We start from the raw sequence: 57671 nt of genomic DNA, 5'->3' as shown, positions 1-57671 counted from the left end.
CAAATGGATGAGCCAGCGCAAACTCACCGCGGAGAACCAAGTCGCAGTGGGCAAGGAGATTTTCCGGGTGCAGTGCCAGAGCTGCCACACCGTCGCTGCCTATCGCGGGGTGAAAGCCGTGCTGCAACAGCGCAATTGGGAAAGTGCGACTCTCCTGCAAATGCTGGGCAGCCTGGAGGCCATGCACAACGGCACCATGCCGCCCTTTGGCGGCACCGAGGCCGAGCGCGCAGCGCTGGCCGCGTTTCTCTCCGGCCTCTATTCGCCGAGTCCCGCTGCCGGCCTCCCGGACGGCCAGGCGATTTTCGCAAGCAATTGCGCACCCTGCCATCGCGCCGTGCCGGCCGATCGCATCTATTCCCAATTGCGCGAGCTGGATGAGGAAACCATCTCGGTGATGGTGGAAGATCTGCAGAGCTTGAATGCCCGCATGCCGCAGATTCAACTCAGCGCCGAACAACGCCTGGCGCTGGCGCAATGGCTGCGCCAATAGGTGCACTGATTGAGGGGAGCGACTGGCCCTGGCCTGCGGCGGGCGCGCGCTCAGCGCTTCCGACGCCCGCGCCGCGCTGCCGGCATGACCGAGCTTGAACAGATTTGCATTTCAACGGTAAGGAGATAGATCATGGATGTCCAAGCCCTCATTCCCACGGCAGACCCGATTGCTTTGCCTGCACCGTTTTGGGTTTTCAAGTTGCTGTTGGTTGTCACCTTTCTACTGCATATCCTGGCGATGAATTTCATGCTGGGCGGCGGCGTGCTGGCGGCTTTTGCCCGCTGGCGTGGCCGTCAGGACGAAAATGCCCGGCGCCTGTTCGAAGAAGTCAGCAAGAACATTCCGTCCCTGCTCGCAGCCACCATCACCTTGGGCATTGCGCCGCTGCTCTTTCTGCAGGTTCTGTACGGGCAATTCTTCTACACCTCCTCGGTGATCGTCGGCTGGCCCTGGTTTTTGGTGATTGTCTTCGTGACGCTGGCTTATTACGGCTTCTATCTGGTGGCCTTCAAGCATCAAGCGGCGCATCGCCGTGCCGGCGGGATCATCGTGTTCAGCCTGCTGCTCATCGTGACCGTCGGCTTCACTTACACCAACAATCTCACGCTCGCGCTCACCCCGGAGAAATGGGCGGCGCAATATCACGCCGATCCCAGCGGCTGGAATCTGAATTGGAGCGAGCCCACGCTGATTCCGCGCTTTCTCCACTTTATGGTTGCGGCCGTGGCGATCGGCGGCTTGTACATTGCCGGCCTCGGCCTGCTGCGCTGGAAAAAAGACGCGGCCTATGGGCGCTACTTGATCCGCTATGGCGGCCGCTGGTTCATGTACACCACCATGGTGCAGTTCATCGTCGGACTCTGGTTCCTGATCAGCCAGCCGCGCAGCCAGATGATGCTGTTCATGGGCGACAATGTGCTGGCCACCGCCGCGTTCTTCATCGGCCTGTTGGCTGCACTCGCGGCGGTGTTCGTGACTTCCGAGGCGTTGCGCAAAGAGGATCCACGCCCCGGCCTGTACCTGGTGACCGGCCTGATGTTTGGCGTGATCGTTTTCATGTTGATCATGCGGGAGATTTTGCAGGATTCGTATCTCGCCGCTCATTTCAATGCCGCCAACTTCTCCGTGGCGACGCAATGGGAAGTGCTGCCCCTGTTTTTGGTTTTGTTCCTGGCGGGTGTCGGTTTGTGGGGCGTGATGATGAAACGGTACTTCGCGACCGCAAGAGCGCAAGCACCGAAATAGACAATCGCCGCGACGCTGCCCGGGTGAACGCCTGCGGCGGATTGTGCTGATTCGTGTCTGTCCAGAAATGAAGAGATTGTCCGTGCGGTGGTATATTCGAACGGACACCAACAACTCGGGATGACTTATTGGGCGCCTTGCTCCCGGCGGCTGGGAAAACCCCAGCGCGCGGGACGGGCGCCCTTCTTGTTTTCATCTGACTGAATTGAAGGTTGCGGGCTCAGCAACGCACGCTGTGCCGGTTACGCCCGCCGCAGTCCGAATGCGAAGCGCTGCAACTCACGGCTGCGGGTCACCGCCAGCCGTTCGCCGTCAAAGGCAATCTCGCCGCTGAACGCGAAGCTGTGCCGGCTGGGAGCAAGCGTGACAATCGTTTTCTCGCGCAATTTTGTCAGGCTCACCCAGGAGTTTTCCGGCGCTTGCACCGGCCGGAGATTCTTATGCTGCTCCAGCCAAGCCAAGATTTCGTTTGAATCCTTTGCCCGATAGACAATCGGCAGGTTTGCCGCCTGAGTGTTGGTCAACTTCCGCGGTTCACTGAACGCATAAAGCGTTTGCTCTGCGCCGCTCTGCTGAATGTTAGCTGTCGCTTCAGAGATAATTTCTGCGTGTGGGAAAATGATGGCATCATACGCATTCTTATCCAAAATCAACTGTTGGTCTTTCCAAATTCCCTTTGTGAAAACTGAATGCGATACCACATCGACGTGGTAGTGATGATCGGTCAATGCCAAAAGTAATTTGAAGATTTCAGCGGCAATCGCATCGGCGCGGTGGTTGGCCAGGGCGTAGAGCGTTTCAACCGGATAGACCACCAACAGATTTGCCCACGGCAGTTGCCCCTCCACAGCGGTGAAGTGTTCTCGCAAGCGCTGATTCCATTGCGGAAATTCCGGCCAAGTGCTGTGCTGCGGATAGCCCGGCAGCGGCGGCGAGCCGAGAAAGGTGTTCTCATCGCCAATCGTGCCGACTGGTCCATAAGCATGCGCCAGCCAGCGCTGACCGAACAGCGCCATGACGTTGACGCAATGATCCATCACACTTTTTTGCCAACCTGCGCCCTCATCATCGCCCACTGTCCACAGATTATTGAAAGCGAATTTTTCCCGGCTGAATTTGCCGAGTGACCTGCAAATGATGCTCATGGCAGCGAGATGGGCGTAGTAGCCGGAATCCGGATCACGCAGTTGATTCACCCCGCCGAGATCGACAAACCCACCGCTGTGAATCGGCAGCGAGCGCCATAAATCCATGCTGCCGTGATTCATGTCGCACATATCCGCAGACTCGAAGTGCCAAGTGTCATGAATGCCGGCGCGCAGATTGGGTCCCCAAATTTTCTTCATCGCCGTCCCAATGCGGCGTTGCGCGCCAATCATGGAATCTTGCACGGTTTGAAAGTAGTTTGTGCGAATTGGAATGTGGCTTTCATCGCTGCAATCCAACGCCAGTTTCCACACCTGCTCGCGCAACACCAGCTTCGTTCTGGTTTTGAACTCCTTTTGAATCTGCGCGGAAAAAGGGAGAGCGCCGTACACGCAGGTGTAGCCCGGTTCATCCCACATCAGCAAATCCAGGTTATGCACGTCTTGCGCAAACTCGGTGAGCTTTTTTTGATAATGCTGCATCTGGCTGGCGCTGGAAAAATCCACATGCGAGGAATGGACCAGAAAAAATGCGAGTACTTGCCAGGCGCGGCTATCCGGCGGCTGGAAGAAACCGAAGGCTTCGACATAACGATCGCGGGCGTTGTAGAAAAAATGCGTTTTTGCCGTGATGTCGATGATGTCTCGCAGAGCGATGACTGTCTCGCCAACCGGCAAAGCGTACGCGGCTAAAATGCCCGCCGGCGCATATTCGAGGGCGACTTCATGAAACATGTGTGAGTGCCGCGCCGGAATATCGCAGCGCAAACGAAAACGATTGTCGATCACCGGCGCAAAATGCGGCACGTGGGTGGCTCTGACCTGATCGCCATAGAGCACGACAGGCAAGCCATGAGATTTTCCGAGCAGCGAGCGCGAGATGAAACGCGCATCAGGGCCAGCCCAATATTGCAGGCCATGTTCCTGGCAAAGTTCTCCAATGCGTTTGAGGCTGGCGCGCGCTGACGCCTGCGCCCAAGTGTAGCGGCTGCAGCGCACGAACACGGCGACGCCATCAAATCCGGCACGGCGCAAGTCATGAAATTGTTCCTCGAGCAACGCCGGATTTTCAATCACCGCGTCGTGGATGCTCCACACCATCATTGAAGCTGGCAGGGAAGTGGGTTCTGATTTCTTCACAATCAGTTCTCGCTTTTCGTAGTTCCAGCCCCTTGTGGGCTGACGCCGATATCAACAAATTCGATTCTTAAGGAGCACCACACAAGGAGTATGTGTGTAATGCCAATAGAGTTTCGATGACTTTGTCCCGTAGGGACATTTGATAATAGCCCAGAAATTTCATTTCTGGGAAACGAGATGTACCTCACAAACCGAAGTCCCGTAGGGACGATTGGAAAATAACGCTTGAGACATTATCGACGTGCCATTTTCATTCGTCCCTTCGGGACTTGGGGTACAAATTGATCGTTCCGTTCCCAGAGTTTAAACTCTGGGCTATTATCGAGCGTCCCGATGGGACGGAATTACAGCTAGTCGTGCAAGCAAATTATAAGATTAGCACCTTTGCCACAAGGGATGCGATTGCCGAGATCAACCTGACACCTCCGACTCAAACAACACATTATCAAACCAACTCGTGCCGCTGCCGGATTGCCGCAGCAGCAGATGCACACGATCAGGCGCCGGTGAGAGCGGCGGTGTGGTCACTTGCAGGCGTTGCCACTCGCACGTGCCGCACAGCGTTTGGTGACTGGGAAAAACTTCATACTCAGAAACTTTAAACAAATCGCCGTGCCCGGCCCGATGCAAGCGAATCGCAATATCGCTTCGATCTTGCACGTTTTCGGTGCGAACGTAAGCCGTCAACCGCAGACGCGCGCCGTCGCTAAAAGGCGGCTGACCGAAAGCAGGCCCCAGCGTGGTGGCAACCCATTGCGAATTGCCCGGCTCGGTGTTTCGAATGCGCAGAGAGCAGGAGTCGTCAATGCCTCGTTCGCGATCCAGAGCGAATTCTGCATGATGTTCTGCGCCTTCGCTTTCATGAGACCACGGCCACAGCTTCGCTTGTTGCTCGCGGAAATCAAGAAGTGTGTGCGCAAAAGTATTCACGCCGGGCACATAGATGGGAATCTGGTTGATTTCCGGTGTGATGATTTCTCGCGCGCTGCTGGCGAGATCGCTTGCGGCTTGCCGGTCAATGGCATAGAGCAGAAACGCGGCGTTGAAAGTTCTATGCCCAATGAGCAGTTTGTTCTGCAAATCATCACAAATGCGACAGCCGAAATGCGCATCCCACATGTAAGCGCACAATCCCGCACAAACCTCGTTGTCCGAAATAATCTCCACCACGGGATTGGTCTCTTCCAGCAGCCAACAAAATCGTGTTCCCTTTTTCATCACAATGTTGTGCTTGTCGGAAGTTTCCAAATGATGGTGCGGAATGCGAAGAGTTCCGTTCTCATTTTGGACATAGCATGCCTGGTAGCGTTTGGGCTTTCCGGCGAGGTTAGAAAAAACTCCCTCCGGCCAAAAATTGCAGAACTCCAACTCGCCATGACTGGGATTGGGTGTCACCAAATAGTGCGTGCCGCTGGGAATCGTCAACTGCGCCGCGATGCGAAAAACATAACTGCGATGCTTGGCGGAATACGTCACTTCGATTTCACAACGGCTCAGCGCACTGCTGGAAGCATTTGTGCCCTCGCAGACAAATGTCACGCGCTCCGGTTCTGCTTGTAGAAGTCGAAGCTTGCCGTTAGAACCGCAATGGCGTTCCGGATTTTGATGATCGGCATACTGCCACCAGAACAGCGGCGTCGCTACATCTTCACCAATGATAAGCGGGCCATCATTTTGAAAGCGGACATTCCACAAGCGCAGATCGCGGATTTCTGCGATTTGCACGCTGCGATCAAAGATGAAGCCACTGGCAATGCCGGTTTGGCGAAATTGAAATTGGGTTTTGTCGTTCATGTTCTCGTTGACTGCACTATCTCGAAAGTCAAACACGGAGAAAACAGAGTCAACAGTGAAAGGCCTTCTGAGAAAATCGCTTTCTCTGTTCACTCCGTTTTCTCATGTTAGCTTTGACATCACTTCGAGGCCGGCTGCAAAAACCGCTTTTGAAACGTCGGCTGATTGCCGGCCATAGTGAGAAAAATATCGAGCGGCACCAGCTCAAACTCGGGTCCGAGTTGATCTAAAATGCTCTTCACTCGTTTGATGTCGCTGGTTTCGCGCACGTGCATGAGCAAAAAATAGGACCGCTTCGCGTTGATTGCCGCCAACTCGCGCAAATCCGCCACTGCCTCTTCCACCAGCCGCGTGGGAGAGAGGTAATAATCATAAGAAATCAACGGCCGCTTATCCTTGATCGCAAAAGTGGAAGACGGTGTGTAGCCATTGATGAATCCAATCGCATGCGGCATGCCTTGGAAGTAAGCGTCGACTATCTCTTTCGGCAAATCGGTATTGCCGCCGGCCTCCGCGCCTTCGGAATAATCCATGATCTCGAACACATTGAGATCGAGCTTCTCCATCAACTCGCGCGCCCGGTCGATTAACGGCGGCAGCAGTTTCGGCGGCACCGCTTTGGGATACATGTAACCGGGTCCCGACAAACAACCGATGAAGAAATCATTCGGGGTCGCCTGCGAATAGAAAAACTCCAACATCGCCGGCGCCAGCCAGGAGTAATTCATCAGTGTTTCCCACGCGTAGGGAATCTCACCGCGTCCGGGTTTGGTCCACGCGCCCAAGCCGAGTCCATCGGTTTGCACGCAGGTGATGTACACTTTCTTCTTGGGCGTATAGCTTTTGCCCGCCGCCACATTGTGACGATTCTTGAACTGAAAACCCTTGGTCACCGGCACTTGACTGTTGAAACTGAAATTCGGCAGCGTGTGCAAACCATCGACGCACAAGCCATAACTCGAAGTCAGTTTGACATGCTCTTCCTCCTTGTCTTTGGCATAAGAGTGCCATCCCATAACCATCGCGCGCGGATTCATCTCGCTCAGCAGTTTGTTTGCCAGTTCGTATTCCGCGGCATCTTTGGGTTTGGAAGAGAGATCATTGAAGAATGCCTGTTTGTAAATGCCCCAATCCGCCACGCCCGGTTTCATGACATTGCCGGACTCGCCGCCCATCCAGATGATGAAATCTTTGCTGCAGCGCGGCCAGTATTGCTCATACGCCCAGGTGTAAATCTCCGCGTCGGATTTGCCGGTGAATTGGCCGCGGAAATCCCCGACCGCTTTCAATCCCGCCTGCTCCAGCATTGGAATCATTTCCTCGCTGACCACCACGGCTTTCTCCAAACCGGCCAGCGTGAACGCAACAATCAAGGACGTGCGCACCGATTTGTCCCACACCACGTATCCTTTGACTTGCGCCTTGAATGTTTTCAGCGCTTGTTCCGCTGAGCGCAATTGGGTGAAGGTGTAATTCTTTTGATTCTGAAAAAAATCGAATATCGCCGGCGTATAGTTGAAATTCCAACTCGGGGGATAGATGAAGTAAAGCCGCGGCCCGTCGCTGTTGGCCAAGCCCTGCAGGCTGATGAGAAATGCTTGTTCCGCCAGCTTGCCGTTGATTTCCCAATTGTCTTCGAGCTTCATGTAATACGCTTCTTTGCTGCCCTCGCGTTTCAACACGTACTTGATTGGCGGGCCACTCTTGCGCGTTGGGCGCTCGACTTGATAGATCAGTGTCTCTTCGTCAGTGGACAAGGAATAGCGGTGGATGCTGGTGAAATTTGATGTTCCCTGTGAGCTTTGCGTCGCATAGCGTTCCTCGAGATGCAACGTCGCGCCCTGATTTTCCCACGTGGCGGTGATTTGCCGCGCCGCGCCCACGGGCAGGTAGAGTCCCATGAACACATTGCTCGCAAATTCGCGCTCGCGTACCAGCACTTCATTCACTTCGCCGTTTGTTTTCAATTGTAGCGTATCGGTCAAAAAGAAACGGGGCGTGCCCCAGTTTTGGATAAGAGTGACTGTTGCTTCCTGCTGTTGAAATTCCAATGACAGCGTTCCATAAAGGCCAATCTCGCTGCTCTTCGCCGGAATGAGGCGCCATTTGCCGTTGAATTCCGGATTGCCCTGGCCAGAGGCAGTGGTCGCCAACGCCAGGATGCACAGCGAGTACCAAACGAAAAAACGGCCATGTTTAAACATGATGGCTCTGCTCCTTTCCATAACCAAATTGTACCACAAAGACACCAAGGCACTAAGTTTCTTTTTTGGTGTCTTCGTGCCTTAGTGGTCAGAAAATCTTTGTTTTTTTGCAACGATTCAACTTTAAAGAAGCCAAGTAGAGTTAAGAGCCGTCTCAAAATTGGCCGCCGTTGAAGTAATTCATCCACGCAAACCGCCGACATTGATGCCTTTGATGAAATGCCGTTGCGCGAGGAAAAACACGATGACATTGGGCACCAGCACCAGCACCGAAGCGGCCATCATTAAATGCCATTGCGTCACGCCCGAGCCGATGATTTGGGTTTTGAGCAGATTGAGGCCCAATGTCAGCGTGGCCTTCTCGAAGGAATTAATGTAAATCAACGGATTGAAGAAGTCATTCCACACGCCGACAAAGCTGAACACCACCACCGTCGCAATCGCGGGACGCGCCAGCGGCAGGATGATGTTCCAATAAATCCGAAAACGGCTCGCGCCGTCCAGCAATGCAGCTTCATCGTAGGAGTCAGGAATCGACAAAAAGAACTGCCGCAGGAGAAAGATGTAAAACGGCGAGCCGAAGAACGCCGGCACGATCAACGGCAGAAACGTATCGACCCAGCCGAGCTTTGCGAAAAAAACATACAGCGGAATCATGGTGACCTGGCCGGGCAGCATCATGGTCGCCAGGCACAGCGCAAAGAGCTTGTTGCGTCCCCGAAAGCGCAAACGCGCAAAGCCGTAGGCAACCAGCGAGCTGGAAAAAACCGTTCCCACAATCACCATGATGGTGATGAACGCCGTGTTGAAAAAATAGCGGGCGAAAGGCAGCAGTTGCGTCGCGTCGCGATAGTTTTCCCAGTGCAGCTTCGCGGGAATCCACTGAAACGGCACGGCGAACACACCGTCCAAACTGTGGAACGATGATGAAATCATCCACAGCAAAGGCGTGATGAAGATCAGGCTCAGCACGACGAGTAGCAGATAGGAAAAGCCCAGCTTGATCTGTGCGAGCAGGGCCGATTTTGGCGCGGATTGATTCATGACTGCGTTTTCTCCGGCACTTCGTAATAAACCCAGCGCCGCGACAGCGCGAATTGGAAAATGGTGAAGATGAGAATGATGGCAAACAGAATCCACGCCAGCGCCGAAGCATAGCCCATTTTGAATTGCTGAAAAGCCTTTTTGTAGAGATAGAGCACGAAGAACAGCGTGGCGTTATTGGGGCCGCCTTCCTCGCCCTGGCCGGAAGAGCCGGTCATCACAAACGCTTGCGTGAAAACTTGAAATGAGCCGATCATGTTCATGATGAGATTGAAAAAAATCGCCGGCGAGATGAGCGGCAGCATAATGTGGCGCAGTCGATGCCATTTGCGCGCGCCGTCCAAATCTGCGGCTTCGTAAAGCTCGACAGGAATGTTTTGTAACGCCGCGAGGTTGATGATCATGCCGCCGCCGATGCCCCACAACGACATGAGGATGAGCGCGGGTTTGGACCAAGCCTCACTTTGCAGCCACAACGGGCCGGTGATGCCGAAAAAACTCAAGGCGCGGTTCAGCAACCCAAACTCGGGATTGAAAATCCACATCCACAAAAGAGAAACCGCAACCATGTTGGTGACGGAGGGCAGGAAGAAGATGGTTCTGAAAATGCTGAGGCCGCGCAACTTCTGGTTGAGCAAAATAGCCAGTGCCAGCGAGAACACAACGCCCAATGGCACCGAGAAGAAAACGTAGTATGCCGTGTTCCACAGACTCTTGTAAACCAGCGGGTCATCAAAGATGATTTCCTGATAATTGCTCAGACCAACCCATTGCGGCGCGGAGAGCAGCGACCATTGCGTGAAGCTCATGAAGAGTGACAACAAGATCGGCCCGGCCGCGAAGATCAAAAAGCCGACGAGCCACGGCGAGATGAACAAGTAGCCTTCCACCTCCCGGCGCAAGCTGCGGCGCGATTTGTTGTTTCTGGCATTGTGTGCCGCATCGAGTGGAGTCATACGCTATTGTGGTCTGTTACCTTAATTCGTAGAAGTGTTCTCTCGATATGTCATTCAGACGAATCTTGTGAAGAGCTCGGCACTGTGCACAAATCTCCACAGGATCCTTGCAGGATGACAGTGGTAGTGGATATGCTTGTCAAAGCAACAGCGTACCAGTTTCATTTCACTATCAAGCTGACTTCATGCTCACTGGTCAGCGAGAGTTGGCAGCGTGCGGTGTTCGTTTCAGGTTGCCAAAGATAATCGACCTCACTGCTGTCGAAATGCAGTTCTGGTTTCTCCGGACAACTGAAGCACAAGTCCGTTTGGCCAAATCCTTGAATCAAGAAAACAGCCTTGTCTTTCGCCAAATCGACATTGACCAATTCTGCGCCCCTCAATTCCAACAGCATCGGGTGATGCAGTGGCTTTTTAGCATATTGAATTCGTAGCTGATGTTCATCAGCGGTGTAAAAGCGCGCAGGAACTTTCCAGGTGCCGTCAATTTCTTCTCCGTCCACTTCAAGACACGTGATAAACTTCCCGCTGCCGGATTTCTCCACCTGCCAGCGGCCGCCGCGGAAATGCAATTGCCGCAGACGAAATGCCGGCATCTCCGGTGCGGCTCGACAGGTGAGACCGCCCATATCGAACTCCAAACCGACGATTCCGTGCAGCAAGGCGTTGTACCAGCCGGCGGCGCAATTCAGATTCCACGCCGCGCCGTGATGCTGCCATTGTTCTTCCGGCTTCACGTTGAGCGCGACAAACTCCGGACAGTAACCGAGCCGGCGATAGCACTCGTCAACCAAATGCAGCCAGCGTCGCACGGCTTGAAAATCACCGGCATGCGCCAGCGCTTTGATCGCGGCAAAATCCCAATGCGGATACCAAGCTGACATCGCCGGCTCGCTGTGGTGATTCACGTCCCACGCCGGGGTGAGAGCAAGGCCGCGTGCGCTGAGCAGATGCGCGCTGATGAACTGCGCGCAGGAGTTGAGTTTGTTTCGCAACAGCGCATATCCCCACGGCGATTCGAGAAACAATAGCGAGAACAACGGATAACTCGCATGGCGTTTGCCGTTGCGAGGATCAAATGCATCGCAAATGAATCCCTTTTCTTCATCCCAAAACGTCGTGAGAAAATTCTCGGCGATCTTACCGGCTTGTCGGGCAGCTTTCTCCGCAGTGGGTCGATCACCGACCAGCCATGCGATTTTTTCCAGATTGCGGCACAGGCCATACCACGCGCCCTCGTCGATCGCCACGTAGCAATTCTCATCTCTCCCCATTTTGGCGGGCAAATCCGGATACATGCCGATGGTGGGAAACAGTCCATTCGCATGCGACCGGTGCTGCAAATGCGTGAATGCCTCGTGCAATGCAGTGTAATTGCCGCGCAAAATCATTCTGTCGTTGGTTTCGGCGTAAAGACTGAGCACCAGCTCGGAGAAGAGAAAATCCATCGCGCCTATGCCGCGGCTGTCCATCGGCTCGAGTTGCCGCGACCAGCGGCCGGGAATGCTGCTATCTCGATCACGATGCGTGCGAATGAAATCGACCATTCTTTTGAGATTGTCAATATCGCCCCAATGCGATTGCGCCAGCGCGGTGACCATATTGTCCCAGGCCCAAATCCAATAGTAAGTTCCGGCACACGCGCGCGTCATGCCGAAATCCTGCACACGCGCGGATTCGACAATCTGCGGCACGCGCCGGAAGAATTCGCCGATCGCAGGAAATTCCGGAATCTCCAGTTGCGGCACGGCGGCGTCCAGCGCTTCGTAACGTTTGGTTTGAATTGCAAAGATTGATTCTGTGGTTGGCTGTTCGCGAACTGGCTTTTCGGTGAAGAACGCGACTTCAAATTGTGGCGAGTGCCAGATTTTGTCGTCGGTGGTTGGGGAGATAGAACGAAAATGCTGCCAGCCATCTTCGCTTGCTTGCAAAACAAAATTCTCGCCGCCGAGCAGAATCCAGGTATCGGCATCGTACAGCTTCAGTGTCGTCTGCAAATACTCTTCGCGCACATCCTCCAGCCGCGCGGTGCCGGAGACGCAGTGGCGTTTGTAAATCAGCCGCCGCCAGCCTTCGGGAATGAGAAAATCGCCTTGATAATCGCCCTTGCGCCGCAGCCATTCTTGCAAGTGAATTTGATCATTGGCGTGCAGCAGCAATCTTCTCTCTCGCCAAATTTGTGGCTCTGACCACAGGCGTTGGCCATGAACTTCGGTTGTCAGCGATTTCGAATTCCACGCTACTTCCAAACGAACGTCATCCCAATTCTGTTGACTTGCTGACGATCCACAATGACACTGCACCTGCAGCGTGTTTCTTTTCACTGCAATTTCGAGGGTGATGCGCCAGCCGCTCCATTCATGAGTTTGTTGGATGCCGGCAGGATGCAGGGTCAGATTTTGCCATTGCAGCGGAACGATTTCTGATCGTCCTTCAATATTTGCTCTCAAAGAAAATCTGAGCACGCCCTCGGGATGCTGCAGAAGCTTGGCGTTGCGGCTGACAGGCTGGCTGCCGTGAAAATCGATCTGCTCGATGCCGCCGCTGCGCTGTGAAGCCAGAGCCGAGATGCGATCGTCAGAGATCCAGACGGCTTGATCAATATGGCCGGTCAAATCTTTTAATGTCAGCATGGTGACTTTCTTTACCCTGTCATCCCGCAGGGATCCTTTTGATCACAAGCACCGATGCCATGCTGAAAAGGATTCTTACAGAATGACATTTGCAAGTGACTGCTGAGTTGTTTTCACTATTTCAATTGCGAATCTTCTGCATACAACTGTTTGGGACAAAATTGCTCTGAATCTTCTGCAGCCGTTTCGACTTGAAAGTGATACACCGTATCATCTTTGCCATTCCAAGTACGCTGCAAAATGCGCTCGCTGATCGGGTCGACACTGAACACCATTGCATCGGCGCCAATTTGAAAATTCACTGTCCGCACGCCGCGGCTGGAAATCGTTTCGTTCAGCTTGACGCTGTCGAGGAATTTCAAGAAATCTTTCAAACGAGGAAAGTGATCGCGTGTCTCCAAAAGGCAGGCAAAGCCGTTGCGCGTTGCGCTCATCTCCTCGCGCGTGAAGTTGCGGACAGTGCCCTGGTAATTGTAGAATGAAATCATGCAATGGTCTTGCGACACCCACAGCCGGTTTTTTGGTTTGAAACCTGCGAGTCCGGAGGCCGGCACGGGAAGAATCGCCAAATAGGTATGAAAGTCAGCAATGACGATTCTCTCAATATTTTCAAATTCGCGCGGGAAACCGGCGATTACGGTTTCATCGACTTGAATATGGTCGAACGGCGCGTGGTAAGAGAATATCAAATCGAGGCGCAGCTCGCTCACTGCGGCGTGACCGGCGCGCTTTGGCGTGTTGCAGACAATGGCCTTGTTCTCATGTTGATAGGTAAACGCGCGACCTTCTTCATACAGATAGTCTTTGTTTATGGGAAAGCCGGCCACGTGACAAAAATTATCCTGGCCAACGACTGCGCCGTTGAACACCATGCGCGTGTAGGCGCCGCGGAAATCCCGCAGAGTTTGCACATGATCGGCGCGACGATAGCGCAACGAAAAGCCATCACTCTGGCCGGCGTTCACGTAAGGCCGGACTGCCGTGCCCAAACAATATTCTTTCGTCATGAACGTGGTGAGATCGCCCCAGCCGCCGGGATAGACCTCATCATCAAACGTGGCAATCTGACGATCATCTTCCTGACGGCGGCCATTTTCGTGATATTGCTCGCAGTACGTTGTCATGCGAAAGCAGTAGGGCAGAGGCTTGTCGAACGCTATGGCCTTTGCTTCGGCAGGCACGTGGAAATTGAGAATGGCCACGAAGGCGTTTTCAATTAACGCAGAGGGATGTTCAAATCTGCGCGGCAGCTCGGCTGCGATGAAAATGTCTCTTTGCATGGCGTAAGCGAAGGTGCAATGCAACGCCGAGAAGCCGCCCACCGAGTCTTCGGCATACGCGCGGGAGAATGGCCCTGCGAATTGCTGAGTTGGCTCGTGCCAGTGCATCGCCACGTTGATCCACAGCCGCTCTTCCAGAAACTGCGCCAATTGCCGCGCTTCTTCATCCTGCGCAAACTCGGCGATGATCGCCAGAAACCAGAGCGTCAACGCCGTGTAAGTGGGACTGTTGTACTCGGCCATTTCCGCCTGGCGCCGCTGCTTGTGCCGGCGGCTGGAAATGGTACGGTGAAATTCCTGCAACAGGCGTTTGCCGAGGAGCGCATAAGTCGAATCGCCCAGCAACTCACCGCCGCAAATGAGATGGGCATACGCCGCCAATGGATGATTCACGTTGCCATCGGAATAGCGCACGGTCGCGGAGATCGGCAAATTCCGCCGCAGGTTTTTTAGGATTTGTTCTTTGGCTTGATCTGCAAGTAATGCCGAAAAACGATGATAGATGACAAAAAGCGTCGCGGGTGAATGCGTGCCGTCGTTCACCGTTAGGTTTTCCAGAATGCGATTTGCGAGTTGGTGATCTTTGGCTTGTGCACTCTCCAACAGTGTGATAGCATACCAGGCGGTTTCGCGCGGGATAAGGCAGATCAACGCAGCCGGATCGAAATGCCGTTCCGCCTCTGCGCGGGCGCCGTCAAGCAGCCGTTGTCTGAAGTTTTGCAAGGGTTGTTCTTGCCGGCGTGAAGGTGACAATGCGACTCTCATGTTATGAAGTTGAACGGAGACATATTTTGTCCCGAAGGGACATTTGACAATAGCCCACCAATTCATTGGTGGGAAAGAAAGATGATTTACCAAAACCTCGAGAGTCCCGACAGGGACGGATGAAAGTTTTCATTCGTCCCTTGCGGGACTCGGGTGATGTGCTTGTATTGTTTCCCAACAATAAATTGTAGGGCTATTCTCGGTCGTCCCTTGCGGGACTTGGGTTGTTTGTTTGATCCGTTTCCCCACGATGAATCGCGGGGCTAATTTCGTTTGTCCCTGCGGGACACAACCGGTTTCATGATCAAGCCAATTCTATTTTCACTTGCCGGCCAGACATTTGCAAAGCCAGCACGCGATTTTTGCCCTCAGCCGGCGATGATTCTAACTCCCAGTCCAGCGACGAACCCTCAAGACTTATCACAATCAAAAACTCTCCGGATTTGCCGGATTGATGCAATTGCAAAAAGCGGTCGCGTTCGCCGGCGTGCGGATAGGCCGGAACAAAATCAGAGAAGCCGGTGCGCCATTTCGCCTTTTCAGGAAGAATGCAAAGAACCTGCAGAGATTGCTCGCCGTCTGTGAATTGAAACTGCAAATTCGAGGCATGTGAGATTTCTCTAATCTCGCCATACGTATGCAAATTCCATTGCAACTCGCGCGATTGTTTCAATTCAATGCGGTCGTGAACAACAAAAAGCAATGGACGCAGCACGTAAAGTCTCCGCACGAGACTTTGAACGCCGAGAAAGTCCAGATATGAAGCGGTCAAATCCGCTTCAATCCACTCCAGCGTTTCTGCGCGAAATGAGTTTGTAATGCGCGCGAGGCGATTCGGCGGCACGAACTCGGGCGCCCACGGCGCGCTGTCGCCGATTTGGCCGCAGCCATCAATCGTGATGGTGTTGTTGAGCAGCGTGTCGCGGCGATAAACCGGGCCGGAGCCGCAGAGCAGGAGTTTGTCCGCTTGCGCCAGCAGAAAGCTGCCCTGACACGGATCGCTGTGACCATAGCCGCTCCATTCGCCGTGTTCGTATCTTCGCAAACCCAATGGCGCACCGGCGCGAAAAGTCAGCAAAGCTTCATTATTCTGTTTCCCCAATCGCCAAAAAAATTGGCCACCATTCGAAAAATGAAATTGCGTTTGCCGCGCAGGCGATGAAAGCAATTCAGGTTCATGGAACAAATACTCCCACACCCGGCGCCGCGGCGGCACGCTGCGGAAATCCACGCCGGCAGTGGGTTGATCGGAAAGCGTATCGCCCAGCGCTTGCGCCTCAGGGGATTTCGCGCGACTGGCAATCAAGTAATGCATCCAGGCGTCTCCGCTGACGCGAAATTGCGGATCGCCGAAAGTCACGCCGAGTTGTGCATCAGGACTCAAAGATGCTTGGCGAAATTGGCTCGCGTTTTTCCAATATGAATGCCTCTTCCACAAATTCTCGCCGGCGCAGTGGCGGAACAATTCGAGATAGCGCAATAAAAACGTGTGCTCGTAAATCCACAAATTGATGCCGTGCGGATAAAAGCCGTCTTCGGGCAGCATCTGCACAACACACTCAAACGCGCCGCGCAAGTAGGCTGCCCATTCCTGCGCTCTCGGGTGTTCATTCCAAAAAAGAAAAGAGAAGGCCAGCAAGCCGTGACTGCATCCAACAAAATGCGCCTGAGCGTAATCTTCGCGTTCGTAACCCAAATGCGCCCAAACTTGTTCGGCCACTTTAAAAAGCTTTTCGCGATAGCGAGCACGCGCAGATTCATTGAGCTTCGGCCACAGCCAATCGTACGCCAAGCTTAGCGTGAACAAACACTCTCCCGCTTGGGTGTCGATGCGCATCGGCTCGTAATCAGGCTGCAATGCGCGTTGCAGAAAATCGTCAAACGATTTTTGTGCACGCTGGAGAGAAGTATGATATTCTGTGATCAAGGCATGAAACCCGGCGAGCACAACGCGATCCATGTCGTTGAGTCTTTCCGGGCCTGCAAGTGCTTTGCTTTCCGAGGTGAGTTCGAATGGCAAGTGCCAATTGTCGAGAAGTTTCTCGATCTTTCGCCAAATGGCAAGATGCGTTCGCTGACGGCGTTCGCGCAGTTCCGCGAGTTCCGTGGCCGAGAACAACAACCGCGGATGTGTGTTTTCAAGCTGCGGTCGCAATTTCACCAGCATGGGAACGGCATGTGGTTTCGCTGAGGCGTAAATCTCGACAGCCACGGGCTGCAAACGAACATCAGCATAATGAATCTCAATTTCACGAGGGGTTTGCTCTGCAATTGTAACGAGGGCGATAAGCCGCACCTGCCCGATTTCACGCTCGTCGCCCCAGAAGTTGTAACGCGCTTCGACTTCTTCGCTGCCGCACCGCAGTTTTACTTCCGGCATCGCTGGGATGCCACGCCAGCCCGGCCACGGCCCAACCGCAATTCCCGGCAGCTCTGCAGTGAATTCCATATCAACAAATTTTCTCGGAACGAGGGCGTCAGCAGCGGACGAGTGACGCGGACGCATGTAACAGAAGTGGCGCTCGAAGGGATAGTCGTTGAGCTTGAATAGCAGATGAAAGCCGTAGCGTCCGGGTGCGAGAGTGGGCAAAGAAATTCTGACAACTCCCGCCTCACGTATTACGCTCGGAGAATTGAGATTCAGGTGAAGCACCGCGGCGCCGCTTGCGGCTCGAGTCGTAACCAATTTCTTGTTCACTCCAAATCATCCACCACGACATTTTGCAGCCGCAGTTCTTCGTCGATTTTCTCGCGAAACGCGGGACGCAAGCTTTCATTGCGCAGAATCTTCTTAAGCTCGGCGAGCACCCGGCGATTGATCTCATCCTTCTGCTGCACCAATTGCGCAACTGTCAATTTCCCGGCGCACAACAAATCCATCTTGGGGCTGAGTTGCTCCAAAATCGCGTTGCTGCTCCATGATGAATACCGCACGAAGTCACGCGTATCGCCGCCATCATAGCGTTCGCTCAGCTCCCAAACCTGGCGAAAATGCGTCTCCTGCAGTTTGGGATACCGCGCTTCCCAGCCGCTGACGAAATCCGTTTCGCGCAAGACCGGATTGGGCGTGTTGTAAGGCGATTGCGTGATCAGCCATTTCATCAATTTCCACGCCTCGTGCGGATGCCGGCAGGACGAACTCAGCGACAAGCCGCCGGAGGCTGAGCGAAAATACCGCGGCGGCTTGTCAGCCATGCGCGGCAGCGGCGCCATGTCCCAATCGATTTTCAATGCCGTAATGAAATCGAGGTTGGGAGCGGCCTCAACGACCATGGCGACTTTGCCGGTGTTGAGCATTTGTGAGACCTGCATGCCTTGCGCTTGCGTGAAAGCGATTTCCGGCATGACCTTGTTTTGGTAGATCAAGTCCAAATAGGCTTGCAAGGCTTCTTGCGATTCTTGCGGTAGATCGAACAACAAGGCATTGGGCGTGAATTCCGCTCCATTCATGCGCTCAAAAGCTGAGACAAAATGTTTGGGGATGACGATGCCGTATTGATCCGTCACGCCGTCGCCGTTCAAATCGCGGGTCAACCAGCGTGCGCGGTCAATCATCTTGCTCCAAGTCCAGTTCGAATCCGGATATGGCACGTGGGTTTGATCGAACAGAGTCTTGTTGAAATAAACCGCGTAGGTGTAAGTCCAATCACAGAACTGATACCAACCGCCGTCAATGGAGGTGCCGCGCTGAATAAACTCCGGCCGGATTTGTTGCACGAATGAATCACCGGCGGCAATGGTATTCAAATCGAGCAAGCGGCCTTCGGCGGCAAGCTGATCGCGCACCACCGTGTTGGTGTAGAAAATGTCAGGCGCTTGTCCCGCGGCCATCATGGCGTAGAGTTTTTCCTGGCCGGTAAAAGGAATCAACTGCACGCGCACACCGTGCTCGGTTTCATATTTGGGAAGCTGCTCACGCAGCGCTTGCAGTAGATTAGCGTTGGCCGGAACATTGAGGCTGATCACAACCCTGGCATCATCGCTTTTATCGGTGCAACTTGCGAGGGCAAGCGCGAATCCGGCCAGCAGAATCGCTTGCACCGATTTCATGAGTTTGCACATGTGAATTCTTCCCTCAGCATAAGAGGTTCACAGCCATTTCTTCAAGAAGTCAAGGCCGCTTTCGAACGCGATCTCATGGCCGCCGTGATGCAAATGCCACTGCAATCGTTCGCTCAGATGCAGACGATCATAAGGTGTGCGGCCGGCCTCGAATTCTTCCTTCACTAAAGGTGGCCAGGACACGGAATCCCTCTCGCCGGTTTGAATGAGCAATGGCCGCGGGCAAATGAGGGCGAGCAAATCCTGATCGCTGAACTGCGTCAGTAGGCCGGGCAGAAACGCGTGTTCCTCAGCGGTGGGCAGGAAGCAAGTATAATGCGAATCCTCGATAATCATTTTGCGCACGCGCTGATTGAACCAGGCCGACACAATCCCGGCGGCAAAACGAGGTTCAAGCGGCAGGGTGTACATCGTGTAGGCGCCGCCCATGCTCAAGCCCCACATTGCGACGCGGCGCGCATCAATCGGCAATTCGGCCACGGCAAAATCGAGCAAGCGCTGTAGCAGTTGAATTTCCAAGCCCCAGATGGTCGTGCCCAGCAACAAGGCCATGCGATGAAGGCGGCCGCGACCGGCAAAGTTGTTGACGAGATAGGGCGCCAGCACGGCAAAGCCGTGCTCCGTCAATCTGCGGCCATAAGCATGATAACTCGGCGGCGTGGATTCATCATCACCCAGAATCATCTCAGGAGAGCCGCCAATGCCGTGCAAACAAACCACGAGCGGGAAGTCCGTGCGGCTTGCGTGGGCCGGTGTTTGGAAAAGTGCGTGTGTCTGCAATGCTGAATTCAAGCGCAGCGTGAGGCGGTGGCGCGTGGCCGTGATCGCGTGCATGTCCACCTGCATCTCTCCGGAGAACTCCGGCAGGCCACTGACCAAATTTGCCCATTGCTTGCGATTCGGCTCCACGGATTGCAGAAACGCTGCGGGAGCGTCATGGCGGCAGTGCCAATTGTTCGCGCGCCGTGCGGGATAAGCGCAGATAATTTCGCGCAAGGTTGCTTCCCAGTGGCGTTCGAGTTTTTGGTGAAGATTGTATGGCATTGGATGTTGCGATTTCTTGTAAGCCGGACAAACCGGAAGCAGGAAGAAGGCACAGCACGCAAAGTCGCATCGGTGCATAGAACGCGCGAGTATAATGCGAGCCTGCGCAGTAATGTTGAATCTTGGCGGGATGAAAATCTTTGCGATTATGGCAGCAATTCAACTCTTAATTGACAATGCCAGGTTTTCAACCGAAGCCTTGCGAGGGCACGAACGAAACAGGCAAAAAAATTTCTGGGCATCAAAGATCGCATCCGTTGGCCGCGTTTATCGGTTGGGCATGATTCGCCTCGCACTCAAACTGAGTGGACCTCAGTCAGCACGCGTTCTGCCCGCCGACTATTCGCCGACTGAATGCCAGCTTCGATCATGGCCTGCGCGACGTAACCCTCCCACAGGGTTGCCGCAACCGGCGCTTCGCCGCGCAGGGCCTTGAGCAGCGCGCGATTTTCCTCAAGGATGCCGCTCTCTTCGCCGCGATAGGTTGAGATTTCCGTACTGCCGCGCGGTTTGAATTGCAAATGCGTCAATCGCTCGGTGACCAGAACCGAGCCTGCGGGGCCGTGAAGCTGTGCCATGAATTTGCTCACCTGTGGCGGCTGGCCGCAATCACCGACGATCAAACTGCCGGCAACGCCATTTTCAAAACGAAAAGTGGCGCTGAGATTGTCCACCACGCCCGTGGGTTGATGATAGTTTGCGCCGACCGCAAAAACGCATTCCGGATCAGCGTCGGCAAAGAAACGCAGCAAATCCGCGCCATGAATGCCTTGCGAAATCACGTTGCCGCCGCCTTGCTCGGGATCGTTTGCCCAAAAATCCGGCGGCCAGGGATCATCCATGACTTGCACCGAGACCAGAAAAGGTGAGGGCACAAGCGCGCGCGCCTTTTGCACCATTTCATAAAAACGGAATTTCAAGCCCACCATGGCGATGAGGCCGGCGCGTTTTGCCGCTGTGTAGATCTCATGCGCTTCGCTGGCCGTTAGCGCGATCGGCTTTTCGATCATGAGATGCTTGCCGGCTGCGATTCCGGCGAGACACAGTGCCTTGTGGCTGTTGGTGGGTGTGGCGACATAAACGAGTTGGATGTTTTCATCCTGCCAAATGCGTTGCGGCTCGGTAGTCGCGACGGCGGCGTTGTACTTTTCCCGAAATGCAAGCGCGCGGGATTCGTTCGTGTCACAGCAGGCGTAGATTCGAATGCCGGAAAGTTGGGCAATGCAATCGGCGTGCAGTCGGCCCATCTCACCGCAGCCGAGGAGGGCAGCGTTGATCATGACAATGCCGGAGGTCGTTCGCAGCTTTGATTGACTGGGATTTTGATGCGATGCGGGTGCAAGCGGTGATCCTGAGATGAAAGAGCCTTGCGGTGCGGGATAGGTTGGCGCGGAATCGAGATACTTTGCACGCGCGTCCGGCAGGTGGAGGTGCGGGTCCTGCCTGCGGATGATGACGCGCGCGAAAAATATGGCCAAATCGCCCGGCAATGTCAACCCATTTCATCTTGCCGGGCCGCCGGGCCAGCCGTGTTCATGTTCCCTGTTCGGCGCTTGAATGTTTGGATATAATTGCTATACTTCCTGCCGTCGTGCTAGTCCTGTTCCAGCAGCGCGCCCACGGACAGAAAGTGAGTGGTGATCATATGAAGCTCAGAAAGTTCGGCAAGACGGATTTGCAGGTGAGCGAAATCGGTTTTGGGGCGTGGGGCATCGGTGGGCCGGCGATGGCCGGGCCGACACCCATCGGCTGGGGCAGGGTGGATGATGCCGAATCCATGGCTGCGCTGCATGCTGCGGCCGAGCGCGGCATCAATTTCATCGATACGGCGGATTTCTACGGACTGGGGCATTCCGAAACCTTGATCGGCCGGGCTTTCGGCAATCGCCCCGGCATGCTGGTCGCCACCAAAGTCGGGCACCGGTTGGAGCAGGACAACCGCATTGTACTCGATTATTCGCGGGCGCATATTCTCGCGGCGTGCGAGGCCAGCCTGCGCCGGCTGCGCCGTGACACCATCGACTACTATCAATTGCATTCTGCGAAAGTGGCGCATCTCGCAGACGGGGAATGCCTGGAGGCGATGACGCGGCTGCAGGAGCAGGGCAAAATTCGATACTGGGGACTCTCGCTCAATACCTTCCATCCCCATCCGGAAGCGGAATTTCTGCTGCAACGCGGCTTGGGCAACGGCTTGCAACTGGTGTTCAATATCATCAATCAACGTGCTGCCGGTCTACTGACACGCGCGGCGGCGCAGGGCTATGGCATCATCGCGCGCATGCCGCTGCAGTTCGGCTTGCTGGCCGGCAAATTCGACCGCCACACCCGCTTTCATTCCGATGATCACCGTCAATTTCGGCTGACGCCCGCGATTCTGCAGGAAGCCGAAACGGCGCTCGCACCGGTTTGGCAGCGGCAACAGCGCCTGCAACTCTCGCCGGTGACCTTCAGTTTGAGCTTCGTGTTGAGCTTCCCCGAGATTGCGGCCGTGATCCCCGGCATCAAGACGGTGCAGCAGGCCATCGAGAATACTTCTGATTTCGCAACGCTGCCCGCTGACGAGGTGGCGGCGCTGCAGCAGCTTTATGAAGAACAATTGTTCCGTCTGGTGATGCTGATGGAAGCCGCCGGTTAGAATAGCTTGCCGGCGCGCCGCGAGAGAGAATGCTTGCCGCTGACAAGCTCCGGCCGCCGGTTTACTCAAAGTGGAGCCGTTTTGATGAATGCCTATCGAGTTCCCAAGTTGAACAAACCGCCGCGCTGTAAACGCGGTGAGGTTTATTTGATTGCCAGTGGCGATTTACGTCTCGCCGCCAACCAAACCTGCTGGCCGGCGCAATTGGAAATGGAGCAACGCCTGAGCGCCGCTTTGCAGGGGATGGGTGCCACGGTGGTGCGCGCGCATGCGTACGATCCCGTGCTGGGGCATGGCTTCATTTGGAATCAGCGCATGGGCATGAAGGTGTTTCAAAACATTCCGCCGGAGGCGCCTTTGATTGTGGCGGAGGCGGTGTGGCAGTACAGCTATCACGTACTCGCGGGTTTGCGCGATCATCGCGGTCCAATTCTCACAGTCGCGAATTGGAGCGGGCAATGGCCGGGCTTGGTGGGCTTGCTGAATCTCAACGGCTCGCTTACCAAAATGGGCGTGACTTACTGCACGATTTGGAGCAAAGATTTTACAGATTCATTTTTTCTCAAAAACGTGCAGAAGTGGCTGCAAACCGGCAAGATTCGGCATGATCTCTCGCACGTGCGAGCGCTTGATGTCAGCAAGTTGCCGAAAGCAGAAGCCCGGCTCGGCATTGCGCTGGCGCGGCAATTGAAGCATGAAAAGGCGATTCTCGGCGTGTTTGATGAAGGCTGCATGGGCATGTACAACGCCATCATCGATGATGAATTGCTGAATCCGACGGGCTTGTACAAGGAACGCATGAGCCAGTCGGCGTTGGTGGCGGCGATGCGCGAGGTGACGGAGGCCGAAGCGTTGTCGGCGCGGCAGTGGCTGGAGCAGCGTGGCATGCGCTTCCTCACCGGCACGAATGAAGAGACGGAATTGACCGACGCCCAGATTCTCGAGCAATTGCAGATGTACATAGCGGCGGTGCGCCTCGCGGCTGAATTCCGCTGCGATGCCATCGGCATTCAGTATCAACAGGGCTTGAAAGACATGGCGCCGGCCTCGGATCTGGCTGAAGGTTTGTTGAACAATGTCGAACGGCCGCCGGTTTATCGCAAGGGGACGAGCGAAGAATTGTTTGCCGGGCAGCCGGTGCCGCATTTCAATGAAGTGGATGAAGGCAGTGCCGTGGATGCGCTGGTGACGAATCGTGTGTGGCGCGCGATGGGTTTTGATCCCGCCACGACCTTGCACGATTTGCGCTGGGGTGAGCATTATCGCGGTGAGGGTATCGACGAATTCGTCTGGCTGTTCATGATTTCGGGAGCTGCGCCTGCTTCGCATTTGGCCGGCGGATATGCCGGCGCCACTTCGGAACGGCAGCCGCCGATGTATTTCCGTTTGGGCGGCGGTACCCTCAAAGGCGTGAGCAAGCCCGGGGAGATTGTGTGGAGTCGCGTGTATGTCGAACGCAGCCGGCTGTGTGCGGATGTCGGCCGCGGCACCGCGGTCGCGCTTCCCGCTGCAGAAACCGAGCGGCGCTGGCAGGCAACCACGCCGCAATGGCCAATCATGCACGCGCTGCTGCACGGCGTCTCGCGCGATCAAATGATGGCAAAACACAAATCCAACCACGTGCAGGTGGCTTACTCGCCCTCCGCCAAAGCGGCTGATCGAGCGCTGGCAGCCAAGGCGGCGATGTTCGCGGAAATGGGATTAACCGTGCGGCTGTGCGGCACAGTAAAGGCGGGCTGAAATGGGATCACTCTTGCTTGGTATCGATGTCGGCACCTACAGCAGCAAGGGCGTGTTGGTCGAGCCGGACGGCAAAGTGCTGCGCACGGAAGTTGTCGAACATGAAATGGAAGTACCGCGCACCGGTTGGGCAGAGCAGGATGCCGAGGCCGTGTGGTGGGGCGACGTGGTCAAGATTTGCCGCGCATTGCTGGATGGCCATCCCTACTCGGGCGACGACGTTGCCGGCCTAGCAGTGAGCGCGATTGGGCCCTGCCTGTTGCCGTTGGATCAGTCCGGCAAGCCGTTGCGCAAGGGCATTCTCTATGGCGTCGATGCGCGTGCCAGCGCTGAGATTGAATGGCTCAACCAAAAACTCGGTGAAGACAATATCTACGCCTTCTCGGGCATGGCGTTGAGCAGTCAGGCCGTCGGGCCGAAGATTCTTTGGCTGCAGCGCCATGAGCCTGAGGTGTGGCAGCGCACCGCGCATCTCACCACCGCCAGCAGTTATCTCATCTACCGTTTGACGGGTGAGAAAGTGATGGATCGCCACACCGCCAGTCACTACATGCCGCTGATGGATATTGCCAAGCTGGAATGGTCACCGCGTTTTGCTGAGCACATTGCGCCGCTTGACCGGTTACCGCGCTTGGGCTGGAGTGACGAACTTGCCGGGCGCGTGAGTGCGCTGGGCGCAGCCGAGACCCGCCTCAAAGTTGGTACGCCAGTGGCGGTGGGCGCGGTCGATGCGTTGAGCGAAGGTATCAGTGTTGGCGCTGTACAACCCGGTGATTTGATGATCATGTACGGCAGCACGGCCTTTTTCATTTTGGTGGTCGGCAAGCCCACGCCCGATCCGCGCATGTGGACCGTGGCCGGCGCATTTCAAAGGCAATACAATCTCGCCGCCGGCATGGCCACCACCGGCTCGCTCACGCGCTGGTTTCGCGATGAACTGGCCGCTGATCTTCCAGATGAATCCGCTTACGCGACGCTTTTTCAACAAGCGGAGTCCGTGGCGCCCGGTGCCGGCGGATTGCTGGTACTGCCTTACTTCAGCGGTGAGCGCACGCCCATCAATGATCCCAAAGCGCGCGGCGTCATTGCCGGACTCACGCTGGCGCATTCGCGGGCGCATTTGTTCCGCGCTGTTCTGGAAGGCGTGGGCTACGGCATTCGTCACAACATCGAGGCGTTCAACCAAGTCGGCGCGGAGGTGAAGCGGATTATTGCTGTCGGTGGCGGCACCAAGAGCACGACCTGGCTCCAAATTGTCTCGGATATCTCTGCCGTTCCGCAAGTCGTTCCGGAGATAACGATCGGCGCCAGCTTTGGCGATGCTTTCCTGGCGGGGCTGGCGGCCGGCGTATTGCAACGTGATGATCTCGAACACTGGGTGCGGGCCAAGGGCATCATTCGGCCTGACAGCAGTCGCAGGCAAAGCTATGATCAGCTCTATCAGGACTATTTGTTGCTCTATCAACGGACTCGCGAGATCGCGCACCGTCTCGATCATTTCAAATTGTAGCCGTGAGTTTTGGCATGGCCGGAGAGCCGGCCGCGCAACCCGGGCATGCCTGGAAATCATCCTCCTGCGGCGCGATCTGAGAGAAGCTGGAGGATGAGTTCTACCTGCGCCGAATCCGAGCGCGGCCGGTTTGTCTGGCGAGAGCTTGTGGTTTGAGGTTCTGACTCCCGTCAGCGGAACCCGAGTCACCCAGCTCTGCCCGCGGGCGCGGTGCCTGACGGCTTTTTGCAGCTTCGCTACGGAACTTTCTCACCATCGAGAATCCCGCCTGCTTGCCTTCCTTTTTCTGAATGTATCTCTTTAATTTTCAAAGGCGCTTTCTGGCATGGCGCTTGTATTGATTTTCCTCTACGGCAGTAGCATCGCAATCACTCGGTTCATGACCTTCATCGCGAAGGCGTGCAACCGCTGAAGTGGAGCCTGCAGAAGCTGCACGGAACCTGCCATGAAAATCATCCCTCAGAAGCTGGCGGTGAAGCTGATTCTCTCCTTGACGCTCATCATCGGTCTGATGGAGGGGCTCTCCGGTTTCATCAACCTGCAGAGTCAGCAACAACGGTTGCAGGATGCCATGATTGTCGGAGCGGATCAGCTTTCGAAGAGTATTACCAGTGCCACCTGGCATGCCATGCTGGCCGACCATCGCGAAGCGGCTTACGAAGTGATGCAGACCATTGCCCTGAAGCAGGGGATCAAGCGCATCCGCATTTTCAACAAAGAAGGGCGGGTGATGTTCTCGACCACGGCTGGTGACGAAGTGCAGGTCGACAAGTTTGCCGAGGCCTGTTATCTTTGCCACGCCAGCGCGCAGCCCTTGGTGCGCGTCGACGTGCCTTCGCGCGCCCGCATTTTCAGCGGGCCGGACGGCGAGCGCCAATTGGCGATGGTCACCCCGATTTACAACGAACCGGCTTGCAGCCAGGCTGCTTGCCACGCCCACCCCTCCGATTTGACGGTGCTGGGCGTGCTCGACGTCTCGCTGGATTTGGCGCCGGTGGATCGCGAAATGACCGCGGCGGAAGTCCGCATGGTGGGGGTGACCGCGATTCACGTCCTGCTCATCGCGTTGTTCATCATCCTTTTCACGCGCTACTTCGTGAGCAAGCCGATTCAAAAGCTGGTCGAAGGCACGCGCGCGGTGAGCAAGATGCAGCTCGATCGCCCGATCGAGATCGAGTCCAGCGAGGAATTGGCTGAGCTGGCACACTCGTTCAACCTCATGCGCGAGCGGCTGCAAGCGGCGATTTCGGAGACCAACGAATTCGCGCAGAGCCTGGAGACCAAAGTGGCGGAGCGCACCGAGCAGCTCAAAGTGGCGCATCAAAAATTGCTGCAAAGCGACCGCCTGGCCTCGCTGGGCCAGCTTTCCGCCAGCGTGGCGCACGAGATCAACAACCCGCTCTCCGGCGTGCTCAATCTCTCCATGTTGATGCAGCGCATTCTCACCGATGACGGCATTCCGCCGAACCGCCTGCCGGATTTCCGCAAGTATCTCGGCCAGGTGGTCAATGAAACCTCGCGCGTCGGCCGCATCGTCAGCGATTTGCTGGCCTTCTCGCGGCGCTCCAAACCGCAAAGCACGCGCGCCGACTTGAACGCCATCGTGCGCAGCACGCTCTCGCTGCTTTCCCACAAGCTCAAGCTCAACAACGTGGAGGTGGAATTGCAGCTCGCCGAGGATTTGCCGCCGGTGCGCTGCGACAGCTCGCAGATGCAGCAGGTGGTGATCAATCTGGTGATGAACGGCGCGGAGGCGACCCAGACGCACAGCAAGGGACGTCTTACCATCCGCTCGCACAGCCAGGCCCAGGCGCGCAACGTGATTTTGGAAGTGCAGGATGACGGCGAGGGCATTCCGCCGGATCATTTGACCAAGATTTTTGATCCGTTCTTCACCACCAAAGGCGAGGGCAAGGGCGTCGGGTTGGGCTTGTCGGTGGTGTATGGCATTATCGACGCGCACGGCGGGGACATTGAAGTGAAAAGCCGGGTGGGCGAGGGCACGCGCTTCATCGTGACCCTGCCGGTTTCGGAGGAGGAGCCGGCCGCGGTGGCGTCACCGGTCAACGGGCGGCCGCGGTGAAAACGGTGGCGGTGGTTACGGTCGGCGCGGTCGCAGCCGAAGTGCTTGCCGAGATCGAACTCTGTCTCGGACGGCACTTCGGATTGGAATCGCAACGGCTGGCGCCGCTGGGCGAGCCGGAGTTTGCCTGGGAGCCGGCGCGCCAGCAGTACAGCGTCATCGCCATCATGCGCGAGTTGCTGCGCTTTTGCCCGCCGCAGGCCGTGCGTCTGCTCGCCCTCACCGAAAAGGATTTGTTTATCCCCATGCTCAGTTTTGTGTTTGGCCAGGCGCAGTTGAACGGTACGCTTGCCATCGTCTCGCTGGCGCGCCTGCGCCAGGAGTTCTACCAGTTGCCGGCCAATCCGCCTTTGCTGTTGGCGCGCGCCTGCAAGGAAACGGTTCATGAAATGGGCCATACGTTTGGATTGACCCACTGCCTCGAGCGTAAATGCCCGATGTCGCTGTCGACCACAATTCAGCAGGTCGATGGCAAGGGCGAGAATTTTTGTGCCAATTGCACCATTGTGCTGCGCGAGAGCCTGCAGTTGCTGCGGTCGCCGGACATGTTGCGCACGGAGGAACAGCCATGAAAATGCCTTGGGAAATCCTGGTGGTGGATGATGAAGAAGTCATGCGCGAGTCCCTGGCGGCCTGGCTGCGCGAGGACGGTTTCGTGGTGGACACTGCCGCCGCCGGCGCCGAAGCCGTTGCCAAAGCCCGCGCCAAGGATTACGCCATCTACTTCGTCGATCTCAAGATGCCGGGCGGCATGGACGGCATCGAGACGATGATGGAAATCCGCAAGCTGCATGCCGAGGCCGCCATCATCATCATCACCGCCTATGCCACGGTTGACACCGCCATCACCGCCATGAAAGAGGGCGCGCAGGAATACATCGTGAAACCCTGCAACCCCAGCGAGATTTCCCTGCTGGTCAACCGCATCATCAAGGTCAAAAACCTGCAGCGCGAGAACATCATCCTGCGCAAGAAGCTCACCCGGCACTACAGCTTTCACGACATCATCAGCAAGCATCCCAGGATGCTCGATCTCTTCGCGCTCATTCGCGATATCGCCAGCCTGCGCAGCACCGTGCTGATTCACGGCGAAAGCGGCACCGGCAAGGAGCTGATCGCACGCGCCATTCACTACTCCGGCCACCGCGCCGAACGGCCGTTCATCGGCGTGTCCTGCGCCGCGCTGGCGGAAACCCTGCTGGAATCAGAATTGTTCGGCCATGAAAAGGGCGCCTTCACCGGCGCGGTGGCGCAGAAGAAGGGCAAGTTCGAGCTGGCCGAGGGCGGCACGATTTTCCTGGACGAAATCGGCGATATTTCGCCCAAACTGCAAATGGATCTCCTGCGCGTGTTGCAGGAACGGAGCTTTTATCGCGTCGGCGGCTCCGATGAAATTCACGTCGACGTGCGGGTGATCGCCGCCAGCCATGTCGACCTGCAGGAGGCGGTGCAGCGCGGCACCTTCCGCGATGATTTGTTTTACCGCTTGAATGTCATCAATATTCACATCCCGCCCTTGCGCGAACGGCGCGAAGACATTCCGCTGCTCGCCCGCCATTTCGTCGAGCGCCTGTCTCATGAATTGGGCAAGGAAGTGGACGATCTCACCGAGGGCGCGTTGCGCGTGCTGTTGGATTATGAATGGCCGGGCAATGTGCGCGAGCTGGAGAACGCCGTCGAGCGCGCGATGGTGACCTGCCGCGCGCGGGTGCTCACTGAAGAAGACTTCGCGTTCCTGAATCACAACAAGCCGGAACGCCGCGGCTGGGTGCCGCCCGCCAACATGTCGCTGGAGGAAGTGGAGAAGCAGGTGATCGTCGCGACGTTGCAGCGCACGCAGGGCAACATCAAGGAAGCCGCCGCGACGCTGGGCATCGACCGCTCCACACTGTACGATCGCATCAAGAAATACAACATTCCGCGCTGAGGGCGGCTGTCGTGGTCTGTGGTCTTGAATCGTATCGTCAGTGCCAAGGTCACCTGCGAGGATTTTGTGAAGATTTGAGCACAGGCCAAGTCCCTCACCAGATTCCTTCGGAATGACACTCGGAGTCACTCCTGCAAATCAAGGTCACAACGCAGCGGTGATTGAACCGCCCAGGCGGTGAAGAATGCGGGAGTGACTCGCGAATCGCGCTGAAGCGGTTTTTGAAATGGAACGCCCGGGCGGTGGCATTGGGCCGCCCGGGCGTTTTTTTTTGAACAAAGCGGAGGTCGGAGTCGAGGCTGCGAATTCCCTGCAATCTACGGTTGCAGCAGCAGATCTCCCAATGCCGAATCCCAGTCTGCTTGCGGATCGCTTTTGGCGATGTCTTCCACCGGCACGCCGCCATCCGCAAGGGTGAGGCCCACGCCGGCCGGCGCGAGAGCAAACTGCAATCTCTCCAGTTCCCGCATGATCCACGGCCTGATCTCGGCGCCGCGCAGCAAATGGCGGGTGTCCAAGCGGTCGCCGTGCGGCCGCACGCGCAAATACCAGCCTTGGCCCGGGCCGCCGGTCGCAATCACTTCACCTGCCACCGGAGACAGAATGCGCAGCCGGCTCTTTTGTTTGCGCAGATGCCAGCCGGTGCCGTTTATCTGCACGGCTGTGCCGACCTGCGGCAGTTCGACGCCATCCGGCTCACCGAGGAGGCGCGCGCCCAGATCATCGAGACCGACGGTGACGGTGCCGTCCGGCTCGGGCCGCGCCCAGGTGTGGCCGCGATGGTAGAAGCGATCCAACGGCAGATGCAAACCGAAGACTTCTTCATCTTTGTCTTGGGCGGCGACTGCCGGCAGCGGTGCTTGCGCGAGAATCTTGGGGTGATTGCTGCAGGTGCGGCAGTCGAATTCATGGTCACACTGGCGCTGCGCCACAGCACCGCGCAGCTCGTGCCGGCACACGCGTGCGGTGGCGGGCAAGTCCTCAAAACTGGCTTCCCACACGATCTCTTCCTGCTTTTGGCGCTTGAAATCCTGGCGGGCACGCCACAGCGCGCGGGCAACGGTGACGAAAATCACCAGCACGACGCTGTAGAAGATGCCCAGGAAGATGAGGTGGCCGATATCCCACGTGAAACCATGCGCCCAGGGTAACATTGCAAACCTCCACGAAAGTGAACTGGTTGCCGGGATGGCGGCCGTGTTCCGGCCTTACCACTGACCGGCTGGAACGCGTGCCGCCCGGTTGCGATCGGCAAAAGCGAACCAGCGCGAAGTCCGGCCGTTCTCCGGCGCTCCCGCATGAGCATAGTTCAATTCTCTCTCTTGCGGGAAGAGGGAGAGATAACGGAATGACAGCGAGTAAACCAGCACGCCGTAGGCGACGATTGCCATGAAGGTGGCCACTTCCTGCCAGCTCGGCACATACGACAGAAACGCATCGAACGGCAGCGTCGGCAGGGCCAGGGTTTGAATCGTCATCACGAAGCGATTCAAGGCCACGCCGGCGCAGGCGAGAAAGGCCGCCGAGATCAGCCACGGCATGCTGTGGTGCCGGCGCCGGTAGAGCAGCATCAAGGCCGGCACCAGCCCCAGCACCACGATTTCCGTAAACAGAATCCAGGTGCCGAATTCACGGCGGCTGTAGTATTCAAAGGCCGGAAAGCCCGCGCCCGGTGAAGTGCTGTTGATCCAGATGAGCGTGTCGACCGCCTTGAACAGGACGTAGACGATCAACAGCGCGCCTGAGACTTTGGCCAGCAGACGGAAGACTTCGGGCTTGACCAGCGTCTTTTTCGAGAGTTTCGATACCAACCAGGTGGTCAACATGATGAAGCTCGGTCCAACGGCCGCGGCGGACAGGATGAACAAGAAGAAAGTCGAAGGCCAAATGCCGATGGCCTCGCGAAACGCGAAGGGCCGGCCGCGCAACACGCCGTACAAGCCGCCCAGCGAGCCTTGATGGAAGAAGGACAGAAACGTGCCCACGCCCGCGAACACGTACATGAGCTTGTGCAATTCGAACTCGAACACCAGAAACGAGGGAATCTGCCGGATCTTGCGGTTCTTCAGCACGATCGGGGCATACTCGATGGCCAGCACTACGAGGTAGCAGGTCAGGCAGAAAGTCACTTCGGTGAGCATCGAGTGCACATTGGGATGCCAAAAGGTGAACCAGGCGCGCAGCGGCTGGCCGACGTCCACCATGAGCACGACGATGGCGCCGCTGTAGCAGATGAACCCCAACACCACCGCGCTGTTGATCACTGCTTTCAGCTCGTCACGGCGCAGGAGATAAAGCAGGAAACCGGTGAAAAAGGCGCCGGCGCCCAGCGCGATCACGGTGAGATCGAGATAGATCCACAAGCCGAAGGCGAAGCGGTTGTCCATGTTGGTTTGATTCAACCCCACGGCGAAGCACAGGTACATGGCATACAGGCCGACCGCCAGCACCATAGCCCAGGGCGCCATCCACAACAGGAATTGCCAAAACGGGCTGCGCTGCACGCCGCGGGGTATGAGATGCTTATCCATTCGCGCTCTCCTTTTTGGTTCGCGTCAGGCCGGCTTCCACCATGCGCTGCACCCAGGGTTGGCGGGAGTGATAGTGTACTTTCGGGGCAGTGCCCAGCCGCACGAGAAACTGAAACGTGTCGGGCTGCTGTGCCAATTGCGCTACTTTGCTGTTCGGGTCGGCGAGGTCGCCGAACACGATTGCGCCTCGCGGGCAGGCCTCGACGCACGCGGGAACGTATTCATCTTCCCTTGGCTCGCGCCGGCCCTCGGCCGCGGCTTGGGCGCGGGCAGCTTGCAGCCGGCCGTGGCAGAAATTGCATTTCTCCACCACGCCGCGCATGCGTGGCGCCACGTCGGGATTCAGCGTTTTCTCCATGCCCGCCGGCCATTCCGGATCCCACCAGTTGAAATAGCGCGCATGATACGGACAGGCGGTCATGCAATAGCGGCAACCCAAACAGCGTACCGGCACCTGCGTGACGATGCCCGTGGCTTGATCGACTTCCACGGCATTTTGCGGGCAAACCGAGACGCACGGGGTCTCCAGTTCGCATTGCTGGCAGGGCATGGGCACGAACACGCTGCGGCTGGCAGGATAGTCGGCGCCATTTTCCACTTTGAAGACGCGCAACCAGGTCAGGCCGGTGCGGTCATTGGTGCGGGGCTGCGCCGGCGGCACGTTATTCTCCACCGCACAGGCCACCATGCAGGCCCCACAACCATCGCAGCGATCAAGATCGATCACCATGCCGTAGCGCAATTTGCTTGTTTCGGTTCTGTCCATAGCCTCACACCTTTGCCACCTGCGCTGGCGTCAACCGCCACGTTCCATCTGCCTGCAGCGCGCAGAGGGCCAGCACGTTTTCATTCAATTCGTTGGTGCTGCCGTTGGGCAACGGGGCCACCGCAACCTGCACCACACCGGGCGGTACCGCGCGGTCCAGATGAAGCTGCACGCGCAGGTTGCCGGCTGGCGTCTGCAACAGCGCCGGGCCGTCGCTCTCCAGGCCGTGGCTGCGGCCGGTCGCGGGATTGAGATAGGCATGATTGGCCAGCTCATGCAGCCCCGATTCTTGATAGATCTTGCTCAACACCGGCGAGACTTGGCCATTTCCCACCGCGCCGCGCCAGCCGAACGGCAGCAACAGCAGCGAGCCGGCGGTTTGGTTCTGCAACGCCGGAGGGCTTGCCCCGGCAGTGCGCAACCGCTCGAAGTTCTCGCTTGATTTTCCCAGCAAACGCAGGCGTGGCAGCCGCGCGGCAGGAGTAGTTTCATCCTGCCAGCAGGCGCCGGAGGCAAATATCTCCCACAACTGCTCGGCTGATCCCACTGCGGCCACTTCCTGCCATTGTTCCTCCGGGAAGGTGAAGACGCGGCCGCGGCTGGCTTGCTGCAAAGCCGCAACGCGCTGCCGCAGCAGATCCGCGGCCGTGAAGCTCGTCCAGTTCAGCGCGAGCGCAGCAGCCAGGTGATTGAGCAGCTCTGCCGGTTCCACCACGGTGGCCGGGGCCGCCAGCAGCGGAGGGGAAATGGTGAAGGAGGCCACCGCCGCGCCACCCGGGGTCACTCCTTCCTGCAACGCTTCAAAAGGCGCCGGCGCGGGGATCACATAGTTTGCATGTTGCGCCAAACCGGTCAGATAAGGCGAGAGGCTGATCACACAGCCGGTCTCGGGTATCAGTTTTCTTTCCAGCAACTGCCAGGGCAGGGCATAGCCGGATTGCGCCGCGTCCAGGAAAAGCACGCGCACCGATCGCTCCGGCAGGTCCGCGATGTTGGTGATCGGCAAAGCAGCCGCGGATTGCAATTCTTCGCCCACAGGCAGGGCACGGCGCGGAACGATTCCGCCCGTGACTCCCACGGAGTCCAGCAGCACGTTTAGGCTGGCAATCGCGAGTTCCGCCATCGTGCCCAGCGGCCCAGCGCCGGGATCACTGCCGCCGAGGGCAATTGCGGGCGCATGTTGCGCGGCCTGCCGCGCGGTTGCCACTATTATTTCGGCGTGCAAGCCGGTAATCGCTGCCACGCGGGCGGGCGTGAAATCCGCCACCAGATCGCAAAACGAGCGGCCGCCGTCGCATTGAAAATCATCCGCGCGTTGCTGCAAGCGTCTGCGGTCACACCAGGATTCGCTGATCAACACCTGCGCCAAGCCCAGCGCCAGTGCGGTCTCGCTGCCGGGTTTGATCGGTAGCCAGGTGTCGCTCTGCAGGGCAGTGCGCGATTGCCGCGCTTCGATCTGAATGAGCTGCAACCGCCGGTCATTGCCGTTTTCCGCCTGCAGACGGCGCAGATGGTTGATGTGTCCGGGTGTGCCCCAGCCCTCGAGCAGCGGCGCGCCGAAACTGAGCAACGTAGCGGTGTTTTCCAGATCGAGTCCGAGCGGGCCATAAGGCTGCTCGCACAGCGATTGCAGGGTAGTCAAGGTTGCACCTTCACCGCCGTCATTGCCGAGGTACGCAGCGCGCGGAAACAAGCCGAGAAATTGTTGATAGCGCTGCGAAAGCATGCGGCCCGGCTGCTGATCGAGCACCGCCACGTATTCACCGGAGGATTTTGCCTCAGCCAGCACCGGCGCGATCTCGGCCAGTGCCTGTTCGAGCGTGAGCGGTGTAGTCTGCAACTGGCCGTGCGCGCGCGTCAAACGCAGCGGCTGCACCACGCGTTGCGGGTGATAGGCGAGATGATGCGCGGCCAATCCCAGCGGGCAGAGGCCGCCGTGGCTCAGCGGGTGGCCGGCCACCCCGGTGAGACTGACCGGCTGTCCGCCGAGGCAACGTGCGCGCACGCCGCAGGCGGCGGGGCAGAGCGGGCAAGCGCTGAAACGCGTGGCAGGTTCGCCCTGCGGCAGTTTGGGCACCCACGGCCCGGTTTGCGTCCAGATGGCGAGATCATCGAGCGTTTTCCAGGGAACCGGAGTAAACAGGAATCCCAGAACAGAGCCGCCGGCCAACTTGAGAAGATCCCGCCGCGTGATATTTATCGCCATAATTTGTGCTCTTCACTTGTGACAATCGAGGCAACCCGAAGCCCTGCCGTTTTGGTTGTGGCAGCGCACACAGTCGTCCATTTTCTTGCCTTCCCACGGTTGGTTGCGCCAGCGTGAGAGCGACTGGCCCCACAGATCACGGCTGTAGCCGCTGATGCGATTGACCTGCAGCGGCCGCAGCGTTTCGCTGGCGCCGTGCGGGCCATGGCATTGCTCACAGGCCATCCCGCCGAGCTGGACGTGCTGAATGTGCGAAAAGTAGGCATTATCCGGCTGGCGGGAATAGACCAGCCAGGGAATTTCACGATTGGGCGTCACGTACTCTTCGACCAGTTTCAGTTCCGCCGCGGTTTCGCCCAACGGCGCGCTGTGGCACTCGGCGCACTTGGCGACGGTGGGAATGCCGGTGAAGCGGCCGTCCGGTGCGAAGCTGTGGCAATCGTTGCAGGACATGCCCACGCTTTCACCGGTATGCACCTGATGGCTGAATTGCAGGGGTTGCTCGACGTTGCGATACAAAACGCGGGGAAAGCCAAACCAGCCCAGCGCGAGGGCGCCGGCCACGCCCGCCCAAAACCACAACGTGCCTTTGCTCATCATGACTGATTGCTCCAACCCGCGTAGGGCGAAAAGAACTCGTTGAACAAGTGCAGCATCTCGTCGCGATTCAAATGCCTGACAAAGCCGTCGCTGAATCCGCCGCCGTCCGCCAGCAAGGGTTGTCCCTGCAAATCGTGGTGGGCGAGCTGCTCGTGCACGAACAGCGACATCCGGTCGAATTCGTGTTCCAGCCAGGTCTGGGCTTCCTGGCCGTGGCGCAAACCGTTCGTCACTGTCGTGTCCGGGTGGCCATGCGCGTTGCGCGGCACCGTACCTTCGAACAGCCAGCCCAGCGTGTAGGGATCCGCGGCGAGGCGGTCCGGATGGCTGCGCAACTGGGCGTTGGCGCGCGTGATGAGCAGCGGCGTGGGGAACACCATCTGCAAATCCACGCCCTGCACCGTCAGCACCGCCGCGGGCCGGCTCACGCTTTTTGCGGTCATGAAGCTCACTGCGTCAATGTTGCCGAAGACCGTGGCGAATAACGCATCGACGCCGAGGTGATAGCTGCCATCGCGGTCGAGGTCGATCCACATGTGATTGGGGGAGAAATACAAATGCTCAGGCACGGGCGACCTGCGCGGTTCAGTGTTGCCCGCCGGAGCCTCGGGCGCGGGATCGGCGGCGTCCGCTTGGGCATGCGCGAGCGCCACATACAGCTCGCAATAACGATGGCTGTCGTTGGTGCAGCGCGAGAGCGCTGATTCACTGTAGGGAATGAACTTCGTCACCGCCGCCGCGGAACAGTATTGCACCAGCGATTCGGTCAGAAATGGACAGTGCGCCATACTGGGGTGATCTTCATGGTGCTGCTTGGCCGCCGGGCAGTTGACGTAGTCAGGAGAAGAGCACCTCTCGTGATCGGGCTGCCCGAGCGTGCGCACAATCATCTTGCGGAAAGGCGAAGCCTGGCAGAACTTCACTTGTGCTTCTCTGAGAAATGGGCATCTCATGATTTGCTCCTGAACAACAAACTTCGTTTGCTGCGCCGGGCGCGTCAATTAACCGAGCGAATGATATGTGGCTCATCCTCGGGTGCGGGCGCCGCCTCGGGTGGTGTCTGCGCCGCGCCGGAAGCCGGTGCCGGCCGGTCGAGCCGCTCGCCGCCGTCTGCCATAGTGAGGCCCAATTCCGGGATCACAAAGGCATGATCATCCTGCACGGCCAGCGACGGTACCCGGCCACGCACGCGTTGCACCACTTCCTGCAGCACGACCCACGCGACCGCCGCGATGCAAACCACCGTGACCACGCCGAGCGCGATGTTGGTGATGTTCAGCCAGAAGGCCTCGGGGTTATCGAAAATCGACATGTTACACCTCCTTGCGGTGAAGGGGAAATACCGTAATTGCCGCACCCTGCTTACGCAAAGAGCATTCCAGCAGCAGCAGGCATGGCGTGAGCCATTGTTATCCTGGCAATTAGGTTGTCTTCCCACCCGGCGGTGTCGTGCGGCGCCGTCTTTTCGTGTCGGAATCGGCAACACGCGCGTCGGCATTTCCTACACGAAGCGTGCGGCGGATGGTGAGTGCGCGTCGTCATTTCCCGCTTCTCCTCCAAGAAGCAAGCGCTGTGGGCCACAGCAGAATTTTCTTGGACATCTGCGCAGAGAGATTAGATTGCCGGAGCTGCGCAGCTCACCGGCCTGCCGGCCGCCGAGAGTGTCGCTGCTCGAGATGAATCTTTGCAGGGAAGATGCTGCGCTGGCAGAATCTCCGGCTGACTGCAACCGTCGCATGTCACAGCCTGAATTCAGCATTGTCTTTCGGCAACTACCCAGAAAGAAGGAGTCGGACTCATGCACCGTGCCGTTGCCATTGCCCGCGATTTGATTGCCATTCCCTCGGTCAATCCCATGGGCAAGAATCTCACCGGTGAGATCTACTCGGAGAAACATGTGGCCGCTTACGTGGCGCAGTTTCTCACGGCTCTGGGCGTGGCCGTGCAGGTGGAGGCGCCTGATCCCGAGCATCCCAATGTCATTGCCCGCCTCGACGCCGGCCGGCCCGAGACGTTGCTGCTGGAAGCACACATGGACACGGTTTCCCACGAGAACATGAGCATCGCACCGTTCGATCCGAAGATCGAGAATGGCTTGTTGTTCGGCCGCGGATCGTGCGACACCAAATCGGGCTTGGCGGTGTATCTGTATGCGATCGCGCAGATGCTGCAAGCCGGTCACGCCTGGCAGCGCAATCTGATATTGGCCGCGGTGCATGATGAGGAATTTTCTTTCGGCGGGGCAAAACGGCTGGCACGGTCGGGACTCTCCGCGACGTTTGCGATCGCGAGCGAGCCGACTTCGCTACAGGTGATTCACGCGCACAAAGGTGTGTGCCGCTTCCTGCTGAGGACGCACGGCAAAAGCGCGCATGCCGCCCTGCCCTGGCTGGGAGAAAGCGCGATCTACAAAATGGCAGAAGTGATCAAACGGCTGGAGCATTACAGCCAACAGTTGGGAGAGCGAGTCCACCCGGAGCTGGGTCCGGCAACGCTGAATATCGGCAGGATTTTTGGCGGGGAAACCGTCAACACCGTGCCCTCTGTCTGCACGATAGAAATCGATCACCGCCTGCTGCCCGGCGATGATTATGACACGATTGGCGCCGGCCTTGAACAGGCGCTGCAGGGAATTGCGGGATATCGCATCGAGCCGCCGTATATGCAGGCGCCGGGTGTGTACGTCGAGAAGAATAGTCGGGCATGCCGCAGCCTGCTGCTTGCCTGCCAGGCGGCCGGCTGGACGCCGGAGTTGCAGACCGCGCACTATGCCACCGACGCCTCGATCTTGTGCGGCGCCGGCATCCCGACCATCGTGTTTGGCCCGGGCGACATTGCGCAGGCGCACACCGCTGCCGAGCACATTCGCCTCAGCGAGATCGAACTGGCGGCGGAGATCATTTTGGCATTGCTGCGGGATTGAAGGAGAAAGGAGGCAGGATTAACACACTACGCCACGTTTGAGACAAGCTGAAACGCGAAGCCCGTGGGCAGCAACAAGCCCGATTCGTACGCTGTTGTCTCGCACGAGGTATCCACCACCACTGTCATCCAGCCGTCATCCAGCAGGGATCCTGTGAAGATTGAGGCACACGCCCGCGCCATTCACCTCAAAAGCTCACCGCCGAGACGCGGAGAACGCAGAGAAGGAATCTCTTGATTTCGAAACTCCGCGGCTCCGCGGTGCAAGCGTTTGCTTTGTGGTCAAGGATCTTTCAAAATCTTGTTCTATGTTTGAATGGGTAATCCGCCCAAACAAGCCTTCGAGACAAGCTGAACACGCGGCCCCTCGGGCAGCGCGAAAATTCTCCAACCAATAGAAACAACCCAACTGACCAAGACACTCTCTATCTGTTGGGTCGTTTCTATTCGTTGGCGATTTGCTTTGCGTTGCGGCTTATTCGCATGGCCGGGTGAGTGCTCGAACGCAACCTGGTCATTTCATCATCCCCGCTGGCTCGTCACCTCTTGTTCATACTGCTTCAGCTCCTTGAACCAAGCCATGCCCGCCGGCACATTCATTTTCAGGCAGTAGTGATCCCACACCGCGCCGAACGGTAAAGTCTTCGTTTCCTCCAACAAGGCCAGCCGGCCGCTGTAATCGCCCGCCGATTCGAACTGGCGCAATTGCTCGCGCGGCTCGAGCAGCGCCAGCAGCAGCGCCTTGAGCGTGGCGCGCGTGCCGATCACCCATGCCGCGACGCGATGAATGCTGGCGTCAAAATAATCCAGCGCGAAGTGGACCCGCGTGAGCGCCTGGCAGCGCACGATTTCCTCGGCCACGGCCCGCACCTCCTCGTTGAGGATCACGACGTGATCACTGTCCCAGCGCACGCCGCGGCTGACGTGCAGCAGCAGCTCGGGAAAAAACTGCAGCAGCGCGGACAGCTTGTCGGCCACTGCTTCGGTGGGATGAAAATGGCCGAGATCAAGACACACGATCTTGTCCTTGCGCAGGGCATAGCCCAGATAGAACTCGTACGAGCCGACGACATACGCTTCGCTGCCCAGGCCGAACAGCTTGCTTTCAACCGCGTCCTTCATCTCGTCCGGCGCATAAGCCGTCTGGAAGATCTCATCCAGCGACTCGCGCAAGCGGGCGCGCGGGCTCCAGCGATCGGCGGGCAGATCTTTCATGCCGTCGGGGATCCAAAGATTGTGCAGGCACGGGCTGCCGAGGCGGCGGCCCATCACCGCGCTGATCGCACGGCAGCGTTGCACGTGTTCGATCCAAAAATCACGCACCGCTTTGTCGGCGTGGCTCAAGGTGAAGCCGGAGGCGGCAAGCGGATGCGAAAAACAAGTGGCATTGAAATCGAGTTTGAGCTGCCGGCTGGCCGCCCAGTCGATCCAACCCTGAAAATGCTCAGGGGTGATGGCGTCACGATCGACGGTGCGGCCGCCGAACTCGCCGTACATTGCATGCAAATTGAAACGGTGCCGGCCCGGAATCAGTGCGAAGGCTTGCTCCGCATCCGCGCGCAGCTCGGCAACGGTGCGCGCCTTGCCGGGATAGTTGCCGGTGACCTGAATGCCGCCGCCTTCAAGCTCGGCGTCCGCGCGCTCGAAGCCGGCCACGTCATCACCCTGCCAGCACTGCACCGAAATGGAAAGCTGCTGCAATTGCGCCAGCGCGGCTTCCGTGTCCACGCCGAATTCGGCATAGCGCTCGCGCGCCAGATCATAAGCTTTGCTTGCGGCAGAAGACTTCATCGTGCCCTCCGTAATCAGAACTCAACGCGTGAATGCGGCGGCGTTGCCGGCATCGACGTTGAGCAGATTGCCGGTCGATTTCGCCGACAGCTCCGAAGCAAAGAAGTAGATGGCCTCGGCAATGTCCTCGGGAAAGACGCTGCGTTTGAGCATGCTGCGCTTGCGGTAGAATTCCTCCAATTCTTCTTCACTGAGCTGATAGGCCTCGGCGCGTTCCTTGCGCCACTGGCCGGTCCAAATCTTCGAGCCGCGCAACACCGCATCGGGATTCACCACATTAGCGCGAATGCCGAACTCGGCGCCTTCCAATGCAAGGCAGCGTGCGAGATGCAGTTCGGCGGCCTTCGCGGTGTTGTAAGCCGCCGCCTTCGGCGAGGCGGCCAGCGCATTTTTGCTGCCGACAAAAACGATGGAGCCGCCAACACCCTGCGTCTTCATCAGGCGGTAGGCTTCGCGCGCCACCAGAAAATAGCCGGTTGCCAGCACGCTCATGTTTTTGTCCCACAACGCCAGGCTGGTGTCTTCGAGGGCGGAGGCAGAGGCGAGGCCGGCATTCGAGACCAGAATATCCAAACCGCCGTACTCCAGCGTTGCCTGGCGGAAGGAGGCAACAACCGAGGCCTCATTGGTGACGTCGGTGACGGCACTGCGCACATTGTCTTTGCCGAAGGCGCTCTGCAATTCCTGCCGCGCGTTCTCGAGCGCGGCGGCGTCGATGTCGGTGAGCACGACGCAGGCGCCTTCCTGCAGGAAACGCTGCGCCGTGGCTTTGCCGATGCCGCCGGCCGCGCCGGTGACCAATGCCACGCGGCCCGCCAGGCTCTTGGGTTTGGGCAGGCGCTTGAGCTTGGCCTCCTCGAGCAGCCAGTATTCGATGTTGAACGCTTCCTGCTCGGGAATGCTGACGTATTCGCTCACGCTGGTGGCGCCGCGCATGACGTTGATGGCGTTCACATAGAACTCGCCGGCGATGCGGGCCGTGGCTTTGTCCGCCGCAAAGGTGAGCATGCCCACGCCCGGCACCAGAATCACCACCGGATTGGCGTCGCGCATGCCCGGTGAATCGGCGTGGCGGCAGCGATCGTAGTAGGCGCGATATTCGGCGCGATATCGTTCCAGCAGCGCCTCCAGCCGGGGCATGAGGCTCTCGGCCGAATCGCGGCCGGCATCGCAGTCGAGCAGCAGCGGCCGGATTTTGGTGCGCAGAAAATGATCAGGGCAGGAGGTGCCGATCGCAGCCAACTCCGCGGCGCGCTGCGAGTTGATGAACTGCAAGACTTCCGGCGCGTCGTTGAAATGCCCAACCTTGCGCATGGACGCACTGACTTTGCCGCGCAGCGTGGGCATGAGCGCAATCGCGAAATCGCGGCGCTGGGATTCCGCCAAGGCGGCGTGCCTCTGTCCGCCGAACACCTCGCCGCGCCGGTGAGTTTCGAGATAGTCGCTGGCGGTTTGAATCACGTGCAGCGTTTGCTCATAGCAGGCTTTGGCGGTTTTGCCCCAAGTGAACAAGCCATGACCGCCGAGCACAATGCCTTGGAGATGGGGTTGGGCTTGGCAGAGCGCCTCCAGCTTCAAGCCCAGATCAAAGCCCGGCCGCTGCCAGGGAATCCAGCCCAGCTCGCCTTTGAAGATTTCCCGGGTCAGCTTCTCGCCCTGGGCGGCTGCGGCAATCGCGATGATGGCATCGGGATGGGTGTGATCGACGTGGGGATGCGGAATGAACGCATGCAAGGGCGTGTCGATGCTGGCGGCGCGCGGATTGAGATTGAACGTGCAATGCGGCAAATAACCCACCATCTCATCCTCGAATTCCAGGCCGCGATACAGCGTCTGGAGGGCGCGCAGCTTCTCCAGGTAGAGCGTGGCAAAGCCGTCCAGCTTCATGCTGCCGAGATCGCCGCCCGAGCCTTTCACCCACAGCACTTCGACCTGCTGCCGCGTGAGCGGATCTTGCATGAGCACTTTGGCGGAGGTGTTGCCCCCGCCATTGTTGGTGATGCGCAAATCCGAACCCAACAGGTTGGATCGGTAAAGCAACAATTGCTCTTCACTGAACCCGCCGCAGACCTGGTCATTCCAACGATTCTCGAGGCGGGCCGTCTTCATGGGATTCATCAAGTTCATACTCCATTGGTACTGGTGGTTCGGCTGAAAAGTACTTCAACGTTGAGTCCACTGACTTCTCCAGAAGGCCAGCTTGACCCCGACGGGGTCACATGCAATAGCCCACGGGCAGCGCCCTGGGAACTGATAAAGTTCATCGCAAAAAGCCCTGACAGGACGGCATTCCTGACGTGGTTCTATGGCGCCCCGAGGGGCTTAATGCTATCGCATGACTACCGATTTTTCTCCAAGCTCGGCTGCGCCGAGGTCGCCAAAACTTTGAGTCTTGCAGAAGCCCGGTGGTTCTTGAGGCAGCGGCCCAGCCGTTGCAGCAACACTGGACTGTTACCTTACAAGGCATATTCACCTTTACTGTCATCCTGCAAGGATGCTGTGAAATTTCAGGCACAGTGCCAAGTATTCCACCAGATTCGTCTGAATGACATGTCGAGGGATCACCTATCCAAATCAAAGCAACAGATGACCAGTGCGAATCGGCTGCAATTTTGGACGGACACGAATTGTGTGAGTCGCCTGGCGCCGCGCCCGAATCCGCGCGGGAGGCATTCGCGCCGCCCTCGGCGGTGCGGCGGCTCAGACCTTCCAGAGAATGTTCATGTCGATTCTGGGTTCGACGTGGCGGTATTGCTCGACCAGCGCGATTTTGCGGCGCAGCAGGTCGCCGAGATTTTCGCCGTAAATGAAGCTCGTCTCGCCGGTTTGCGAAACCACCATGAAATTCACTGTGCTGGTTTCCCATAAGTCGAGCAGGTCTTTGGTATTTTGCAGATCACTCGCCATCATGTCATCCAGATAGGCGCGCCAAGTTTGCTTCTGCGCATTTTCTTTGGCAACGAGATAGCCGTGCACGCCCGCCACCCACGCGGCCAGGCTGCGCAACACGCCGGCCCAGCAGCGGAAACCACGCAAACGGTCGCGCTGGTCAACAAACACCTGCCGTGCCTGTTCGGACAATTGGGGATCGTTCGCGAGTTGCTGCGCCAGCGCCACCAGTTTCTGCAGTCGCGGCCAGACGTGCTCATCGACGCGTTGCACGAACTTCTGCCCCGACTCCTGGGTGACGAGATCGAAGAGCACGTCTTTGCCCAAATCCACCAGGTTGGTGTTGTTGGTCGTGCTCACCATGAATTGTTCATAGTAGCGCCGTTCTGCTTCTGGAATCGCAAGCAGGTCGGGAATGATCGGCCGCACCCAGAGCCGGAGCCACACGAAACCGAAATTGGAAAACAGCGGCAGAATTGGCAGATGCTGGATGGTGTCATCGCATTGCCGCCAGAGTTCCACCAATTTGTTCGCGGCGCCGCCGGCCCATTGTTGCGCCTGGTGCTGCAGCACGTCCTCGAGCTGGGCGTTGGGATCGAGCATGAACGCGCGAAAGACTTCCTGGTTGATGTGGAAGGGCGCCAGATTCGCAGGCGTGAAGCCGCCGAGATTGGCAGCGTATTCGACGCCGCTCTTCTTCATCTCCTGCAGCTTCTGCCAGATCATGGCGGGATAGGGGACGCCGAGCAGCGGCTCGAAATTGTAGCCGTTGCCGTGGGAATAGATGAGGTGGGAGGCGATGCCGCGCTTCTTGTGCTCGGTGATCAGTTGTTTCTCCTGCGCCTCCAGATGGAGATGATGCACGCTGCCGGCAATGCCCATCACGTCGGGATACTTTTCGTGATGGTAGGGCAGGTCATAACCGCGCACCAGCAGCGAGGGCACCTCAATGTCGAGATGGTCTTCGAGCTGAGCCATGATGACATCATGCTCGACTTTGAACGGCTCCAGCCGCAGCGAGACGCGAAAATCCGGATTCTCTTCGGCGGCGGCCGCGCGCAGCACTTTCATGAAGCGTACGACGTTTTTGCCCGCCACTTCGGCGATCTGCTCGTGCGTGCGCCATTCGCGGATCAAGTACGGCCCGCCGTTGCGGCCGACGTAGAGCGAGCTGGTGTACTCGAAGCCGGAGCCGCTGTCATTGCTCCAAATGCTGAGGTAGGAGAGGTCGGGCACGGCCTGCATCAGGTTTTGCATCAGCTCGCGATAATGCGCCTGCACCAGCGGATGCGCGATGGTCATGGTGAAGCGCGGCCGGCGGCTGCGAAATGGATGATCGACGCGGGCGCCGCGCAACGTGGGATACTTCTGGAAAAATTTCTCCGGCACCGACCGCGGCTCGAAGCACAACAGGCCGGGCTCCAGCCCGTATTTCCGGCCGAGGTTGGCGTAGTGCACCAGCAGATTCAAATTGGCGGTGAGATATTCCACCGGATAGAGGCCGCGATTCAATTCACTGGACACGAATTGATCGAGCGCCGGACAATAGGAATAAAATTGCGAATAGTATTCGCCCTCCACCGGATCTTCGAACGGCACCGGCATGGCCAGACCGTTCACTTCGAGGTGCGTGTAGCCGGCACGCGCCAGCTCGCGGATGTGCGCGGCGGCATCGAAAGCGCGCGCCGTACGCCAGGTTTGCGTCAGCGGGTAATCGAACAAGGGCCGGTGCCAGCGGAATGCCGCGGTAAAGTACTTTCCCGATTCAAATCCCGCCAGTGGCAGGTTACTCCACTCTTCGAGCAACCGCAGGGCATAGGCGAACAACAACGCCGGATGCGAGGCCACCAATTCGCCCTCGCCGCTGCCGGTGACGCGCACGAAAGCCCAATGCGGGCCGCTGGGCGCCGCCGCTTTGATGCGGCCGAGATCAAAGGAGGCATTGTGCACGACCGCGAGGCGGAAGCCGGGCCCCTCACCGCCGGGGGCGCGCAGCACCCGCAACTGCGGAAAGGTTTGTTGCAGCTCACCGGCGCTGGTCTCTTCGACTGGAAGCGCCTGCGGGGGAAGCTGCAGCCATTTGGTCTTGAGCAGAGCATCACGAAGGTTCATGTGGGGGTTCCTGTTATTGGTTGGAGTGCCAGGGAGGTTGCACTCACAAGCTGGTGAATCGCGCTGCATGATACAGAATGACCCAATCAAAACAAATCAATCTTGAAATTCCCCTTTCCAAAATCCATGCCTTTTTGGCAAAAAAAATTCGCCTTTCTTCTGCTTGCAAGTTTGAGGAAAACTGCTAACCTCATTCCGAAGTCGGGCATTCAATTGCGCTGTTGTGCCGGCGCCGCGCCGGCAGGCGAGCGAAGGCCGGATTTTTTTTTGTTTATGGACATTGATCGGGCGTATGCGTCTACGTGACATTTCTCCGTTTCATTTTGATTTGACCGCTGACCAGGCCGGTTCGGCGGGCAACCTGCGCAGCATGAAGCTCTCGTTTTGGGAAGGGGCGCTCACCGGGATTATGGGCGTATTGACCGGGGGCGTGATACTCACCGGCTTCGCGCTCAGTCTGGGCGCGAATGAGTTCATCATCGGCTTGCTGGCCTCCCTGCAGGTGGGCGCCAATCTGCTGCAAATCCGCGCCTTTCGCCGCCTGGAAAAGCACGGGCATCGCAAAGCCATGGCCGTGCGCTTTGCGGCCTGGGCGCGCCTGCTGTGGGTGCCAATCGCGCTCGTTGCCGCGATCAACGTGCCGGCATTCGCACCCTACCGTCTCTGGCTTTTTCTGCTGCTGTTTGCCACTTTCGCCGGCCTCGGCGTGTACAGCCTGGTGCCCTGGGTTTCCTGGCTGGTGGACTTGGTGCCGGAAAAAGTGCGCGGCCGCTTCTACGCGCAGCGCAACTTTGCCGGCGGCGCCCTCGGCGTTATTCTCGGCGTGCTGGCGGGGAAATTCATCGACTGGTGGCAGGCGCAGCAATTCGCGCCTCTGCCGCTTGGCTTCGCCCTGCTCACCTTGTGCGGTATGGCCTTCGGTTTGTGGGCGGTGCGCATCATCAACCGGATGGAGGATCCACCGTTCGCGCCCTCGCCTGCGCGCCATACATTTTGGGAATCACTCCGGATTCCTTTTCGCGACCCGAACTTTCGTCGCCTCTTCCAATTTCGCATCGTCTATGATCTGTCGATGGGCATCGCCGGCACGTTTTACGGCGTGTACATGCTCACGCAGGCGGGCTTGAGCTATTTCTTCGTCTCCGCCATGGCCATGCTCGCCACCCTCACCAATTTGCTGGCGCTCAAGCCCTGGGGCTGGATGATCGACCGCTTCGGCAACAAACCGGTGTTGCAGATTTGCCTGATCGGCAAGGTTTTATTTGCGCTGCTGTGGATCTTCACCACTCCCGAAACCATCTGGCTCTACATCTGTTTGCATTTGCTCGGCGTCTTCGATGCCGGCAATGCCCTGGCGATTCCCAATCTGGTTTACAAGCTGGCGCCCGCCAATCGCCGCGCCAACTATATCGCGGTGGACGGCACGGTGGTCGGCATCGCGGCCACGGTGGCGCCGTTGCTGGGCGGCGGTTTGGCCTTGCTCTTCTCGAGTTGGGAATTGCAGCTCGGCGGCTTTCGCTGGGCGCACTTTCATTTTCTCTTTTTCACCGCCGGCCTGCTGCGCCTCGGCACGCTGCTCATGCTGCAGCGCGTGCACGAGCCGGTGTCGAAATCGGTCAAGCATGTCATTCGCGTCATCTGGCCGGTGCGCAGCATCAACATCTTCGAGGGCTTTCAACAGGCTTTGCATTCGCTGGTGGCGCCCTCGCGTTCCATCATCGACAAGCTGGTCGAGCGCCACAACGGCAAAGGCCGCCGCCGGCAGCGTGACGCCATAAAGGCCAAAAAAGAATACCTCGACTACCAAGAAAACCGGAGCGAGAATTTGTAACCAATCGACCGATTACGACGCAACCACCAGAATCCTCCCAGGAGAAAATGCCGTGCCGCCTGTAAACCTCCAGCAAAAGTGTGAAACCGTTTTTGCCTTCGCCGAAAAACAACTGCGCCATTTGATCACCGCGCATCCGGACTTCTTTCCCATGTACACCCAGAACGGCAAATGGCAGCATGGCGGCGAAGCCTGGACCAACTGGTGCGAAGGATTTCTCGGCGGCCAGTTGTGGCTGATCTACGCGCGCAACCGCGACGAGTGGTGGCGCTCCCAGGCCGAGCATTACTCCCGCCTGATCGAACACCGCCAACACGATCGCAACGTGCACGATCTCGGCTTTCTGTTCTTTTCCACCTGGAAACGCTGGTATGATTTGACCGGCGACGCGCAAATCAATGAAACCGTGATCCAGGCCGGACGCACGCTCGCGCTGCGCTTTCAGGAAAAGGGGCAATACCTGCGCTCGTTTGTGGCGCCGGAAAGCTTGTTCATCGACATCATGATGAATGTCGGCATCATCTTCTATGCCGCCCAGCAAACCGGCGATGCCAAACTCTGGCAGCTCGCGCGGCAGCACTGTTTGACCACACGCAAATACCTGGTGCGCGGCGACGGCAGCACCTCGCATGAAGGCATTTTCGATCTTGCGACCGGCGAGTTTCTGCGCCAAACCACGCACCAGGGCTGGCGCCACGATTCTTCCTGGGCGCGCGGATTGGCGTGGGCATTGTACGGTTTCGGCACGGTGTATGCGTTTACCAAAGACGCGCGCTTTCTGCAAACCGCGGAAGCATGCGCGAATTTCTACATTGAACGCACGCCCGCGCACGGCGTGCCGCCCAACGATTGGGACGAGCCTGCTCCCAAAACTCCCTACGAAAGTTCAGCGGCCGCGATCGCTGCCAGCGGCCTGTGGCAGCTTGCCCGCCTCACCGGCGATCCGGCGCGCGCGCAATGGTATCGCAACTACAGCCTGCGCATTTTGGACACGCTCACGACGCCGGAATTCCTCGCCCTCGACACGCCCGGCTGGGAAGGCATTCTCAAACACGGCATCTATCACTGGCGCAAAGGCCTGGGGGTCGATGAAAGCGTGATGTGGGGAGAGTATTTCTTTCTTGAAGCGGTGGCGAACGTGGTGGGCGCGGATTCTCAGCAAACCATTCCGTGAGGCGCGCGATGAATCGTGTGGCCCTGATTACCGGCGCGAGCCGCGGTATTGGCCGCGCCATTGCGCTGGCGCTCGCCGGCCGCGGCTGGAGCATCGTGGTCAACTACCGCAGCGGCGCGCAAGCCGCCGCCGCCGTGGTGGCTGTGATTGCGCAGACCGGTGGCCAGGCGCACGGCGTACAGGCGAACATCAGCGAATCCGCCGGCCGCGCCGCTTTGGTTGCGGAAACTTTGCAGCAATACCAGCGCCTCGATTTGCTGGTGAACAATGCCGGCATGGCGCCGCGCCAGCGCGTTGACCTGCTCACCACCAGCGAAGCCAGCTACGATGAAGTGATGGCGGTCAATCTCAAGGGGCCGTTCTTTCTCACCCAGCTCGTGGCCGGCAAAATGATCGAGTTGAAGGCGGCCGGCAGGATCTCCGACCCGCGCATTATCAACATCGGCTCGCTGAGCGCCTACACCAGCAGCACCAACCGGCCGGAGTACTGCCTTTCCAAGGCCGGCGTTGCGATGATGACCAAACTGTTCGCGCACCGACTGGCAGAGCACGGCATCGGGGTTTATGAAATCCGGCCGGGCATCATTGCCACGGACATGACCAGCGCGGTGAAAGACAAATACGATCGCCTGATCGAGGACGGCTTGATTCCGCTGAAACGCTGGGGCCTGCCCGAGGATGTGGCGCAGGCGGTGGTCGCGATTGCCGAAGGCTTTCTACCTTATTCCACCGGTGAAGTCATCAACGTCGATGGCGGATTTCATTTTCACCGGTTGTGAAGTTGCGCCGTTTGACTTCGCGCGCTGGCCGGGCGGGATACATCGCGGAATTCGCGGCGCTTGAGGCAGGTTGCATCTTGCACGTGCCATGGTGGCTTGCGAATGCGCCAGGGATTGACACCGTTCACTTTTTGTCGTGTTCATCGCGTCAATCCTGTCGTCGCGCAATCTGCCAGACTGCAAGGGAACCAAGCGGGAAAAAACTTCGCGGCCACGCTCATGGTCTGTTGCCTTGAAATGTGTTGTCACCACCAATGTCATCCTGTCAGGATCCTGTGAAGATTTGAGCACGGTGCCAATTGTCCCACAAGATTCCTTCTGCAGGTCACTCGGAATCACCTGTACAAGTCAAAGTGACAAAACTCGTTTTCCCGGCGCAATACTGGATCGGTGAAGTCATCCTTGGAGGCGAAGATCGGCAGAGGCATTGGCCCTGAGGTCGCCGTTTGATTGCACGCTTGAAAAATTATGAAATATCGCCGCATTGCTTCACTCAAGACGCTTGCTGAGTTTCAGAATTATCTGCAGGAACTCGGTGTGCCTCTGCCGCTGGAGGCTGAATTGGAAAGCGGAGCGGCTGCGCCGCTGGCCCAGCCCTGCGTGCTCCAAAACGGCTTCACCATTGGCAATCGCTTCTGCATTTTGCCGATGGAGGGCTGGGACGGCACCGCCGACGGCCGGCCCACCGCCGCCACGCAACGCCGCTGGCAACACTTTGGCCTGAGCGGCGCCAAGCTGATTTGGGGCGGCGAGGCGGTGGCCGTCCGCCACGACGGCCGCGCCAATCCCAACCAGCTTTTGATCAATGAAAAAAACCTGCGCGCGCTGGCAGAGCTGCGCGCGGCCCTGATGGCGGTGCATGAAAGGGAATACCGCACGAGCAGCGACTTGCTCGTCGGCCTGCAATTGACGCATTCCGGCCGCTATAGCAAACCCAATCGCAATGATCGGCCCGAGCCGCAGATTCTCTATCATCATCCCGTGCTCGACCGGCGCTTGCGTTTGGACGCCTCCCATTTGGTCATGAGTGATGATGCGATTGCGCGGTTGGTCGATGATTTCGTGGCCGCGGCGAAACTGGCGCAGGCGGCGGGTTTTGCGTTTGTCGACCTCAAACACTGTCACGGCTATCTCGGACACGAGTTCCTCAGCGCGGTGAATCGGCCCGGCCGCTATGGCGGCAGTTTCGAGAACCGCACGCGTTTCCTGCGCGAACTGGTGGCCGGCATTCGTGCCAACGTTCCGGGAATGGAAATCGGCGTGCGCGTGAGCATTTTCGATTTTGTGCCGTATCGCGCCGGTGCCGAGGGCGTGGGTGAACCCGATCAGCCGGCAGAAGGAGACTCTCCCTTTGCCTTCGGCGCCGATCGCAGCGGCCTGCGGATCGATCTCACTGAGCCGCGCGCGTTTCTGGATTTGCTTGCCAACTTGCAGATCGAATTGGTCTGCGTAACTGCCGGCAGTCCCTACTACAATCCCCACATTCAGCGGCCGGCTTTGTTTCCGCCCTCCGACGGTTATCTGCCGCCCGAGGATCCGCTCGCCGGCGTGGCGCGCCAAATCGCAGTGACGGCGCAGCTCAAACAGCATCGTCCGGACTTGATTCTGGTCGGCTCGGGTTACACGTATCTGCAGGAATGGCTGCCGCACGTGGCGCAGGCGGTCGTTCGCAACGGTCAAGCGGATTTTGTCGGTTTGGGACGAATGGTGTTGTCCTATCCCGAACTGCCCGCGGATGTGCTCGCCGGCAAGCCGCTGCAGCGCAAGCGTCTGTGCCGCACGTTCAGCGACTGCACCACCGCGCCGCGCAATGGCTTGATTTCAGGGTGTTATCCGTTGGATGAGTTCTACAAGCTCAGGCCGGAGGGGGAGGAACTGCTGAAGATCAAAGGCAAGACCTGAGGCGCGGGGAAGGTGATCGCAAAACCCAAACGCCAGCCGCAGCCAAAAGGGAAATGACAATTGCGCACGCAAAGGCGCAATGACGCAGAGAATCGGTAAAGAAGAATTTTGCGAGTTCTTTACGGGTCGGGGAGAAATTCTTTTTCTTGCTGGGCTTAAACTTGATTTCCAGTGGAACAGTACACTGTTACCTTGAAATGCAGAGCCACCAGAACTGTCATCATGCAAGGATCCTGTGAAGATTTGGGCACTGAGCCGGGTGTTCCACAGAATTCGTCTGAATGACATCGCGAGGGTCTGCTTTTGCGAATCAAGGTAACAGCCTACCAGTCTGCATCATGACTGAATCGTTTGCCATTGGCCTTTGCTCGCGGGAGGAACCACGACCGGCATTGGTTTGAAAACCGCGCGAAGCCTCATCCATTCCTCACCTGAGCCACTCCTCCAAATTCTCCCTGACAAACGCGTCATCGTTCAGATGCGGATACGCCGCGTAGACGCGGTCGATTTCCTCCATTTGGCCGGGAGAAAGTTCCTCCTGCGGGTTCAATGTCCATCTTCCCGCCAACAACCCCTGTCGCCGTAATACTTCATGAATTCCCGCGATGCAGCCGGCAAAGTTGTTTTGCGGATCAAAGAAGGCGGCATTGCTGTCGGTAACCTGATGCGCTTTGATCAGCAGTTCCGCTGGAATCGGCTGCGCTTGCTGCACGAGAGCATGAATCTCCGCGAGCAACTCCACCGCGCGCTTCGTCCACACTGCCCAGTGTCCCAGCAGCCCTCCCACCATGCGCAAGGCGGCCGCCTCTTTTCCGTTGTTGAATCGAAAACCGCTGAGCAAATCCATCACGATGCTGTCGTCATTGCCGGTGTAGAGGGCGATTTCGTCACGGCGGCCGCAGGCAGCCACGGCGCGCAGCACGTCGAGGGTGGAATAGCGATTGAACGGCGCGATTTTGATTGCCACCAGATTCTCGATCTCCGCCGCCGCGCGCCAAAAATCGAAGCTGAGGCGGCGGCCGCCCACCGCGGGCTGCAAGTAAAATCCCATGATCGGAATGATCGCGCTGATCGCGCGCAAATGCGCGATCAACTCGGCAGTGGAGGCTTGGGACAATGCTCCCAAACTCACCATGCCGAGGTGATAGTGGAGATCGACCGCGGTTTGGGCTTCGCGCACCGCGGCGGGCGTTGGCCCGGCAATGCCGGCAATGCGAATGTGACGTGTTCCAGTTTTCGCTTCGAGGTGATCGAGCGTGTCAGCAGCGAGGGCCAGCACCGGCTCATACAGCCCGATTTTCGGATCGCGGATTTCGAATTGCGTGGTGTGCACGCCGACTGCCAGGCCGCCGGCGCCGGCGGCGCAATAGTAGCGAGTCAAGGCGCGCTGGCGTCTTTCGTCCAGCCGGCGTTGGGAATCGAGCGCCAGCGGATGCGCCGGAATCACTACGCCGCGGCGCAAGGCAGCCTGAATTTCTTGAGGTAGAAGGGGAAGCATCGCAGGCTCCTCTGTCAGAACTGGTTCGACTCAGGCAGATTCCTGCGCGGCCCACGAAACATGCGAAATACACCAAGAAAGCCTTTCACTTTTTGGTGCATTTCTTCGGCAAGGCTTGGAATGTGCCCAAGTAGTTCTATTGACTTTCTTTCCCCAAAACGCTCAGCCTGGGCTGGGCCGAGGCTTTTGCAGTATTCTTCTGAATCAAATTCCAACATTCGCCCATTCCCCGGCTCAGCCGTGGGGAAGCGAGCTTGCAAAACCTGCGGAATCCGGAGAGACAGCGACTAAAAGCGTCCGGTGCGCGTTTCAAAATGCGTGGGTTTGTTCAGCGTCGGACCGGCATTCTTCACCCACTGCGCAACCCAGGCAATCATCTGCTCCAGCGCTATTGTGGGATAGCCGAACAGGTCGAACAGACGGCCGGCATCGCTGAGCAGCGCGGTTTCCGATTCCTCATTTACAAAGACCGGCGTGCGGCCGAGCAATTCGCCGAATCTCTCCGCCAGCCGGCGGATTGAAACGGTTTCCGGGCCGGTTAAATTGAGCACCAGCGGCGGCGTCTGGGCATGCGCAAAGCAGCGCAGGGCCGCCGCATTGGCATCACCCTGCCAGATAACATTGGCGTGCCCCATGCTCAAATCAATGGTTTGGCCGCTGAACACTCTTTGCGCGACGTCGAGCAGCACACCGTAGCGCAGATCGATGGCATAATTCAACCGCAGAATCACACCCGGCGTGTCGTTTTGCCGGCAGAAATATTCGAAGATGCGTTCGCGCGCCAGGGCGGATTGGGCATACTCGCCGAGCGGGCCGGTGGCATCGCCTTCGCTGCTGCCGCCGAATTTCACCGGCGTGAGCGGATAGACATTGCCGGTGGAAAACAGCACGATGCGGCTGCGCTTGAATTTTTGCGCGACCACCGCGGGAATGTAGGCATTGACCGCCCAGGTCTCGGCTTCGCGGCCGGTGGTGCCGAATTTCATGCCGATCATGTACATCACATTTTCGATTTCCGGCAACTGCTGAATGGCCTGCGGATCGAGCAAATCGCAAGAGAGCGCTTCTACGCCGGCTTGTTCCAGCGCGGTGCGCGCCGCGGCATTGGAAAAGCGCGCCACGCCGATGACACGCTTGCGGACGCCGGCCTGATCACTGGCACGTTTCGCCAACCGCGCCAGTGACGGGCCCATTTTGCCGCTGGCGCCGAGAATGAGCAAGTCACCAGGCAGCTCGCGCAGCGCGGCAATCAAGGCCGCGGTGGGCGTGGTCATGACCTCTTCAAGCTCGGCAACGGTGTTGATTGAAGTGGGGAGGGGCATGGTGTTTTGTGGGTTCGGTGGTGTGTGCTGGTTTTGCCGCGACTCAAATGGCCGCCGTAATACTGAAGCCCATCAACAGGATGTAAAGTGTTCTTGCCGCGGTGAAATTGGTGCAAGGAGGAATCATTGGGCTGTTCTCCCGCAACGCGGGTGAACCTGCCGCGGATCTTGCCCTGCCCAAAAAGATGTTTGCGGCATGACGCATTGCAGTGTCGTTGCCAAGTTTCGAGTCACGCCTATTCAGGGCTCGACGAGGCCGTGTCAACTCTCGTGGATGCTTCTCTCCCAAATGCCGCGCTGGTTGGTCGCGCGCCAGGGCTCATCCAAAAATGGCGTCTCTTTTACCGGCAGCACCGGCAACAATGCCTGAGTTTCCGCCAGCGTGCCGATGCCGCTAACCGTATCCAGCGCGCGCAGGTTTTGATAGCCCAGGCAATTGCCGAATTGCAGGGTGTCTGCCAGCGACTTGCCGTGCAACAGCGCCACCAGGATGCCGGCAGCAGCAGCATCACCGGCGCCGGCGGCAGACTGCGGATTGTCATGTTCAAACGCGGCGGCCCAGAGCTCGCGGTTGGCCCAGGATTGCGCCGTTGCAGACGCCAGCACTGGAATCTCACGCAGGCGTTCGGCGTGATTGGTGCGGCAATACAGGCCGCGCGGCCCGGCCTTCAAGATCACCACGCCGCAGCCCAAGGCCAGCAGGCCCGCGGCGATTTCCCGGTAGCGCGCCAGTTCCACCGTCTCGACAAAACTGCCGCCGCGTTGCCGGCAACTCTCCCATTCGTTGCGATCCCACAACAACAGCATCTCGTCGATGCTCGGCATGAAGACATCGACATGCGGCATGACCTGGCGCAGCCACTTGCGCCAGCTCATGCGGCCGGCCTCGCTGTCGGGATCGGGCATCGCCATGTCCAGCGTGGTCGTCACTGCGAGTGACTTGATCCGGGCCAGCATCTCTCCCAGACCCCGGCCGTCATCCGCATAGAGCGCGCGCATGAGCGGCGGATAGCCCAGGTGAAACACACGCGCCGCTGGCACGACCTCCCAATCCAGCCGCTGCGCGCTGAAGAAATCATTGCAGCCGGGATGATGCAGAAAGATGCGGTCAACGCCGGGCGGCGCAATCACGATCGAATACGAGCTGCCATGTTCGGGGTCCACGGCGATGCCTGCCGTCTCACCCCACGCCGACATCTTCGCGATGATGATCCGGCCAAAGGCATCATCACCCACCTGCGCCATGAAAGCCACCCGGCAGCCCTGTTTGCTCAAGGCGATGCCGGTGTTCGACACCGCGCCGCCGGTGCTCAACACGGCTGGGCCCACGTGCAGCAATTTGCCGGGCTGCAGCAGCTGGCCGGCGGCCCGGCTTGCCGCGGTGAAGGGAGGAATGATATCAAGACACAGGTGGCCGGCGGCGACCACGTCATAAGCTGGCATGCCGTTTCCCTTGGTTTTACTTTGGCCCGAACACCAACACGCCGATCGTGCCGACATCCCACCAGGATTGATTCTGGTTGAAGCCCGCCCAAATATGCTGATTCTTGCGATAATTCAAGCCGTCGTTGTCATTGATCGCGACGTCGAAACCGATCTTGTAACCCGGCTCGGCTTGCACGCCTTTCAAGCTGGCGAGCGGATAACGGCAGATCAGGTTGTAGCCTTTTTCCGTACGGGTGAAGTAGGTTTCAGCATTGGGCACAAGATTCGGCTTGGGCAGCAACGGCCCGCCGGCACCGCCGCCCTGCCATTGCTTCGCGCCGAAGTCCGTGGTGCGATATTCCGCCATGGCAAGATGGCGGAACAAACCGGGCGTGGGTGGATCATGTCCCTGCTCGGAATTGGTGCGCGTGTCGAGCATGACTTCCATGCAGTCGGTGTCCCAAGGATAGCTCATCACCGGAAAATCCCAGTGTGTGATCAAAACATCGTCCGTCACCTCGGCGCCGACGTAGAGATAGGCTTCATCGTACATGGCATAGACCTTCGCCGACAAATCCTGCGGGCCTTGCCAGGGTTGATTGCCCATCAGCAGCCGGCAGACTTGACTGGCTTTGTCGATGGTCATGGGCGTGCTGCGATTCCAGCCTTCCCAATTGCCCTCCAGCGCCGGCGGCGCGGTGGCGTAGTGGGCGACGCCGGCGCAGAGATCGCGCACGGTTTCGGATTGGAAGCTCGCGCTGTTCAATTGCAGACGCACAGGATAAAGCTGTTCCTTGGCGTTGTAGGCAGCGAGTTTGAAGGGCAGCGTCAGCTTCTGCGCGGATTGCGGCGCCAGGTTCACGGCAGTGGCTTTCGGCTGCGATATTTGCCAGGCAGGATCCGCGAAAAGTTGCGGTGTTACCTGCAGCGTCTGCGCCGTGTGATTGGTGAGAGTGATTGCCAGACTTTCCTTTTCCCCATTCGGCAATATCAAGTCCGCGCTCACCGGCGCAGTGACGCGAAACGGCCGCGTCCAAGTTTCCTTGCCGAAGCTGACCTGCACGGCGTAGGTGACCGCCGGCGCCTGATTCGGGACGTTGATGGGCAGGATGAATTCTTCGACCGCGCCGGCCGCAATGGTCTTGGTCTCGGACAACTGGCCATGCAGCCATCCCACCAGGCGGCGACTGGCGACCGGTTGCGTCTGCCGCTGAATGGGGCCTTTGTTCCAAGTGAGCAGGTTCACAATGCCGCCCCACCAATCGAGCTGGCTGTTGACATGCTCCGGCCAGTCCGCCGGCAGCGAGAGCTTGATGCGGCCGCTCACCGGCCGCGCGGTGGGATTCAGCACGCGAATTTTCAATTGATTCGGCATGCCGAGGAAGAGCGTCGTGTCGGGAATCGCCAGGGCCACGCCTTCGGATTGGCGCACGATGACGTAATCGCCCTCCCGCCGAAACGTCACGGGCTTGCCGTTCATTTGCACCGCTCTGGCCGCAGGCGCCCAAATCTTGAGCCGGCCAAACTGCTCGGGCGCGAGCAATGCCAGTTTCTCGCCCTGCCAGGCGCATTCGAATTTTTCCAGCGGCAGAGGAGAGGAAACCAGCGTTGCTTCCTGCCATTTCACTTCGTTCACGTTGAATCCGGCCAGCAGCGTGGGTTGATTCGCCGCGTGGCGCAGCAGCCAGAAGCGCGATTGCTCGACCTCGGCGAAGAGAATATCTTCGCCCTGGGCGTGGCGCACGCGATAGGTGTGCGGCGCCGCCGTTTGCTCGAATTCACTCACTGCCGGTGTGGATTGGTAGGCATGCACGAGATGCGCAAAGCGGGTGCTGCTGGCGCGGCGCCGGCTCATCAGCATGGGCACCGGCTGCGGGTCGCGCACCATTTGTTTGTAAAATCCGCCGATCGGCGGCGTCATCGCCTGAAAGACTTCGGTGCCCGCCTCGCCGATCGCTTTCACCAGCAAACCCTTGCCGTTTTGCAGTGTGAAGGTTCCACTCCAGGCGCCCTCGGTTTTGGCGGCGTGGATTTCGCTGAGCTGATCGTAGCCCGGAATGCCGGGCGGATGGCCGAAGCGATCAAGCGGCTGCTTTTTGAGATGGACACCGGTGATTTTCAACTCGCCGAAGCTGTGCAGCGGCCAGTCGATGAGGCGCTCTTCCGGGCACGCCACGTCGAAGAGATCGATGAAGTAATCTCCCATTTGCAGCAAAG

At 58.2% G+C, this 57671-nt stretch carries 39 protein-coding genes (2 of these 39 cut by a window edge); 13 read left to right on the top strand and 26 right to left on the bottom strand.

Annotation, left to right across the window (positions count from 1 at the left end; genetic code table 11):
• Together L6R21_13615 and L6R21_13610 are read left to right on the top strand one after the other, a co-directional pair.
• On the top strand, positions 1 to 493 hold the end of the coding sequence (locus tag L6R21_13615) for a c-type cytochrome (protein MCK6560229.1). 1037 nt of this gene lie to the left of the window's left edge; the window shows 493 of its 1530 coding nt (coding positions 1038-1530); its start codon lies beyond the left edge, outside the window; its stop codon occupies positions 491 to 493.
• A 132-nt stretch (positions 494 to 625) separates the two neighbouring features.
• Positions 626 to 1741: a hypothetical protein gene (locus L6R21_13610; protein MCK6560228.1), complete on the top strand. Its 1116-nt coding sequence runs from the start codon at positions 626 to 628 to the stop codon at positions 1739 to 1741.
• Positions 1742 to 1983: 242 nt separating this feature from the next.
• Here the strand turns inward: L6R21_13610 and L6R21_13605 are convergent, their stop codons facing one another.
• The 11 genes from L6R21_13605 to L6R21_13555 all read right to left on the bottom strand — a co-directional run bounded on the left by L6R21_13605 (position 1984) and on the right by L6R21_13555 (position 21088).
• Positions 1984 to 4026 (bottom strand): hypothetical protein, encoded by a 2043-nt coding sequence (locus L6R21_13605; protein MCK6560227.1) that lies wholly within the window; start codon positions 4024 to 4026, stop codon positions 1984 to 1986.
• 411 nt (positions 4027 to 4437) lie between these two features.
• Positions 4438 to 5820: a hypothetical protein gene (locus L6R21_13600; protein MCK6560226.1), complete on the bottom strand. Its 1383-nt coding sequence runs from the start codon at positions 5818 to 5820 to the stop codon at positions 4438 to 4440.
• Positions 5821 to 5939: 119 nt separating this feature from the next.
• The gene (locus tag L6R21_13595; protein MCK6560225.1) at positions 5940 to 8024 is read right to left on the bottom strand and encodes a hypothetical protein; all 2085 of its coding nucleotides are present in this window, start codon (positions 8022 to 8024) and stop codon (positions 5940 to 5942) included.
• A 180-nt stretch (positions 8025 to 8204) separates the two neighbouring features.
• Complete coding sequence (locus L6R21_13590; GenBank protein MCK6560224.1) at positions 8205 to 9068, bottom strand: carbohydrate ABC transporter permease; 864 nt, start codon at positions 9066 to 9068, stop codon at positions 8205 to 8207.
• Entirely contained in the window at positions 9065 to 10024 is a 960-nt protein-coding gene (locus L6R21_13585; GenBank protein ID MCK6560223.1) for a sugar ABC transporter permease, read from the bottom strand. The genes L6R21_13590 and L6R21_13585 overlap by 4 nt, the downstream gene beginning before the upstream one ends.
• A 161-nt stretch (positions 10025 to 10185) precedes the next feature.
• Positions 10186 to 12657, bottom strand: coding sequence for a hypothetical protein (locus tag L6R21_13580; GenBank protein MCK6560222.1), 2472 nt, complete (start codon positions 12655 to 12657; stop codon positions 10186 to 10188).
• A gap of 116 nt (positions 12658 to 12773) precedes the next feature.
• Positions 12774 to 14660 (bottom strand): hypothetical protein, encoded by a 1887-nt coding sequence (locus L6R21_13575; protein MCK6560221.1) that lies wholly within the window; start codon positions 14658 to 14660, stop codon positions 12774 to 12776.
• 346 nt (positions 14661 to 15006) lie between these two features.
• Positions 15007 to 17292: a heparinase II/III-family protein gene (locus tag L6R21_13570; protein ID MCK6560220.1), complete on the bottom strand. Its 2286-nt coding sequence runs from the start codon at positions 17290 to 17292 to the stop codon at positions 15007 to 15009.
• Between the two features lie 104 nt (positions 17293 to 17396).
• Positions 17397 to 18764 (bottom strand): extracellular solute-binding protein, encoded by a 1368-nt coding sequence (locus tag L6R21_13565; GenBank protein MCK6560219.1) that lies wholly within the window; start codon positions 18762 to 18764, stop codon positions 17397 to 17399.
• A 27-nt stretch (positions 18765 to 18791) separates the two neighbouring features.
• Positions 18792 to 19808 (bottom strand): hypothetical protein, encoded by a 1017-nt coding sequence (locus L6R21_13560; GenBank protein ID MCK6560218.1) that lies wholly within the window; start codon positions 19806 to 19808, stop codon positions 18792 to 18794.
• 296 nt (positions 19809 to 20104) lie between these two features.
• The gene (locus L6R21_13555) at positions 20105 to 21088 is read right to left on the bottom strand and encodes a Gfo/Idh/MocA family oxidoreductase (GenBank protein MCK6560217.1); all 984 of its coding nucleotides are present in this window, start codon (positions 21086 to 21088) and stop codon (positions 20105 to 20107) included.
• 365 nt (positions 21089 to 21453) lie between these two features.
• On the opposite strand from L6R21_13555, the gene L6R21_13550 reads away from it, so the two are divergent.
• The 6 genes from L6R21_13550 (at position 21454) to L6R21_13525 (ending at position 29706) form a co-directional block, all read left to right on the top strand.
• On the top strand, positions 21454 to 22446 hold the full coding sequence (locus tag L6R21_13550; protein ID MCK6560216.1) for an aldo/keto reductase: 993 nt from the start codon (positions 21454 to 21456) through the stop codon (positions 22444 to 22446).
• A gap of 84 nt (positions 22447 to 22530) precedes the next feature.
• The gene (locus tag L6R21_13545; GenBank protein MCK6560215.1) at positions 22531 to 24186 is read left to right on the top strand and encodes a fucose isomerase; all 1656 of its coding nucleotides are present in this window, start codon (positions 22531 to 22533) and stop codon (positions 24184 to 24186) included.
• A gap of 1 nt (position 24187) precedes the next feature.
• Complete coding sequence (locus L6R21_13540) at positions 24188 to 25696, top strand: FGGY-family carbohydrate kinase (protein MCK6560214.1); 1509 nt, start codon at positions 24188 to 24190, stop codon at positions 25694 to 25696.
• A gap of 445 nt (positions 25697 to 26141) precedes the next feature.
• Entirely contained in the window at positions 26142 to 27779 is a 1638-nt protein-coding gene (locus tag L6R21_13535) for an ATP-binding protein (GenBank protein MCK6560213.1), read from the top strand.
• Positions 27776 to 28351: an archaemetzincin family Zn-dependent metalloprotease gene (locus L6R21_13530; GenBank protein MCK6560212.1), complete on the top strand. Its 576-nt coding sequence runs from the start codon at positions 27776 to 27778 to the stop codon at positions 28349 to 28351. Before L6R21_13535 ends, L6R21_13530 begins: the two co-directional genes overlap by 4 nt.
• On the top strand, positions 28348 to 29706 hold the full coding sequence (locus L6R21_13525; GenBank protein MCK6560211.1) for a sigma-54 dependent transcriptional regulator: 1359 nt from the start codon (positions 28348 to 28350) through the stop codon (positions 29704 to 29706). Before L6R21_13530 ends, L6R21_13525 begins: the two co-directional genes overlap by 4 nt.
• A 317-nt stretch (positions 29707 to 30023) precedes the next feature.
• On the opposite strand, the gene L6R21_13520 is transcribed toward L6R21_13525, so the two are convergent.
• Genes L6R21_13520 through L6R21_13490 form a run of 7 tightly spaced genes read right to left on the bottom strand, consistent with a single transcriptional unit; the run spans position 30024 to position 37121 of the window.
• Positions 30024 to 30860 (bottom strand): glycine cleavage system protein H, encoded by an 837-nt coding sequence (locus L6R21_13520; protein ID MCK6560210.1) that lies wholly within the window; start codon positions 30858 to 30860, stop codon positions 30024 to 30026.
• A gap of 54 nt (positions 30861 to 30914) precedes the next feature.
• Positions 30915 to 32237, bottom strand: coding sequence for a polysulfide reductase NrfD (nrfD, locus tag L6R21_13515; protein ID MCK6560209.1), 1323 nt, complete (start codon positions 32235 to 32237; stop codon positions 30915 to 30917).
• The gene (locus L6R21_13510) at positions 32230 to 33003 is read right to left on the bottom strand and encodes a 4Fe-4S dicluster domain-containing protein (protein MCK6560208.1); all 774 of its coding nucleotides are present in this window, start codon (positions 33001 to 33003) and stop codon (positions 32230 to 32232) included. The genes nrfD and L6R21_13510 overlap by 8 nt, the downstream gene beginning before the upstream one ends.
• Before the next feature lie 4 nt (positions 33004 to 33007).
• Positions 33008 to 35209, bottom strand: a complete 2202-nt coding sequence (locus L6R21_13505; GenBank protein MCK6560207.1) for a molybdopterin-dependent oxidoreductase — start codon at positions 35207 to 35209, stop codon at positions 33008 to 33010.
• Between the two features lie 12 nt (positions 35210 to 35221).
• Complete coding sequence (locus L6R21_13500) at positions 35222 to 35809, bottom strand: cytochrome c family protein (GenBank protein MCK6560206.1); 588 nt, start codon at positions 35807 to 35809, stop codon at positions 35222 to 35224.
• Entirely contained in the window at positions 35806 to 36762 is a 957-nt protein-coding gene (locus tag L6R21_13495; protein ID MCK6560205.1) for a hypothetical protein, read from the bottom strand. Before L6R21_13495 ends, L6R21_13500 begins: the two co-directional genes overlap by 4 nt.
• Positions 36763 to 36806: 44 nt before the next feature.
• Positions 36807 to 37121, bottom strand: coding sequence for a hypothetical protein (locus tag L6R21_13490; protein ID MCK6560204.1), 315 nt, complete (start codon positions 37119 to 37121; stop codon positions 36807 to 36809).
• A 486-nt stretch (positions 37122 to 37607) separates the two neighbouring features.
• On the opposite strand from L6R21_13490, the gene L6R21_13485 reads away from it, so the two are divergent.
• The gene (locus L6R21_13485; protein MCK6560203.1) at positions 37608 to 38732 is read left to right on the top strand and encodes an ArgE/DapE family deacylase; all 1125 of its coding nucleotides are present in this window, start codon (positions 37608 to 37610) and stop codon (positions 38730 to 38732) included.
• A 521-nt stretch (positions 38733 to 39253) separates the two neighbouring features.
• Here L6R21_13485 and L6R21_13480 read toward each other — a convergent pair.
• From L6R21_13480 to L6R21_13470, 3 genes are all read right to left on the bottom strand, one after another.
• Positions 39254 to 40522 carry an L-rhamnose isomerase gene (locus tag L6R21_13480; protein ID MCK6560202.1) on the bottom strand — a complete coding sequence of 423 codons (1269 nt, stop codon included), beginning with the start codon at positions 40520 to 40522 and terminating at the stop codon, positions 39254 to 39256.
• 21 nt (positions 40523 to 40543) lie between these two features.
• A complete protein-coding gene (locus L6R21_13475) occupies positions 40544 to 42643 on the bottom strand; it encodes a bifunctional rhamnulose-1-phosphate aldolase/short-chain dehydrogenase (protein MCK6560201.1) in 2100 nt (699 codons plus the stop codon).
• A 579-nt stretch (positions 42644 to 43222) separates the two neighbouring features.
• A complete protein-coding gene (locus L6R21_13470; GenBank protein ID MCK6560200.1) occupies positions 43223 to 45523 on the bottom strand; it encodes a hypothetical protein in 2301 nt (766 codons plus the stop codon).
• A gap of 292 nt (positions 45524 to 45815) precedes the next feature.
• Between L6R21_13470 and L6R21_13465 the strand changes: the two genes are divergently transcribed.
• The 4 genes from L6R21_13465 to L6R21_13450 all read left to right on the top strand — a co-directional run bounded on the left by L6R21_13465 (position 45816) and on the right by L6R21_13450 (position 51209).
• Entirely contained in the window at positions 45816 to 47354 is a 1539-nt protein-coding gene (locus tag L6R21_13465; GenBank protein ID MCK6560199.1) for an MFS transporter, read from the top strand.
• 52 nt (positions 47355 to 47406) lie between these two features.
• Positions 47407 to 48528, top strand: coding sequence for a glycoside hydrolase family 88 protein (locus L6R21_13460; protein ID MCK6560198.1), 1122 nt, complete (start codon positions 47407 to 47409; stop codon positions 48526 to 48528).
• 8 nt (positions 48529 to 48536) lie between these two features.
• A complete protein-coding gene (locus L6R21_13455; protein MCK6560197.1) occupies positions 48537 to 49307 on the top strand; it encodes a 3-ketoacyl-ACP reductase in 771 nt (256 codons plus the stop codon).
• 468 nt (positions 49308 to 49775) lie between these two features.
• The gene (locus L6R21_13450; protein MCK6560196.1) at positions 49776 to 51209 is read left to right on the top strand and encodes an NADH:flavin oxidoreductase; all 1434 of its coding nucleotides are present in this window, start codon (positions 49776 to 49778) and stop codon (positions 51207 to 51209) included.
• 427 nt (positions 51210 to 51636) lie between these two features.
• Here L6R21_13450 and L6R21_13445 read toward each other — a convergent pair whose 3' ends face one another.
• The 5 genes from L6R21_13445 to L6R21_13425 form a co-directional block, all read right to left on the bottom strand.
• Positions 51637 to 52707 carry a dihydrodipicolinate synthase family protein gene (locus tag L6R21_13445; protein ID MCK6560195.1) on the bottom strand — a complete coding sequence of 357 codons (1071 nt, stop codon included), beginning with the start codon at positions 52705 to 52707 and terminating at the stop codon, positions 51637 to 51639.
• Between the two features lie 14 nt (positions 52708 to 52721).
• On the bottom strand, positions 52722 to 52925 hold the full coding sequence (locus L6R21_13440) for a hypothetical protein (protein MCK6560194.1): 204 nt from the start codon (positions 52923 to 52925) through the stop codon (positions 52722 to 52724).
• Positions 52926 to 52994: 69 nt separating this feature from the next.
• Positions 52995 to 54029 carry an NAD(P)-dependent oxidoreductase gene (locus tag L6R21_13435; protein ID MCK6560193.1) on the bottom strand — a complete coding sequence of 345 codons (1035 nt, stop codon included), beginning with the start codon at positions 54027 to 54029 and terminating at the stop codon, positions 52995 to 52997.
• A 261-nt stretch (positions 54030 to 54290) separates the two neighbouring features.
• Positions 54291 to 55472 (bottom strand): carbohydrate kinase family protein, encoded by a 1182-nt coding sequence (locus tag L6R21_13430; protein MCK6560192.1) that lies wholly within the window; start codon positions 55470 to 55472, stop codon positions 54291 to 54293.
• 16 nt (positions 55473 to 55488) lie between these two features.
• Positions 55489 to 57671, bottom strand: partial view of a heparinase II/III family protein gene (locus L6R21_13425; GenBank protein MCK6560191.1) — the 3' portion only. The gene runs 1546 nt beyond the window's last position; the window shows 2183 of its 3729 coding nt (coding positions 1547-3729); its start codon lies off the right edge, out of view; the stop codon is at positions 55489 to 55491.

This window comes from bacterium (assembly GCA_023150945.1).
Taxonomy (GTDB): domain Bacteria; phylum Zhuqueibacterota; class Zhuqueibacteria; order Zhuqueibacterales; family Zhuqueibacteraceae; genus Coneutiohabitans.
This window is presented reverse-complemented; position numbering and strand designations above follow the sequence as displayed.

Coding starts and splice junctions, on each gene's coding strand:
- L6R21_13610 (MCK6560228.1), top strand. CDS start 626: ATGGATGTCCAAGCCCTCATTCCCACGGCAGACCCGATTGCTTTGCCT.
- L6R21_13600 (MCK6560226.1), bottom strand. CDS start 5,820: ATGAACGACAAAACCCAATTTCAATTTCGCCAAACCGGCATTGCCAGT.
- L6R21_13595 (MCK6560225.1), bottom strand. CDS start 8,024: ATGTTTAAACATGGCCGTTTTTTCGTTTGGTACTCGCTGTGCATCCTG.
- L6R21_13590 (MCK6560224.1), bottom strand. CDS start 9,068: ATGAATCAATCCGCGCCAAAATCGGCCCTGCTCGCACAGATCAAGCTG.
- L6R21_13585 (MCK6560223.1), bottom strand. CDS start 10,024: ATGACTCCACTCGATGCGGCACACAATGCCAGAAACAACAAATCGCGC.
- L6R21_13580 (MCK6560222.1), bottom strand. CDS start 12,657: ATGCTGACATTAAAAGATTTGACCGGCCATATTGATCAAGCCGTCTGG.
- L6R21_13565 (MCK6560219.1), bottom strand. CDS start 18,764: ATGTGCAAACTCATGAAATCGGTGCAAGCGATTCTGCTGGCCGGATTC.
- L6R21_13560 (MCK6560218.1), bottom strand. CDS start 19,808: ATGCCATACAATCTTCACCAAAAACTCGAACGCCACTGGGAAGCAACC.
- L6R21_13555 (MCK6560217.1), bottom strand. CDS start 21,088: ATGATCAACGCTGCCCTCCTCGGCTGCGGTGAGATGGGCCGACTGCAC.
- L6R21_13550 (MCK6560216.1), top strand. CDS start 21,454: ATGAAGCTCAGAAAGTTCGGCAAGACGGATTTGCAGGTGAGCGAAATC.
- L6R21_13545 (MCK6560215.1), top strand. CDS start 22,531: ATGAATGCCTATCGAGTTCCCAAGTTGAACAAACCGCCGCGCTGTAAA.
- L6R21_13540 (MCK6560214.1), top strand. CDS start 24,188: ATGGGATCACTCTTGCTTGGTATCGATGTCGGCACCTACAGCAGCAAG.
- L6R21_13535 (MCK6560213.1), top strand. CDS start 26,142: ATGAAAATCATCCCTCAGAAGCTGGCGGTGAAGCTGATTCTCTCCTTG.
- L6R21_13525 (MCK6560211.1), top strand. CDS start 28,348: ATGAAAATGCCTTGGGAAATCCTGGTGGTGGATGATGAAGAAGTCATG.
- L6R21_13520 (MCK6560210.1), bottom strand. CDS start 30,860: ATGTTACCCTGGGCGCATGGTTTCACGTGGGATATCGGCCACCTCATC.
- nrfD (MCK6560209.1), bottom strand. CDS start 32,237: ATGGATAAGCATCTCATACCCCGCGGCGTGCAGCGCAGCCCGTTTTGG.
- L6R21_13510 (MCK6560208.1), bottom strand. CDS start 33,003: ATGGACAGAACCGAAACAAGCAAATTGCGCTACGGCATGGTGATCGAT.
- L6R21_13505 (MCK6560207.1), bottom strand. CDS start 35,209: ATGGCGATAAATATCACGCGGCGGGATCTTCTCAAGTTGGCCGGCGGC.
- L6R21_13500 (MCK6560206.1), bottom strand. CDS start 35,809: ATGATGAGCAAAGGCACGTTGTGGTTTTGGGCGGGCGTGGCCGGCGCC.
- L6R21_13495 (MCK6560205.1), bottom strand. CDS start 36,762: ATGAGATGCCCATTTCTCAGAGAAGCACAAGTGAAGTTCTGCCAGGCT.
- L6R21_13490 (MCK6560204.1), bottom strand. CDS start 37,121: ATGTCGATTTTCGATAACCCCGAGGCCTTCTGGCTGAACATCACCAAC.
- L6R21_13485 (MCK6560203.1), top strand. CDS start 37,608: ATGCACCGTGCCGTTGCCATTGCCCGCGATTTGATTGCCATTCCCTCG.
- L6R21_13480 (MCK6560202.1), bottom strand. CDS start 40,522: ATGAAGTCTTCTGCCGCAAGCAAAGCTTATGATCTGGCGCGCGAGCGC.
- L6R21_13470 (MCK6560200.1), bottom strand. CDS start 45,523: ATGAACCTTCGTGATGCTCTGCTCAAGACCAAATGGCTGCAGCTTCCC.
- L6R21_13465 (MCK6560199.1), top strand. CDS start 45,816: ATGCGTCTACGTGACATTTCTCCGTTTCATTTTGATTTGACCGCTGAC.
- L6R21_13455 (MCK6560197.1), top strand. CDS start 48,537: ATGAATCGTGTGGCCCTGATTACCGGCGCGAGCCGCGGTATTGGCCGC.
- L6R21_13450 (MCK6560196.1), top strand. CDS start 49,776: ATGAAATATCGCCGCATTGCTTCACTCAAGACGCTTGCTGAGTTTCAG.
- L6R21_13445 (MCK6560195.1), bottom strand. CDS start 52,707: ATGCTTCCCCTTCTACCTCAAGAAATTCAGGCTGCCTTGCGCCGCGGC.
- L6R21_13440 (MCK6560194.1), bottom strand. CDS start 52,925: ATGTTGGAATTTGATTCAGAAGAATACTGCAAAAGCCTCGGCCCAGCC.
- L6R21_13435 (MCK6560193.1), bottom strand. CDS start 54,029: ATGCCCCTCCCCACTTCAATCAACACCGTTGCCGAGCTTGAAGAGGTC.
- L6R21_13430 (MCK6560192.1), bottom strand. CDS start 55,472: ATGCCAGCTTATGACGTGGTCGCCGCCGGCCACCTGTGTCTTGATATC.